The sequence below is a fragment of the Mannheimia sp. ZY171111 genome (assembly GCF_017750945.1).
Classification (GTDB): Bacteria; Pseudomonadota; Gammaproteobacteria; order Enterobacterales; family Pasteurellaceae; genus Mannheimia; species Mannheimia pernigra.
Map to the genome: position 1 here is coordinate 1,441,781 of NZ_CP046532.1, position 57,671 is coordinate 1,499,451.

Sequence of the window (57,671 nt, forward strand, 5' to 3'; positions counted from 1 at the left end):
CGGAGTATGCGGTGACACAAGCTGCAATCGGAAAATCCGCTAAAGCGTTGCCACTTGAGGCAGGTAAAACCACCATTTATGCTTCAGCCTCAGGAAATGTAGAGTTTGAATAGAAATGAAATATCGTGAATAAACACGACAAGCGGTTAAAATTTGCCGATAGATTGCAAATATAAAATAAATCGTTACAATGGCTTGCTATTTTTAATTAAACGTGGATAAAGGATTCAATATGAAAATTACAAAAGATTTGGTGCCAAGCATCGCTTACCAAGTGCGTACTCAAGAGGGCGTATTAGTTGATGAAGCACCAGCAAATCAACCGTTAGAGTATTTACACGGCCATAATAACTTAGTGGAAGGCTTAGAAAAAGCACTTGAAGGCAAAGCGGTTGGTGATGTATTTGAAGTGCGAGTAAAACCAGAAGAAGGCTATGGCGAATACAATGACAATATGGTTCAGCGTGTGCCAAAAGAGGTCTTTATGGGAGTGGATGAATTAGAGGTAGGGATGCGTTTTATTGCAGATACCGATTTAGGTCCATTACCTGTTGTGATTACTGAAGTAGATGGTGACGAAGTGGTGGTTGATGGCAATCATATGTTAGCAGGCCAAGAATTGTTATTCTCTGTAGAAGTAGTTGGCGTGCGAGAGGCTACAGTCGAAGAAATCGCTCACGGTCACGTTCACGGTGGACACGAACACAGTTGCGGTTGTGGTGGACACGATGAGGAAGATTGTTGCAGCGGCCACGATCATCACCATAGCCACAATGGCTGTGGTTGCGATGGTCACCACCATCATTAATTTTTTGATCTCCCTCCTTTATGGAGGGAGATCTGCTTTTAAATACCCATAAAGATAGTAGGTAAGCGGTCAAATTTTACTGAAAGTTTACCAATATCTTTAAAATAACAACAAAATAATACAACCTTTCTAGAAAATGAGTGAAACCAAACAAACCCTACTTAGTATCGACTACCTACGCTTGATTTTAAGTTCAAATATTTACGATTTAGCTCAGGTTACACCATTACAAAAAATGGAAAAGCTGTCTGAGCGTTTAAATAATAATGTATTTATTAAACGTGAAGATCGTCAGCCTGTTCATAGCTTCAAATTACGTGGTGCTTTTTCGATGATTGCGAACCTTTCCAAAGAGCAAAAAGAGGCAGGCGTGATTGCCGCCTCTGCGGGCAATCACGCACAAGGCGTAGCACTTTCAGCGAAACATTTAGGGCTAAAAGCACTGATTGTGATGCCGCAAAATACGCCTTCGATTAAAGTCGATGCGGTACGTGGCTTTGGTGGTGAAGTCTTGCTTTTTGGGGCAAATTTTGATGAGGCTAAAGCCAAAGCGATTGCCCTCTCACAAGAATTAGGAATGACGTTTATCCATCCATTTGATAGCCCTGCGGTAATTGCAGGGCAAGGCACGATTGGTTTAGAGTTAGTTCAACAAAAATCAGATTTAGATTATGTGTTTATTCCTGTCGGCGGCGGCGGCTTAATTGCCGGAGTTGCTGTGTTAATTAAGCAAGTATTGCCAAATATTAAAGTGATTGGGGTGGAGTCAAAAGATTCCGCCTGTTTGTATCACGCTCTAAAAAAAGGACAACCAACAGATTTAGAACGTGTTGGATTATTTGCCGATGGCATTGCCGTAAAACGTATTGGTGATGAAACATTTCGTCTTTGCCAGCAATATGTTGATGATGTGATATTAGTCGATAATGATGAAATCTGTGCCTCAATGAAGTTAATTTTTGAAAATGTGCGCGCCATTTCAGAACCATCTGGAGCAACTTCATTAGCTGGCTTGAAGAAATATGTGAAACAGCATCAATTAACAGACAAAAATCTTGCTTGTATTTTGTCTGGGGCAAACTTGAATTTCCATACGTTACGTTTTGTTTCAGAACGTTGTGAGATTGGCGAAAAACGTGAGGCTTTACTTGCGGTAACAATTCCAGAGCAGAAAGGCAGTTTTTTAACGTTCTGTCACATTTTAGGTGATAGAGCAGTAACAGAGTTTAATTATCGCCATTCAGATGATAGAAATGCGTGTGTATTTGTTGGGGTGAGAATTTCAGGCTTGCTAGAAAAAATGGAGATCATCAAAGATTTACAACAAAATGGTTATGATGTAGTGGATTTATCAGATGATGACATTGCCAAAACTCATATTCGTTATATGGTAGGCGGTAGAGCAAAATCAGTTCAAAACGAGCAACTTTATAGCTTTGAATTCCCTGAGCAAAAAGGGGCATTATTAAAATTCTTACAAGCACTAACAAATTGGGATATTTCGTTATTCCATTATCGAGCCCATGGCTCAGATTATGGCGATATTCTTGCGGCATTTGCATTAAATCATTGCGATGAAGTAGAATTAAACCAGCATCTCGAACAGCTTGGCTATCGTTTCCAAAATGTGAGTGAAAGCCCAGCTTATCAATATTTTTTAAAATAAACTTTTATTATAAGAACTAGGAATAGTAATGGCTCGTAAATATTTCGGTACAGATGGTGTGCGTGGTGAGGTAGGTAGCTTTCCGATCACGCCAGAGTTTGCGTTAAAATTAGGTTGGGCAGCAGGTAAAGTACTTGCTACACAAGGCACAAAAAAAGTGTTGATCGGTAAAGATACCCGTATTTCTGGCTATATGTTGGAATCGGCACTTGAAGCTGGTTTAACCTCAGCGGGGTTAGACGCAGTGTTTGTTGGTCCTATGCCAACCCCAGCAGTGGCTTATCTAACGCGAACCTTTCGTGCAGAAGCGGGTATTGTTATTTCAGCCTCGCATAATCCATATTACGATAACGGTATTAAATTTTTCTCTTCAGTGGGCGAAAAGTTGCCTGATGAAGTGGAAGAAACCATTGAAGCTATGTTAGATGAGCCAATGGACTGCGTAGATTCTAAGAGTTTAGGCCGTGCAAGCCGTATCAACGATGCCGCAGGGCGTTATATTGAATTTTGTAAAAGCACGTTTCCATCTGAATTAAGCCTCGAAGGTTACAAAATCGTGGTAGATTGTGCTAATGGTGCCACCTATCATATCGCTCCAAATGTTATGCGTGAATTAGGGGCAGAAGTGATTGAAATCGGCACTAAACCAGATGGTTTAAACATCAATGAAAAATGCGGTGCAACGGATATTAAAGCACTACAAAAAGTGGTGGTAGAAGCAGGTGCTGATGTAGGTTTAGCCTACGACGGCGATGGTGATCGTTTAATAATGGTCGATAGCTTAGGTAACAAAGTTGACGGCGATCAAATCCTCTTTATTCTAGCTCGTGAAGCACTGCGTTCGGGCACATTACAAGGCGGAGTGGTGGGCACATTAATGAGTAATATGAGCTTGGAATTAGCGTTAAAGCAATTAGCGATTCCATTCTCTCGTGCGAATGTAGGCGATCGTTATGTATTAGAGCAGCTTAAAGAAAAAGGGTGGAAACTTGGTGGCGAAAATTCAGGACACATCATCGTGTTAGATAAAAATACCACGGGAGATGGTGTGATTGCCTCACTCCAAGTGTTAGCAGCAATGGTAAGCCATAAGTTAAGCTTGAACGATTTAACTAAAGCTGTACCACTCTTTCCACAAGTGTTGTTGAATGTTCGCTTTGAAAAAGGAGCCGCAAATCCACTTGAAAGTGATGAGGTAAAAGCTGTCGCAGCTGGCGTTGAAAAACGTTTGGCAGGTAAGGGGCGTATTTTATTACGTAAATCAGGCACCGAGCCGTTAATTCGTGTGATGGTGGAATGTGAAGATGCACAACTTGCTCAAAGCTGTGCAAAAGAGATTGTCGAAGCGGTAAAACGCAATTAATCGCAAGCGGTCATATTTTGTAAAAAATTTGCAAAATATGACCGCTTGTTGCTTAAAAGGAGCAGAAAATGGATCAGCAAGAAATGAAAAAAATTGCAGCACAAGCGGCATTAAAATTTGTAAAACCCAATACTATTGTGGGTGTGGGAAGCGGATCAACAGTCAATTATTTCATTGAGGCATTAGCTTCAATGAAAGATGAAATTAAAGGGGCAGTTGCTGCATCAAAAGCGTCTGAAGAGCGTTTGCGTGATATTGGCATTGAAGTTTTTAGTGCCAATGAAGTGAGCGAACTCGATGTTTATATTGACGGTGCTGATGAAATTACTCCTCAAGGGGCAATGATTAAAGGTGGCGGTGCGGCTCTAACTCGTGAAAAAATTGTAAGTTCTTTGGCTAAAAAATTTATCTGTATTGTTGATAGCTCAAAACAAGTGGATGTTTTAGGTACCACCTTCCCGTTGCCTGTAGAAGTGATTCCGATGGCGCGTTCTTATGTGGCTCGTCAGTTAGTAAAATTGGGCGGTTCGCCTGAATATCGAGAAGGGGTTGTCACTGATAATGGTAACGTCATTTTAGATGTGCATAATTTCAACATTATAGAACCATTAAAAATGGAGCATACCATCAATAATATTGCAGGTGTGGTAACAAACGGCATTTTCGCACAACGTTATGCTAACGTAACGATTGTTGGCACGCCTGAAGGTGCCGTTATATTAGAATAATTTATTATCGCAAACACATAATACTAGGAGCAAGATATGGCTAAAGTTTCTTTGGATAAATCAAAGATCAAATTTCTTCTGCTTGAAGGCGTACATCAAAATGCAATCGATGTACTTTTGGCAGCAGGTTATACTAATATTGAAGTGCACAAGAAGGCATTAGAGGGCCAAGAGCTCATTGAGGCAATCAAAGATGCACACTTTGTTGGTATTCGCTCACGTACGTTTTTAACAGAAGAGGTGCTTGCTCAAGCTCAAAAATTAATTGCAGTGGGTTGCTTCTGTATTGGCACTAACCAAGTAGATTTAGTGGCTGCGAAAAAACGAGGTATTCCCGTATTTAACGCACCATTCTCAAATACACGTTCGGTGGCAGAATTAGTGTTAGGGGAAATGATTTTATTAATGCGTCAAATTCCCACAGCTAATGCAGAAGTTCACCGTGGTGTATGGAATAAATCTGCCACTGGCTCAAATGAAGTTCGTGGCAAAAAATTAGGCATTGTGGGCTACGGTCATATTGGTTCTCAATTAAGTGTGCTTGCCGAAGCGATAGGAATGAAGGTCTATTTCTACGATGTGGAAAATAAATTACCACTGGGTAATGCTCAACAAGTACCAACCTTGGAAGGTTTACTTTCAAGCTGTGATATTATTTCCATCCATGTGCCTGAAATGGCATCGACTAAAAATTTAATGAATGCAGAACGTATCGGTCAAATGAAAAAAGGATCTGTATTAATTAATGCTGCGCGTGGCACAGTGGTTGATTTAGATGCATTAGCCTCTCGTATTGAAGATGGATCATTGCGTGGTGCCGCACTTGATGTTTTCCCTGAAGAACCTGCTTCAATTAGTGAGCCGTTTGTCTCTCCATTATGTCAGTTTGATAACGTGATCTTAACTCCGCATATTGGAGGCTCCACTTCGGAAGCTCAGGCGAATATCGGTACAGAAGTAGCGAATAAATTTGTGAAATATTCAGATAATGGTTCAACCTTATCTGCAGTAAATTTCCCTGAAGTTTCATTACCTATTCACAACCAAGCAAAACGTTTGTTGCATATTCACGAAAATCGCCCAGGTGTTTTAAACCGAATCAACCAAATTTTTGTGGAGTCAAATGTGAACATTGCTGCACAATATTTACAAACAGATCCTACAATTGGTTATGTTGTCATTGATGTAGAATGTGATAACGTAGATGAGGCCTTACAACGCTTAAAAGCCATCGAAGGTACAATTCGAGCACGAGTGCTGTACTAATATAATGAAACAAGAGGCTGAAATTTGAACTGAACTCAAAAGGGTTTATTATAAAGACTGAGCACTGTATTTCGCAGGGCTTGGTCTTTAAAAAATCGGGATAGTGGACAAATTGAATCTACAAAGTAGGTTAAAACCTTGTAATATAAGGCTTTAATGAGGCTTTGACCATTAATTTTGTCCTTTAAGACTAAACTTCAAACACAAGAAACTGACTCTAGCCTTATCTCAATAGTTAAATAAACATAAGCGATTACGGAGTGCTATTGGCGTTTAAAACATCTATTTAGGTATCAAAAATATCCTGCGTTAACTATTGCTCATAAAATCAACTTGGTTGAGTGTTTTTTAGACAGATAAAAGCAAAATTAGCACCACATCAGCGATTAACAGATGAACATAAGATGATGTTTAAAAGGATTTTAGGCAGAGTAGACAAATTCGATAGCATAATCTTTACCCATAAAAAATCTGCACCTTAATCAGTCGGTTTGGTGCCTAACTTTTGGGGGCAGATCAACAAGCGGTTATTTTTTAGATTTTTTCTGCAAATTACAGATCGTCAATTACGAGGTAAATTTTATTGACGGGACCGTGTACGCCAACGACTTTAATCAACTCAATATCTGCGGTGGCTGATGGGCCTGAAATGATATTCACACAAGATGGCATTCTTTCGCCTCGTTGCGCTTTTTCGTGCAGGATTTGGGCAAGCTGTGCGACTCGAGGTAATACCGTGCTTTTGCGTAATACCACCACCGATTTCTCAGGGAGTAAACTCACTGAACGTCCAAACTCTTTATCTGAGAAAATCACAATACCCCCCGATTCTGCCAAGCCGTATTCGCCGTAAACCACACCGATATTTGCATTTTTGGCTTTCTCAAAGTTAGTTTCTGATTGGTTAAAATCCCACACATAGCTGTCTTCGTATTTCGCTTGAATTGCCTCAGTAATGCCGAGATCTTTTAAGCGTTGATCGTTATTAATGATCACGCTCGTACCTCCATATTTTTCGCAGATCTCGATGATCGATTGAGCTACATCGGCTTCTTTCGTCTCTATAACATCTGCCATCATTACTCGAGCAAAGTCAATAAACTCTTGGCAAAGTTGTGGTTGAACAAGATCGGTTAAACGTGTAATAGCGTGGTTATTTTCCAACACAGGCATTGGATCAGGCACATTCTGGCGTGCTTTGCCCATACGTTGTGCCAATTTATTTAAGAAATTTTCACGATTTTGTAAATCCATTTTCTTATCCTCTGTTATTAAACCAATCACGGAAGCTCTCACCCTCAGATTCAGGTAAATCACGTGCTTTTGTCCATTCACCTAATGCACCAAAATTCACAGGTGCTTTTCCGTTTTTAATGAGTTTACTGGCCACTTTAGCCCCCACTTTTACACCAACTTTCCAAAGTGTTGGGTGTGAGTTAGCAAAGTTGAAACCAAAAATAGAGAGGCGTTCTGTCATCGGCGTTAAGCCTGCATCCACAATTTTCTCACGGTGTTTTAAGATAAGTTGAGCAAGTGGAATTTTGACCGGACATACACTATTACAAGCAGTACAAAGTGAGCACGTATATGGAAGCTCTTTAAACTCTTCGTAGCCACCTAATAATGGGGAAATTACCGCACCAATCGGACCAGGATAGATTGAACCATAACCGTGTCCACCAATTTGTCGATAAGCAGGGCAAGTGTTCAAACAAGCACCACAGCGGATACAACGTAATACTTCTTGGAATTCACTTTCTAAAATTTTAGAACGACCGTTATCTACAATCACTAAATGAAAATCTTCAGGACCATCTGTTTCGCCTTCAAGACGAGGGCCTGTTAGCCAAGTGTTATATGCCGTTAATTTTGCCCCTACTGCACTACGAGCAAGCATAGTGATTAACACATCGACTTCCTTAAATGTAGGAGCAATACGCTCCATCCCCATTACTGCAATGTGCGTTTTTGGCACAGTCGTTGCCATACGTAGGTTACCTTCGTTTGTAACTAAGCAAACAGACCCCGTTTCTGGTACCGCAAAATTACAACCTGAGATACCAATATCTGCTTCTAAAAAATCCTCACGGATTTTTTGACGAACGAATGCGGTCATCTCTTCTGGGGTTTCAGACCCATCATAACCTAGCACATCGTGCATTTCTTGGCGAATTCTGTAGCGATCTTTGTGAATCGCAGGTACAACAATATGAGAGGGCTTATCGCCTACAATTTGTAGCAAATATTCACCTAAATCGGTTTCTACCACGTTAATGCCTTCTGCCTCTAACACGTGGTTCATACCGATTTCCTCGGTTACCATCGATTTCGACTTAACGATTTTCTTCGCATTTTTCGCTTTCGCCACTTTTTTTATGTAATCTGTCGCTTCTTCTGCCGTTTCCGCAAAGAAAACGTGTCCACCGTTTTGGGTGACTTTTTCACTTAATTGGTAAAGGTAAGCATCAAGATTAGCTAAAACGTGGTTACGAATCGCCTTCGCATCATCACGCCATTCTTCCCAGTTACCTAACTCATCGACCATACGCTGACGGTTAGCACCTATCGTTTCTTGTGCTTTTACTAACGCTTTACGAACGACTTGATTATTAACTTGTTGTTCAACTCGTTGCTTAAAAGGTAGGGTGTTAGTTTGTAAATAAGACATTTTATTTTGCCCCCTGCATTAACACTTCAGCAATGTGCATCACTTTAATCTCTTTACCTTCACGGCTTAATCGACCACCAATGTTCATCAAACAACTTACATCTGCACCAATTAAATAATCTGGCTCATCAGTATCAATATTCGCTACTTTTTCTTTTACCATTTCACCCGAAATTTCCGCCATTTTGACTGAGAAAGTGCCACCGAAACCGCAGCAGGTTTCTTGGTTTTTAATGGGTAATAGTTCCAAACCTTTTACATTTTGTAATAAGGTAATCGGCTCATCTTTAATGCCCAATTTACGAAATAAGCTACAAGACGGATGATAAACCGCTTTACCTGGTAAGTAAGCACCAACATCTTTAACGCCTAATTTATTTACAATAAAATCGGTTAAATCGTAAAAGCGATCTGCTATCTTTTTCGCACGAGCAATCCATTCAACCTCACCAAAACGTTCAAAATATTCAGGATAATTTTTAATTGCATAGACACAAGAACCAGCAGGAGCAACAATCGGGTAATCATTTGCTTCAAAAGTTTCAACTAAATTTTTCATACCTAGTAAAGCTTGTTTGGTATATCCACTGTTAATTGCTGGCTGACCGCAGCAACCTTGTTTTTCTAAGAAAGTGATCTTACAACCTAATTTTTCCAATAAAAGTACGGTGTTTTTTGCAACACCCGCTTTCATTACATCTGCAATGCAGGTAACGTAAAAATTAACGTCCATAGGGGAACTCCCAGAATAAAAATAAGAATTAAATTCAAATGACTCCATTTAAGAAAGAGAAAGGAAGGGGAATTTGCAAAAATTTACAAAAACTCACCACTTCCTTTCTTAATTAAATGTTGATATTTACTTATACATTATAAAAAATTGGCACGATAAATAATGCAGCAATAGCAGCTATTACACCATACACAAACATTGGTATTACTGTTTTCTTAATAATATTACCTTCTTGTTTCTCAATACCTGTTACAGAACATACCGCAACGATATTGTTGATACATACCATATTACCCATAGCACCACCTACAGATTGCAATGCAAGGATTAACGTTACAGACAAACCAACTTGCTGTGCTGTTGCATATTGTACAGTACCGAAGGTTAGGTTAGATACTGTATTAGAACCTGAGAAAAACGCACCAATTGCACCTAAGAAAGAAGCAAATAATGTCCAAGATTGGCCTGTAAATTCTGCAAAACTTCTGCCGATAACTTGCACCATTGACTCTGAACCGCCAATTAACATTAATTTTACCATAATAATTGCACCTAAAAGTGCTAAGAATGGTTTCTTCACTTGGCTAAATGATGTACCGAAAATATCTTTAGTATTTTTACCTGAGACAGAGAAAATCGGTAAACAGATTAATACCGTGATAACAAATGGAATTAAAGCTGGTACATAAAGTAATTTATAGCTGGTTGCTACATTAGTAGATAAGATATTTTTTAGAGCAAAAATCAAACCTTGGCTGATCTCAACATTAGCAAAACCTAACGAGCCTGAAATCCAAGTCGTTGCATCATTTAACCAGGCTTTAAATGGAAGTTGTTGGACGCGTGTAATTACTAAGATAAAAATTAACAAACCTGTTGGTAATAACGCTTTCGCTACTTCGCCAAAAGTTGCTTTTTCGCCTGCAAGATTATTCTCAGTTTTCGCTAAACCAATACCTGCATTTGCTACAAATACAGAAACCAATAGACCAATTGCACCTGCAACTAATGAAGGGAACTCATAGTTAAATTGAGCAATAATAAAGTAAGGCACAACACAAGCTAGAATACTAATGTAAATAAACACAATATTCTGACGAATTTCTTTCCAGCTTACAATTAAACGCAATGCCATAATTGGAATAATGAATGCCGCAATTGAGTGAATTAATGCGGTAATAGCACCTATTTCAAGTACTTGTCCATCATTTAATAAACCATCTTTTAATAATGGTCCCATTCCGAACCACGTTGGCGTGCCTACTGCACCAAATGAAACGGGTACAGAGTTCATCACAAGTGCTAACATCGCCACTTGTAATGGCTTAAAACCTAAACCTACTAAGATTGGTGCAGCGATAGCAGCTGGCGTACCAAAACCTGATGCCCCTTCAATCATAAAGGCAAATGCCCAACCAATGATCATGAGCTGTGCAACTGGATTTGGGTTAATCGCTCCTAACCATTTACGCAATATGTTGGTTGCACCTGAAACCTCAGAAAACCGATTAAATAAAATCGCACCGAAAATAACGGTAATTGGCGTTAATACATCACCTAAACCTGCAATGATGTTTGCAAAGATGAGGGTCGTATCGTTACCAAAATAAGTAAGTTGAAGGATAAAAATGAATAACGCTGTTAGTGGAAGCGCTACATAAGACGGTAACGCATTGCGTTTTACCATTAAATAAATGAGTAAAACTATTGGAAAAACGCTCAGGAATAGAGCCATAGAACACCTCTTTTTATGATTATAAAATATGACCAACTGGTTTGAGTGTGCATTCTACACATTAGAAAAAGTAATGTAACTGGCTTGTTGTAAATTTGTGATATAATTCAAATTTTTAAGGTGCGTATGATTAAAAAAAAGCCTAATTTTTATAAACAACACTCAAAAGTTATTCATTTGGAGTTTATTTTTCAATTCAATAAAGTATAATCTTTCGTAATTACTTTACTTTTCAAGGAAACATTATGTCTTTAACTTCTAATAACCGCTATCTTGCCATTTTTGGTGTTATTTTAGCCGTAGGTTTGATGGCTGCCGCCTTTATTCTTGGACATCAATTTAAAAATTTACAACAAACAGGTGTGATTGCCGTAAAAGGGCTTGCAGAAGCTGAACATAAAGCGACACTAGGTACTTGGCAGGTATCTATTTTCGGTTGGGGCTTAACTTATAACGATGCAATGAAAGCTAATCAGCAAAACTTAAATCAAGCCGTTAAGTTTTTAAAAGAACAAGGTTTTTTGGATACAGAACGTGAAATTACCGAGCTTTCCGTGAATGAGAGAACAGAGTACTATGTAGATGAGTTTGGTAAAGATCGTTCTCGTCAAAATGGTTATAACGCAACACGTTCTATTGTGCTTTCAACCAAAGACCTAGCCAAATTACAAAACGGATTATCAAAAATCCAATTCTTACGGGCTGAAAACGAAGCCATTAATTTTAGCCAGCCCGATTATTATTTAGAGAATTTGGAAGAAATCAAACGTGATTTAATTGCCAAAGCCACCCAAGATGCCTACGTGCGAGCGGAAGAATTTGCCAAAACCAGTAATGTGAAAGTCGGCTTATTACGCTCTGCCTCACAAGGTTCGTTTGATATTAAATCAAGCCGCCCAAATACTGAAGATAGCGATGATTATGGCGGTGGTTATGATACTTCAACCATCGACAAAAAAGTTCGCTTGGTTGTAACCATTCAATACGCAATTAATTAACAAAAAAAGACCGCTTGCAAGCGGTCTTTTTTATCAGAAATTTTACACATTGAAACGAAAATGCATTACATCGCCGTCTTGAACGATATACTCTTTCCCTTCCAAACGCCATTTACCAGCTTCTTTTGCCCCTGCTTCGCCTTTGTGATCGATATAGTCTTGATAAGCAATGACTTCAGCACGAATAAAACCTTTTTCAAAGTCAGTGTGGATAACTGCTGCAGCTTTTGGTGCAGTTGCACCGACTGAAACAGTCCACGCTCGCACTTCTTTTACCCCAGCAGTAAAATAGGTTTGTAAATTAAGCAAGCGATAGCCCGCTCGTATGACACGATTTAAACCCGGTTCTTCAATCCCTAAATCTTGTAAAAACTCAACTTTTTCTTCATCATCCAGTTCTGCAATTTCAGACTCAATTGCCGCACACACTGGCACAACCACTGCCCCTTCTTTTTCTGCGATTTCACGCACACGGTCAAGATATGGGTTATTTTCAAAACCATCTTCATTTACATTTGCGATATACATCGTCGGTTTTAACGTTAAGAAATTATAACCTTTGATGGCGTGCAGCTCATCTTTATCTAAATCAACAGAGCGAATCATTCCCGCATTTTCAAGCACAGGTAAAATTTTCTCCATAATTGATAATTCAAATTTCGCCTCTTTGTCGCCACCTTTAGCACGTTTTTGTAAACGCTGAATAGCACGCTCGCAACTGTCTAAATCTGCCAATGCCAACTCGGTATTGATGATTTCAATATCATCTGCAGGGTCAATTTTACCTGCAACGTGAACGATGTCATCGTTTTCAAAACAGCGTACAACGTGGCCAATTGCATCGGTTTCACGAATGTTGGCTAAGAATTTGTTACCCAAACCCTCCCCTTTACTTGCACCTGCGACTAAGCCTGCAATATCCACAAATTCCATTGTAGTGGGTAATACACGCTCAGGTTTAACAATTTCCGCTAACGCATCTAAACGAGGGTCTGGCATTGGCACCACACCCGTGTTTGGCTCAATGGTACAAAACGGATAGTTTGCCGCTTCAATACCCGCTTTTGTTAATGCGTTAAAAAGGGTTGATTTACCAACATTAGGTAAACCCACAATACCACATTTAAATCCCATTTTTGTTTCCTTATTTCAATTCAATTTTGCAAAAAATTATGCAAATTTAACCGCTTGTAGAGCGAATAATAATTTGCCGCTTGTTCTGTTACACTTTAAACGCATTTAAACGGTTCATTGCTTTAACTATTCCGTCTTGCAATAAAATTTCAGTACAACGTGCCGCCTCATCAACTGCTGCATTAATTAATGCTTTTTCTTGTGGAGCAGGCTTACCTAATACATACGCCGCAACTAACTCTTTATGCCCAGGGTGTCCAATGCCGATTCGCACACGGTAAAACGCTTTGTTATTACCCAGTGCCGCAATAATGTCTTTCAAGCCGTTATGCCCACCGTGTCCGCCATCTTTTTTCAACTTAACGGAACCAGGCGGCAAATCAAGTTCATCGTGAGCAACTAAAATCTCTTCTGGCTTAATACGATAAAAATTGGCTAGTGCACCAACCGCTTTTCCACTTAAATTCATAAACGTACTTGGTATTAATAAACGCACTTCTCCTTGAGCGGTATTAATTTTAGCCACTTTGCCAAAATATTTGGCTTCTTCTTTTAGGCTTACATTATACATTCGAGCAAGTTCATTAATAAGCCACTCACCTGCATTATGACGAGTGTCTTCGTACTTTGTTCCAGGGTTTGCAAGACCAACAATTAGTTTAATTTCTGACACTATCTTGTCTCAATTCATTTAATTAAAGGGCAACATTGTAGATAAAAACGGAGGTTTTCTCAAGACAAGTATTTAGCTTGCCATTAATCATATTGCCTATATGGATTTGCCACACATTGGTATTTTGCTAGCATCGCTTCAGTAAAATAAGCACGAGATGTTGCATTATTGTTATGCAAGCTTACTACCCCAATTTGTTTACCTTTACAATCTCCTTTTGCAATAAAAGCAAGATTATAACCCGCCTCTCGGGTATAACCTGTTTTACTTACTAACGCTTGATAAGATTGGGTGCGAACCATACTGTTGGTGTTTTTCATTGAAAAATATCGACCACCTGCATAAACACTTACCAATGGAGAATTAGAAAGTTGCTGAATTTCAAGCTTACTCGCGGCATAACCTGCAAGTTTTGCTAAATCAACCACCGTTGAAACATTATAAGAAGATAAACCAGAGCTATCGCCAAAGTAGGTTTGAGTCATACCGATTTCTTTTGCTTTACTGTTCATTCGAGCTAAAAATTGAGCTTTATTTAAGTGTGTTGCATGAGCAAGAGAATGCGCAGCATAGTTATCCGAGCGCACTAACATCGCTTTTAATAATTCGCTACAGGCAATGTTGGTATTCTTCGGTAACGGGCTGGTTGTGCCTTTAATAAAATCAGCATCTGAAGGCAAAATTTGCGTTTGACAATTTTCTCCATAACGATTTTCTTCTAAAAATACAACCGCCGTCATCAACTTAGTCACCGAAGCAATCGGCAGAACTAAATTCACATTTCTACCTTCTAAAAACTTTTTCTGTTTTAAATCAAACACTACATAAGCTGAATTTTCAGCAGGGATATAAGCAGGTTTCGCTTTAATACGAGGACTTGGTTTCTTTGCTGGTTGTGAAGAGCAAGCACTCAATACTAATGCGGTAATGATAAGAGGGATAAGTTTTTTCATAAAAAGATTCGTCGAAAAATAAAGTCAAAGTTTGGTATTGTACTTCGTTTCCTGAGTTGTTCCATAGCAAGCGGTCGATTTTTACAAAATTTTTGCAAATGCGAATTTGCAAAGTTCTCTCAAAATTTAACCGCTTGCCCTGTTGTCCCAAATCGGCGAAAATAAGCTTAATTTTCTGGCGATATTCCCGTCAATTTAAATATGTTCATAATTACTATAATTGCTTTTTGAGGAGAATAATATGAAAAAGTTACTATTGGGAATAGTATCACTTTTTATAACAAACCAGGTTTTTGCTGAAGAATCCTGTGAAAAATTTACTACATCTTACGATCGTACCTATTGCGTTGCTAAGTTATTTGTAGAATCAGACAATGAGCTGAATCAAGTTTATAAAGAGCTAAAAACCTATTTAAAAAGTGAAATATCAAAAAGTTTAACCACTACACAACGTAACTGGATCAAATATAGAGATAATCGTTGCGAAACTAATGGAAATATTGAGGTAGATTGTAACTATCAAGTTAATAAATTACGCACCGAATACTTACGTGATCGCCTACGTGAATGTAAAACAGGTAATTGTCAGATAGATGCAATCCGCAGAGAAAGCTGGTAGCTATTTGATATTCCAATATTTAATTTAATGGAAAACCAGTCCAAATTATGATTGGGGGGCGAATAATAATTCGCCCCTACGTTTTAACCTATACACGAGAACATTATGTCATATCCACAAGAAGTTAATAAACGTCGCACCTTTGCGATTATCTCTCACCCCGATGCAGGTAAAACAACTATCACCGAAAAGGTGTTGCTTTACGGAAATGCGATCCAAACCGCAGGCTCGGTAAAAGGTAAAGGTTCCGCACAACACGCAAAATCGGACTGGATGGAAATGGAGAAGCAACGTGGTATCTCTATTACCACCTCTGTGATGCAGTTCCCTTACAACGAATGCTTAGTCAATCTTTTAGATACCCCAGGGCATGAAGACTTCTCGGAAGATACTTATCGCACTTTAACAGCGGTGGATAGCTGCTTAATGGTTATCGACTCAGCAAAAGGGGTTGAAGAACGTACGATTAAATTGATGGAAGTGACCCGACTGCGTGATACGCCAATTTTGACCTTTATGAACAAGCTCGACCGCGATATTCGTGATCCAATGGAATTATTAGACGAAGTGGAAAGCGTATTAAAAATTAAATGTGCGCCTATCACTTGGCCCATTGGCTGTGGCAAATTATTCAAAGGAGTTTATCATATCTATAACAATGAAACTTATCTTTACCAAACTGGGCAAGGGCATACCATTCAAGAAGTGCGTATTATTAAAGGGCTTGATAACCCAGAGTTAGATCAAGCGGTTGGTGATGATTTAGCGCAACAACTACGTGATGAGTTGGAATTGGTGCAAGGTGCTTCGCACGAATTTGATCACGATGCCTTCATCAAAGGTGAATTAACCCCAGTGTTCTTCGGAACGGCGTTAGGTAACTTTGGCGTAAACCATTTCTTAGATGGTTTAACCGAATGGGCTCCGGCTCCGCAAGTTCGTGAGTCAGACATTCGCACCGTTGAAGCCAGCGAAGAAAAATTCAGCGGTTTCGTGTTTAAAATCCAAGCGAATATGGATCCTAAACACCGAGACCGTGTTGCTTTTATGCGTGTGGTTTCAGGCAAATATGAAAAAGGAATGAAGTTAAAACACGTCCGCATCGGCAAAGACGTGGTAATTTCTGATGCCTTAACCTTTATGGCTGGCGATCGTACTCACGCTGAAGAAGCTTACGCAGGCGATATTATCGGCTTACATAATCACGGCACAATTCAAATTGGCGATACGTTCACGCAAGGCGAAAACTTGAAATTTACAGGCATTCCAAACTTTGCACCAGAACTGTTCCGCCGCATTCGTTTGAAAGATCCGCTAAAACAGAAGCAGCTATTAAAAGGTTTAGTTCAACTTTCAGAAGAAGGTGCGGTGCAGGTTTTCCGCCCACTTATTAATAATGATTTAATTGTGGGTGCGGTAGGTGTGCTACAGTTTGATGTCGTGGTTTCACGTCTTAAATCAGAATATAACGTAGAAGCTATTTACGAAACCGTGAATGTAGCAACTGCTCGTTGGGTAGAGTGTAACGATGCAAAAAAACTCGAAGAATTTAAACGCAAAAACGAGGTAAATCTAGCCCTTGATGGCGGTGATAACCTCACTTACATTGCCCCAACGATGGTAAACCTAAACCTTGCACAAGAACGTTACCCTGATGTAAGCTTCTTTAAAACAAGAGAACATTAGCCTTTTAACACAAGCGGTCGATTTTGCAGAAAATTTTGCAAACCGACTGCTTATTTGATGTATTCAAAACACTTAAATTTGCCTGTGAAAAGATATTTTATTTTATTATCGCTCTTTCTAACTAGCTTTGCCCACGCTACAGACCAATGTATTGATTATTCAAACCAATCCCCGTTTCACATTACCCGTGTTGATCTAAATTGCAAAAATATCAGTCTGATTGGTTCTCAACAAAGCGATAACCAATCCACCGTTTCTCAGTTTGCACAAAAATATCAAACTAACGTTGCGATCAATGCCAACTTTTACTGGAAAGATTATACCCCGATTAGCCTAGTTATTAGTCAGGGCAAACGCTGGTCAAAATATAATGATGTGCAAAATCGGGTTATATTTGCTTGTGATAAAGAAAATCAATGTATGATTGAGGAAAAAAATAAAGTGACCTCAACCAACCCCAAATGGCAAGTAGCAATTAGTGGCTGGCATTGGTACAACGCGAAAAGCAAAAAATTTGAATGTGCAGACACAGATAAAGTCGGCTGTGCTCAGAGCATTTTTTACGATAAACACCCTCGCACTCTTATCGGCTTAAATGAACAGAAAAATTGGCTCTATCTGGTTGTGGTAGAAGGAAGACAATTCTCCTTTAGTGGCGTGACATTAGATGAGCTCGCAGAAGTCGCTCACAAACTTGAACTAACTAAAGCAATTAATCTTGATGGTGGCGGTAGTTCAACAATGGTTATCAATAATAAGAGGGTAAATTCTTTACCGTTTTTACAAAGCGAAGAACGGAAAGTAGCCAACCACTTTGGTATAAAAATAGTGCCATCACCGCAATAAGAAATAATTATTTTTGCCTATTAAACAACCAACTACACATAATTATACTTTTTATGGAAATATGCTAAAGTGCCGTTGTTAACTAAAACTACAATTTTTTTATGGAGAAATATAAAGTGAAAAAATGGTTAATTCCATTAACAGTAGCTGCCTTCAGTGTTGCTGCTTGTGATGAAAAAAATAATACACAAACAAATGTAGAAAAACCTACTGCTCAAAATGAACAGTTGCAAAAAAATCCAGAAATATTACCGCTTGTAACGGTAGTGGCTCCTTGGGAATTAAACAGCTTAGATTTAAACCAATCAGGTGTGATTTTCCAGCGAATGAATATTGCGGAAACTTTAGTTGAAGCAAATCTTGAAGGTCAGTTATCAGAAGGTTTAGCCACAAAATGGATGGCTAATGAAGATTCAAGTGTTTGGACATTTACTTTACGTGAAGCGAAATTCCACAACGGTCAGCCTTTAACTGCACAAGCGGTCGAAAAATCATTAAAAATTGCACTTTCAAAGCCAAGCATCCTGCAAAAAGCTTTTATTAAAGAGATTAAAGCATTAAATAGCAATCAAATTCAATTTGAATTAACCAAATCGTTTGTACCCTTCCCATCTTTCTTAACGCACTACACCACGTTGATTTTAGCAGAAGAGAGTTTTGACGAAAAAGGGAATGTGGCACAAGTTATCGGTACAGGTGCATTCAAAGCGACTAAAATCGAAGCACCACAAAAATTAGAAACCCTTCGTTTTGACGAATATTGGGGCAACAAGCCACAACTTCAGCAAGCCAATTATTTAGCCAGCAGTCGTAGTGAAACCCGAACCTTAATGGCACAAAGCGATAAAACTGCATTAGTTTTCAATTTAGATAAAGCCAGTGTGGCTCGTTTAAAAGCCGATCCGAATTTACAATTGATTAATACATCGATTGCACGTACTACTCAGCTAAAAATGGACATTGCAAAGCCATTTTTTAATGATTTAGCCATTCGTCAAGCCTTATCACAAGCAATTAACCGCAAAGCAATTGCCGAGCAGATCTTAAAAATTCAAGATGGTATGGCAGATCAGATCTTGCCAAAAGCCTTCTCAGAATGGCGAGTTAATACTACAGAATCTCATTTGAGCCACGAAGAAACGATTGCAAAAATTAAAGAAAATTTGACCGCTTCTGGTTATCAATATAATGCAGAAGGTCAATTAACGAAAGACGACAAACCATTTACATTTACCTTAAAAACCTATTCTGATCGTCCTGAATTACCGATTATCGCCACTATTTTACAAGCAGAATGGAAAAAAATTGGAGTTGATGTCAATGTTTCAGTAGGTAACTTTAGTGAAATCCCGCTAGGTCATCAAAATGGTACGTTAGAGATGGCACTTTATGCTTTCAACTACGCTAAAACGCTCGATCCTTTTGCTTTAATGGTACAAGACTTTGCGAATGGCGGTAGTGATTGGGGAGTAATGAATTGGCGTAATGAAAACTTAGATCAAGCCTTGAAAAAGCTTGAAACGGAAAACGATCCTGAAAAAGCTAAGCAATTAAAACAACAAGTCAGCCAAATTATTCACGATGAATTGCCGATTATTCCGATTGTATATGATCAGCAAACCGTTGTAGGGCATCAAAGCATTCGTGGCCTAACACTAGATCCGTTTGAAAGACGATTTTATTTAGAGAAATTATCTCAATAATTATAGAGATGGGGCTGAGCCCCGATTTGGTTACTTATAGGCGGCCGCTAAACCCGCCTACGACATTTGGAATGAACTAGACGTGATTCACATCCTACTCCGCCGCTTTACCCAATTAATATTAGTTATTTGGTCGGTTGGCACATTGACCTTTATCCTTACCCGCCAGCTTTCAGGCGATATGGCATACCGTATTGCTGCCAGCCGCTATGGTTACGATCAAGCCGATAGTATGGCAGCTGAAGCCGTACGTGCCGAGCTAGCATTAGATCAACCTTGGTGGCAAAGCTATTTCAGTTGGCTAGGCGATTTGTTGCAGTTTAACTTAGGTAAATCATTGGTAACAGGCGATCCAGTCTGGGCTGAAATTCAGCACCAATTCGGTCATACATTAAGCCTTGCGATTGTAGCATTAATCTTGGCAATCCTTATTGGTCCACCACTGGGCTTACTTGCCGCTGGCAAACCAAACCATTTTTTTGACCGCTTGACATTAGTATTGAGCACACTATTGCGTTCTTTGCCAATCTTTATCATCGCCATTGGCTTAATTACGCTCTTTTCAGCTCAGCTAAAATGGCTACCTGCGGGTGGGTATGGCAGTTGGCAACATTTTATCTTGCCAGCGTTCACTCTTGCGATTGGTTTAAGTGCAGTTTCGGTGCGAGTTACCCGTACTGCAATGGTGCAAGTAAAAAATGCTGAGTTCTACCAATTCTCGCAATTAAAGGGGCTAAGTCTTTGGAAAACCTTTATCCGACACGGTTTACCAAACATTGCCGTCCCAGTTATTGCCTATCACGCAGTCCAGCTTGTCTATTTAATTGAAGGCGTTGTGGTGGTAGAAAGTTTATTTGCCTGGCCAGGTAGCGGACACGCATTAGTCCACGCCATTATTGCCCGTGATGTACCAATGATTCAGGGTACAGCCTTAGTAATGGGCGGATTATTTGTTGTACTAAACACCCTCGCTGATCTACTAAGTGCTTGGATTGATCCACGAATTAAGCGATAGGACATCAAGATGAAAATTTCAACTTCACAATATTTAGGTGCTACGATCTTAGTGGTGATGCTAGGGTTTGCATTTCTACAACCTTATTTTTATCCAATGGATATCAGCTTTCAGGATCTAACCAATACGCTTTCTACCCCGAATGCGTTGGCGTGGTTCGGCACCGATCATCTTGGCAGAGATATGCTTGCTCGCCTGTCATCTGCAATTCGCCTCTCTTTTGGCTTATCACTATTTAGCGTATGTTGTGCCTTAATTGCAGGCTTATTGACTGGCGTTATGGCTGGCTTTTTCGGTGGTTGGATTGATCGCATTTTTAGCTTTATGTGTGATTTAGTGATGGCACTACCGGGCTTATTACTGGTGTTACTGTTTGCCGCACTCTCTCCAGGTTCGTTCTGGACGCTCTACTTAGGGATTTCATTGGTAATGTGGGTAGAATTTTTCCGTGTGATCCGTTCCATTAGCTCAACAATGGCAAACAGTTCGGAAATTCAAGCCTCACGCTTAATGGGAATGGGCTGGCTTTATAGCTTCAAACGCCATTTATTACCTCGTTTACTGCCAATGATCGCCACATTATCTGCATTTTCACTCGGCAACGCGATTTTGGCTCTAGCTACACTTGGCTTTGTGAGTGTAGGGTTACGCCCACCTACAGCGGAGCTTGGCTTAATGATGACGGAATTATTCCCTTATTACTACGAAGCACCACTGATCTTTTTACAGCCAGTAGTTGCCGTATTTTTGATGGTGCTTAGCCTACAATTATTATCAGGGAGAGTGAAATAATGTTACTAGAAATTCAAAATGTAAGCGTACAGACCAAAGAAGGTATAACGCTGGTTCAACCTATTTCACTTTCACTGCAACAAGGCAAAAATATTACCATTTTAGGCGAAACTGGGTCGGGCAAAAGCCTGTTAATTCAAGCCATTATGGGTGCTTTACCTGAAGAGCTTATTGCAAGCGGTCAATTTTTTGTTGAAACTTGCAAAATTGATTTTAACCAACAATCTGAGATTGAAAAAATGTGGGGCAAAACCTTAGTAATGCTGCCACAAGAACCTCGTCGCTCGCTAAACCCTATTATGGAAATCGGCAAGCAGTTGTGGGAAAGCTTTCACTATGTGGCTGGAAAATCTTCGCCTCAAGCGAAAACGGAGAGCCAAGCCTATTTGGCCAAACTCGGTTTAGGTGAATCGGTTGAAAGCTACCCTCACCAACTTTCGGGCGGAATGGCTCAACGTGCCTCTTTTGCAATTGCAACTGCTGCGGGTGGAAAAATTTTACTGGCAGATGAACCGACCAAAGGGCTTGATCCAATTAGCAAAGGCAAAGTGATTGAACTGTTAAAATCCGCTTACCAAAATGGTGGTGGCTTATTAACCATTACCCACGATATTGAAGTTGCCGAACAACTCAGTGGCTACATACTGGTAATGAAAAAAGGCGAGCTGTTGGAACAAGGCGAGGCAAAAGCTCTATTAAGCAATCCACAACACCCTTATACCCAAGCCTTAATTGCCGCTGATCCAAAACATTGGCAACCATTTCAAGATTTGCAAAATTTGAGCCAAAAACAACCGCTTGTCTCGGTTAAAAATCTGAGTGTTGCTCGAGGCAAGAAAACCTTGTTTAGCAATCTCTCTTTTGATTTACACAAAGGCGAAGTGCTAGGTATGGTGGGGCATAGTGGTATTGGAAAAAGCTCCCTTGCCGATGTGTTATGTGGTTTGCTAAAACCAAAATCGGGCGAGGTAAAATGGCACAGTCAAAGCCACAAAAAGCACCAGGTATTAAAGCTCTACCAAGATCCACCCGAGGCTTTCGCCCCGAATGTGAGCCTACAAACCTTGCTTGATGATGTGATCAATAAACATAAATTAGATCGCAAACTAATTCCAAATTTATTGGCACAACTTTCTCTAAGCCCAGAAATTTTACAACGCAATGCGGAAAATGTATCCGGTGGTGAGCTACAACGAGTAGCAATTTTGCGTGCTTTATTACTTGACCCAGTGTTACTATTTGCCGATGAAGTCACTTCTCGACTTGACCCGATCACGCAGCAAGAAACCATTGAATTATTGATAAGCCAATGCAGGGCAAGAAATTGTAGCTTAATTTTAGTTAGCCACGATCCGTATTTAATTGAGAAATCGTGCGATAAGGTGATTAATTTAGAAGATTATTTGAATTAAAAATTTTATAAAGTAGCTAAACCAAGCAATAGACGGTCAGTTTTTAGCAAAATATCAGCAAAACTGACCTATTATCTTTCCTAAAAGAGGCATTTATTTTTCTTTCAACAATGCAATAATCTCTTTCAATGAATCAATCTCCCTCTGTTTCTGTTCTAATAAAAGATCTCTACTTTTTAAAAGCTCCTCACTATGGAAAATAATATTATCTTTTAATTGTAGCGATAATTTTAGCTTCTCAATTTCAATAGCTGAGATTTCGTTAGTTCCATAATATATTGTATTATTATCTACAACCTCATTCATCATAAAATAGACACCATTATTTGCATTTTGCATAAATTCCAAAGCATCCATATTAAATATATTGGCAATCTGTTCTAATTTATTGAGTGTTAATTTCGTTTCTCCCCGTTCAATCTTTGCATAACCATTTACTGACATATTCAATTTTTCTGCCATATCTTCCTGAGACCATTGCCTAATCTCTCTTAATACCCTAATTTTTTTATTGTATTCCATAAATACCTACTATTTGGAGAATTTTACTTATAAAAAGTGTAATTTTACCCATCTTTTTTAGGTGGTTAAGTAAAACGAAAAAAACTACACTGATTCTAGTTTTTGTTTGTTTATTTATCAAGCTATGCTTGAATTTTAAGGGAATTATATTATGGCTAATTTTGGCTTTCCTGTCGAAACAATCCTTGTCTTTTTGGGGGTTATTGCCTTTTCGGTGTACATTGATTTGTTTGCTCATCGCAATACTAAAGAGATTACGCTTAAAGATGCTTCGCTTTGGTCTCTATTTTGGATTGGGCTAGCTGTAGCTTTTTATGGTTATTTGTGGGCGAGATTTAATAAGGAATCCGCTGATCTTTATCTTGCTGGTTATGTGCTAGAGAAAAGTCTATCAATTGATAATTTAATGGTTTTTGTTGCTATTTTTGCATCATTTGGAATCACTGGCAAATTGCAACACCGTATTCTTTACTGGGGAATTATAGGAGCATTGGTTTTTCGTGCAATATTTGTGGTAATTGGAGCAAGCCTATTTACAGCCAGTCCTTATGTTGGTTTCATTTTTGCTGCTTTTGTTATTTGGAGTGGATATAAAATGCTCAATAGTAACAATGAGTCAGAGGAGGAGATTGAAGACTATTCTAATCATTGGAGTGTCCGCTTTATCGGGAAAACAATGCGTGTTTATCCCAAATTGTTTGGAGAACGTTTCTTTGTTAAACATCATGAATTGGGTGCAGAAAATTTAGCCTTAGTCACTCGTAAAGGGATTCGCTATGCTACACCAGCATTCCTCTGCCTTATGGCAATTGAAACCTCAGATGTTGCATTTGCTTTTGATTCTGTTCCTGCCGTCATTGCAGTTACCCAAGAACCATTACTCGTTTATGCTGCTATGATTTTTGCCATTCTAGGATTACGTAGCCTCTACTTTATTTTAGCAGCACTGACTAAATATCTGGTTCATCTTGAAAAAGCTGTTATCGCTTTACTTTTCTTTATTGGTATCAAGATGGGGATTCAATCTTGGAATCATGCATTCGGTGATACAGGTATTCATATCTCTCCAAATACCAGTTTATTGATTGTGTTAGGAACATTAACTGTTGGTGTATTGGCTTCCTTTATTTTTCCAGAGAAAGATAATAATGAAAAAAATTAATTTTGTCTTAAGCCTGTTACTTGTTTCTAGCTCTGCACTATCGCAACCTTATAAAACTCCACCAACATCCTCAACAAGTGGCTATGTACCTATAATTAGTGATGAGTTAATGGAGCAGTGTGTCAAAATTTATAATGAAGCTGAATGGTTAGAAAATGATTTAAATCATAGTTCGCTTAATCAATATTCTCAATATGAAGTGAATCAATACAACCAGAATATTGCAAAATTAAACCAATTAACTAACTGGTTTAATCAAAATTGCTACTAATTTTATTGCTAACTAAAAACCACCTTCTATGAAGGTGGTCATCGCCTTAAAAGGCTTTGCCTGAATAAAAAACTCATTACGTAGGCATAAATTGTGGGGTAACTACTTTTGGGCAAGAGGTTATTGCGTAGACACCGTAGGTGTCAATGCAGAAATGATAAGGAAGTATGTGAAATATCAGGAAAAGCACGAATTAGAAGATAAACAACTTCGTTTATCAGATATATAAAAATTTGGGTTCTATGAATTCGAATTTTAATTGCCCCCTTCTAGGGGGCTTTAGCAAAGCCACCTTCTATGAAGGTGCATTTTTACTCATCAACTTAATGGAGAATTTATATGTCAGTATCTTTATCAAAAGGCGGTAATGTAAGCCTAAGTAAAAACGCCCCTAATTTAACTAAATTAGTGATTGGATTAGGTTGGGATGTTCGCACAACCGATGGTGCAGAATTTGATATAGACGCTAGTGCATTTATTTTGGATGCAAATGGAAAAGTACGTTCAGATGCCGATTTTATTTTTTATAACAATTTGAAATCAATTGATGGCAGTGTTGAACATACGGGTGATAACCGTACCGGAGCTGGCGATGGTGATGATGAAAGCATCATTGTACACCTTGACAAATTACCTACTATGGTAGAAAAAATTGCGATTATAGTAACTATTCATGAAGCAGAATCAAGAAAACAGAATTTCGGTCAAATTATTGGTGCATTTGTTCGTTGTGTAGATGGAGCAAATAATAATGAAATCGCTCGTTTTGATTTAAGTGAAGATGCTTCAACTGAAACAGTAATGATTTTTGGTGAAATCTATCGCCATGACGGAGAATGGAAATTCCGTGCCGTAGGACAAGGCTTTGCCGGTGGTTTAGCAGCATTAGCAAGAAATTACGGTATTAATATTTAATTGGATAAATGGGTAAGCAATTACCCATTTTTTATGGAGAAAGCATATGGCGATTGATGTAACTAAAAAGCCTAAAATATCACTTAGTAGAGTCGTATTAGAAAAATCGGGAGATTCTACGAGTATTGATTTATCTAAAAGTAATAATCAAAACATTGTAATCAATTTAAATTGGACGCAGAAAAAAATAGTGGGCTATTTGCCAACCTATTTAACAAAAGCCAAGATATTGATTTAGATTTAGGATGTTATTATGAATTAAATAATGGGCAATCTTCAGTGATTGATGGATTACAATTTTCACATAATCGAGGAGGAGCTAGAAATCAACGTACCCGACAAGGTTGCTATACCGAAGCCCCTTATATTTGGCATTGTGGCGATGATCGAGGTGCTGGCAATAATTCAGGTGAGAATATTTTAGTGAATCCGCAAGGAACTCAATATATTAAACGAATTATCGTTTACTGTTTCATCTATGAGGGTGTAGCTAGATGGGGGGAATCTGATGCAGTAGTAACAGTAAAAGTGCCTAGCCAGCCTGATATTGTCGTGGAAATGGGTAGACAAATTGATCCCAGAACATTCTGTGCGATTGCCTCAATTGAGTTTCACGGAAATCAAATGTCAGTAAGGAAAGAGATCACTTTCCACAACGGACATAAAGAGTGCGATCACTATTATAATTGGGGGTTTAATTGGGGATCTGGTTCCAAATAATAAGAAAGGCGGGTTATTTGCCCGCCACTTTCATAATATTACAAATCCTGACTATAAGCTCCTACTACACTCATCTTTTTTTCTTATTCTATTGCCAGCTTTTGGCGAACAATTTCAAACAAACAAACACCTGTTGCTACAGAGACGTTAAGCGATGATACCGAGCCTGCCATTGGAATGCTGATAAGCTGATCACAATGCTCACGAGTTAAACGACGCATTCCATCTCCTTCTGCTCCCATCACTAAGGCAATTGAGCCAGTTAATTTCGCTTCATAAATACTAGACGTGGCTTCTCCTGCTGTTCCAACAATCCATATATTGTAGGTTTCTTGCAAATCACGCATTGTACGGGCAAGATTGGTAACGCGAATAAGCGGCATTACCTCTGCTGCACCACAAGCCACTTTACGAGCGATTGATGTCAGTTGGGCCGATTTGTCTTTTGGCACGATTACCGCATCAACCCCTGCTGCATCAGCAGTACGCAAGCACGCACCAAGATTATGAGGATCGGTAACACCATCTAAAATAAGTAGCAACGGATTCTGTTTTTGGCTGAGAATTGCATCTAAATCGTGTTCGTTTAACTCTTTTTGTGGCACGACTTTCGCAATAATACCTTGATGCACTTCACCTTGTGATTTATTATCCAACGTTTGGCGATTAACCTGTTGCACTGAAACGCCTAAACGTTGTAATTCATTTAATAACGGAATTAATCGCTTATCTTCTCTCCCTTTAAGCACTAGCACCTCAATTAAACGCTCTGGAGCATTGTCTAAGAAAGCTTTCACAGCGTGAATACCATAAATTTGTTCGCTCATATTTTTCCTTAAAATTGGGCGAACACATCGGTCCGCCCATACAAAATCTACTACAATAACATCTTCACAATTTTATCAAGTTTAACTCTACCAAATTTTTTCAGCAATTTACGCACATTTTCAGGGTAATCTGTCAGCACTTCTAAATCGCTATAATGGCTTAAAACCTGCGTATGTTGGCGAATTTGGCTCAACTCCATTTCCGCTTTTTCACTTAGCTCTGCTTTCGGGTCAGAAATTAAAATCGCATTTTCAGCATCTAAACGCCACGCACGCGGATTTAAATTATTCCCTGTGAGCAAAATATAGCGGTTATCTACCCACACCCCTTTTAGGTGATAACTATTTTCGCCATCTTTCCACAAACGAATAGTAAGCTGTTGATTTTGAATATAAAAATCTAACCGCTTAGCAAAAGCCCGTAAGTTCTTTTCATACAAATAAGGCAATGCTGATGCCATCGTAAACTTTTCATCAGGCTTGGTATAGAAATCATTAGCGGTTTTATCGCCCACAATAATTTCCACTGATTTGCCGTTTGCCAGCAACCATTCAATACGAGTTCTTAACGAAAGCGGAAAATTAAAATAAGGCGTGCAAATCGTTAATTTTTGTTCTGTTTGGTAGAACAACGCCTCAATAACTTTGTTGAGCTGATTTCTGCGACGACCTAAACCAAACAATGGCGCAACCATCAAATCGTGACTTCTCAAAGCACCTTTAAGCGGATACTTTTCTCGGCTTAATTGCTTGCGAAAGGCATTAATTTGTGGGCGAATTTCACTTGTTTTCATGCGGTTAGCTGTATCTAAACGCTTAACCACTTCACTAGATAATATATTTTGTTGAATAAAATCTACCCAACTATCCGATAACGCTTTATTTTTAATTACGTGATAGCGGTCGTAACGATAACGATCGAATTGGTGTAAATAAACGTTATTAATACTTGCACCACTGTACAAAATCGTATCATCAAATACAAAACCTTTGAGATGCAGCACACCAAATACTTCCCGTCTATTAATCGGCACACCGTAAAATGCAATTTCTTGGCCTTCGGGTAAATTTTGCTCTATGCTAAACTGATTATACCAGCCTGCATTTGAAAGATTTTCTACTTCCCCAATACGCCCACGTTGAGCCCTATGCCAATCAACTAATACCTTAATGTCTAAATCAGGGTTACTTCGTTTAGCATCATAAAGTGCAGTTAAAATTTCCTGCCCTGCTTCGTCCTTTTCAAAGTATAAAGCGGTCAAATAAATCCGATTTTTTGCAGACGCAATCCGCTTGAGAATTTCCTGCTTAAACGCTTGGCTTGAGGAGAGAAATGTCACCTGCTCCGCTTGTTGCGGCAAATAGGGCAAATTTTCCAATACATGTTTGGCTTTGCGTTGTTTATTTAAAATTAACATTCTAAAATTCCTGATCTTTCAATCAATGGCACGTATTTTACACTGAAATTGGCAATAAAGCGATTTTCGCTTAACGGCACACATAAGCTGCATTTGGATAGAGGCAAGTGAAATGAATAAACGAAAATTTATATTGCGTATAAATGCACTTACCCTATAAAAAATTAAGGCAGGGGTTTCCCTGCCTAACATACTCAATTTATCAATTAAGCAAACAAGCGTTTCTCACCAACTTTCGCTACGTTTTCCACACAACGTCCGCAAATTTCTTTGTGATCTGCGTGGCTGCCGATATCGGTAGCGTAGTGCCAGCAACGAGGACATTTCTCGCCATCTGCATTTTCGACTTTCACTGCTAAACCAGCTAATTCGCCTTCAGTAATATCTGATTTAACAAGTGGCTTGATGATAGCTTGTGAGGTAATTAATACAAAACGTAATTCATTGCCAAGTTGTTCTAACAATCGGCGAATTTCATCATTTGCATATACCGTTACTTTTGCTTCTAAGCCTGCACCAATAATTTTGTCTTTACGGGCTTGCTCAAGCACTCGGTTTACTTCCGAACGTACTTTTAAGATTTGCTGCCAGTAAACGTCATCTAATTTATCTTGCTCAGTTAAGGTAAATAAACCGTCATAAAATTCTTCGGTAAAGACAAACTCACTTCGGTTTTCTACTTGCGGTAAGTAGCCCCAAACTTCATCAGCAGTAAATGACAGGATTGGTGCAATCCAGCGTACCAAAGCCTCAGAAATGTGCCACAACGCAGTTTGGCAACTACGGCGAGCAAGACTGTCTGCTTTAGTCGTGTATTGACGATCTTTGATAATATCTAAATAGAACGACCCCATCTCAATTGAGCAGAAACGCATTAAGCGTTGCACCACCGTGTGGAATTGATAGTTGTCGTAAGCTTCTTTGATCTCGTTTTGAGCCTCTAACGCACACGATACTGCCCAGCGATCTAAAGCGATCATCTCTTCTGGTTTAACTAAATCACGTTTCGGATCAAAGCCGTTTAAGTTCGCTAACAAGAAGCGAGCCGTATTACGAATGCGACGGTAAGATTCCCCTGCACTGTTTAAAATATTGTGTGAAACCGCAATTTCGCCTGTGTAATCGGTTGAAGCCACCCATAAACGTAAAATATCCGCTCCATTTTTGTTCCATACTTCACTTGGCACAATCACGTTACCGAGTGATTTCGACATTTTTCTGCCTTTTTCATCTACGGTGAAACCGTGCGTTAAAACTTGCTTGTATGGAGCTTTGCCGTTAGTTGCGGTGGAAAGCATTAATGATGACATAAACCAACCACGATGTTGGTCTGAACCTTCTAAATACATATCAGCAGATTTGCCATTAAACTCTGGGCGTTGTTCTACAACAGAGGCATAAGTTGATCCTGAATCAAACCACACATCAAGCGTATCTGGCACTTTGCGGTACTCTTTCGCATCATCACCTAATAGCTCTGCTGGATCTAAATCCCACCACGCTTGAATGCCTTTTTCTTCCACACGTTTTGCCACTTCTTCGATAAGCTCTAAAGTGCGTGGGTGCAGTTCTTCAGTTTCATTATGAACAAACATTGCCATTGGCACACCCCAAGTACGCTGACGTGAAATACACCAATCTGGGCGGTTTGCCACCATATTATCAATACGAGCTTCGCCCCAGCTTGGGATCCAACGTACCGATTTGATTTCGCCTAATGCTTGTTGGCGTAAGCCTTGGGTTTCCATACCGATAAACCATTGTGGAGTAGCACGGAAAATAATCGGCGTTTTATGACGCCAGCAGTGTGGATAGCTATGTTTAATGCGGGATAATTTTAATAACGCCCCCACTTCTTGCAGTTTTTCCACGACTTTTTCGTTCGATTCAAACACACCTAAACCAGCAAAGAATGGCGTTTCTGCTTTAAATTTACCATCGTTTGAAATTAGGCCAGCCATTTCGATATTATATTTACGAGCCACGACAAAGTCGTCCGCACCGTGGTCTGGTGCGGTGTGAACCAAGCCCGTACCGCCATCGGTGGTAACGTGGTCGCCGAAAATAAATGGCACGTTAAACTCGTAAAATGGGTGGTTAAAGCGTAATAATTCTAGGTTTTCACCTTGAGTGGTCGCCAAAATTTCAAAGGCTTCCACGCCTGCTACTTTTGCAACATCTTCCACTAAATCGACCGCTAGTACCACACGCTCATCGCCGAATTGCACTAAGGCATAGGCTAATTCAGGATTAATTGCAATTGCACGGTTAGAGGGAATCGTCCACGGCGTAGTCGTCCAAATCACGGCGGATAATTTACCACTGCCTTTGCTTTGTGCATTGAATTTTGCTTCCACCTCAGCTGCATCTACCGCTTCAAAACGCACATAAATTGAAGGTGATACTTTATCCTCATATTCCACTTCCGCTTCTGCCAAAGAAGAACCGCAATCTAAGCACCAATGAACTGGTTTTGAACCTTTATATAAATGACCATTTGCGATCACTTTACCTAAAGTTCGGATAATATTCGCTTCGGTGTTGAAATTCATTGTGAGGTATGGATTATCCCAATCGCCTAAAATGCCCATACGGATAAAGTCTGCTTTCTGCCCTTCCACCTGCTCTTTGGCATAATCACGGCACGCTTGACGGAACTCCGCCGCTGAAATTTTTTCGTTCGGCTTGCCCACAATGCCTTCTACTTTCAGCTCAATCGGTAAACCGTGGCAGTCCCAACCCGGCACATAAGGCGTGTCATAGCCCAATGAAGTCTTAGACTTCATAATAATATCTTTCAAAATTTTATTTACAGCGTGCCCTAAATGCAGATTACCGTTCGCATACGGAGGACCATCGTGCAAAATAAAAGTCTTCTTGCCTTTAGAGGCGATACGAATTTTCTGGTAGAGGTTTTTGTCGTACCAGTTTTTTAACATATCAGGTTCGCGTTTTGCGAGATCCCCTCGCATCGGAAAGCCTGTTTCAGGCAGGTTTAAGGTGTTTTTGTAATCAATAGTCATTTTTTTCTCGTACATAATTATCTGTTTTATACCTAGCAACGCCTAACCGTACTCAGTTAAGCATAATTAAGCCCCTATGAGGCTGAAAACTAGAGAGATTTAACTTGCAAATTTCTTAAAAAATTCTACCGCTTGCAGACAGTCTTTTTCAATCTGAGCCTTTAATTCCTCAAAGTTAGGGAATTTAATTTCATTGCGGATCTTATGAAGAAATACTACCTCAATCACCTCGCCATAAATAGAGAGGTTGAAATCGAAAATATGCACTTCTAATAGTGGTTTTGTGCCATTAATAGTGGGACGATTTCCCACGTTTACGATACCGTTGTAGCAACCTTGTTTAGTGTTCACTTTTACTGCAAATACCCCTTGAACAGGAGTAACAAGGCGATTAAGCATAATGTTAGCGGTTGGAAAGCCTATCGTCCTGCCAAGTTTATTACCGTGTGCAACTCGACCGTGAATGGAATAAGGTTTACCTAATAATTTTTCGGCTAAGTCTAAGTCATTGTTTTGTAACGCCTCACGCACCAATGAGCTACTAATCCGCTCTTCATTTAAGCTATGAGTATGGCTTTCTTCCACGGCAAAACGATATTTTAAGCCTGCGTTGCGTAAGGTTTCAAAATCACCGCTGCGTTTTGCACCGAATCGGAAATCATCGCCTACGCTTAAATAACGAACTTTCAGGCGTTTCGCCAATAAATCACTAATGAAATCATCTGCTGAAATTTGGGCAAATTTTTCACTAAAACGAACGTAAAGTATAAAGTCCACGCCTGTTTCTTCTAAATATTTTAGCTTATCCCGCAAACGCATAAGGCGAGCAGGTGGGCTACAAGCGGTTAAATTTCCACTTTTTTTTGCAAAAAATTCGCGAGGCTGTGGCTCAAAAATCATCACAACTGACGGTAAACCTAACTCAAGTGCTTTATCGCATAAGCGAGCTAGAATATTTTGATGCCCAATATGCACACCATCAAAATTTCCAATAGAGAGAACACAGCCTTTGTTTAAAGCACTATATTTGTCTAAATTGTGAAAGCCTCGGATGAGCTGCATAAAATATAAACCGTTTTATGAGTGAAAATTGCTGTGATTATAGCGATAAATCGGCAAAAAAGGAAAAAAAATCCTATGTGTTATTAATGAATATATGAATATGACATAAATATCGCTTATTTTGTATAAAAAGATATTCAAATGCTACATTTTGCTATATGATTGCAGTTAAACTCAGGGAGAATAATTATGACAGATTTCACTTATCTTCAACAAAAACGCAAACAGCTCAAACTTAAAGTGAATGATATTTGTGAACAAGCTGGTGTAACACGAGCCTATTTTAATCAACTTGTGAGCGGCAAAATTAAAAATCCAAGTGCCAATAAACTTAAAGCATTACACTCAGTTTTAGAGATTGTCGAAGATAATAATCAGCGTTCTGGTGTCATTTTTGGTAAGTTTTACCCAATTCACACAGGTCATATTAATATGATCTATGAGGCATTCAGTAAAGTTGATGTGCTACATGTTATTGTGTGTACTGATTCCGAGCGTGATTTACGTCTTTTTGAGCAAAGCAAAATGAAGCGTATGCCAACTAACGAAGATCGCCTTCGTTGGGTGCAACAAATTTTTAAATATCAACAAAAACAAATTTTTATTCATCATTTAGTCGAAGATGGCATTCCAAGTTATCCTAACGGTTGGGAAGGTTGGTCTACGCGTGTCAAAGCGTTATTTGCAGAAAAAAATATTAATCCAACCATTGTGTTTAGTAGCGAAACACAAGATAAAGATCCGTATGAAAAATATTTGAATTTAGAGGTACATTTAGTCGATCCTGCTCGTGAATCATTTAATGTTTCTGCAACCCAAATTCGTAATAATCCGTTTCAATATTGGCGTTTTATCCCGAAAGAAGTTCGCCCGTTCTTTGTCAAAACAATTGCAATTTTAGGTGGCGAAAGTAGCGGTAAATCGGTATTAGTGAGTAAGTTGGCAAATGTGTTTAACACTACGTCGGCTTGGGAATTCGGGCGTGAATTTGTGTTTGAGCAACTAGGTGGTAATGAACAGGCAATGCAATATTCCGACTATCCTCAAATGGTACTAGGGCATCAGCGTTATGTTGATTATGCGATGAAGCACGCACATAAAGTAGCGATTATTGATACTGATTACATTACAACGCAGGCGTTTTGTATTCAATATGAAGGTAAATCTCACCCATTCTTAGATTCAATGATTCGAGAGTATCCATTTGATGTCACGATTTTGCTGTCTAACAACACAAAATGGGTTGCCGACGGCTTACGTAGTTTAGGCTCCAAGAAACAACGCCAACAATTCCAACAATTATTGAAAAAATTGCTTGAAAAATACCGCATTCCTTATATTGAAATTGAATCGCCAAGTTATTTAGATCGTTATAATCAGGCAAAAGAGGTTGTTGAGGCGATTTTAAATGAAGAGCCGATTCCATTACAATTTAAACAATATAACCTTAACGATTCACAATCACAGTAATAGTAACGGACATAATAATGATACTTTTTGCAGGAGATCCGCACGGCAGTTATGAACATCTCTATCCTATTTTGCAACAACAAAAAGAAGATGTAGCTCTAGTTATTCTAGGCGATCTCCAACTGACTAAGCCCGATGAATTAGATAAACTTTCACAATATTGTGATATTTGGTTTATTCACGGTAATCATGATAGCAAAACCGTTGCCGCCTTTGACGCTATTTGGAACAGCCATTGGAAAGAACGCAATATTCACGGCAGGGTAGTGGAAATTCAAGGCGTAAAAATTGCGGGGATTGGTGGCGTCTTTAGAGGTTATATTTGGATGCCACCTAACCGACCTATGTTTTTTGATCCGATTCATTTTTGCCAATACTCGCCACAAGAAAAAATTTGGCGTGGTGGAGTACCATTAAGACATCGCTCTTCTATATTTCCATCGGATTTTGAAGCATTAGAACAGGAAAAGGCTGATATTTTAATTACGCACGAAGCACCAAAACCTCATCCACAAGGCTTTTCAGTGATTAACCAGCTAGCTAGAAAGTTAGGGGCAACTAAGATTTTTCACGGACATCACCATGATAATTTTCACTATGACAATCTGAATGTCAAGTATGGATGCGATATTTACAATATTGGTTTTCGTAGCCTTGCAGACATCAACGGAAATTATTTGATACTCGGTGTTGATGATAGAGAGAAATAACTCAAAATTTGATTGAATTAAACAAATTGTCATTTTTACACTTTCCATATAAAAATTTATAAGTAGAATTTCAGCAATTTGTAATATAAAAGTTATATAACAGAATTTATAAATTAGATTAGAGGTTAAAACAATGAAAATCCCACAAATCTTAATTGTTGAGGATGAATTAGTCACACGGAATATGCTCAAAAGCATTTTTGAAGGTGAAGGATATCAAGTATTTCAAGCTTCTAATGGCGAAGAAATGCACGCTGTACTCAATACGCAAGAAATCAATCTTGTATTAATGGATATTAACTTACCCGGCAAAAATGGACTGATTTTAGCGCGTGAGATTCGCGAGAAACGCAAACTTCCTTTAATGTTTTTGACTGGTCGTGATAACGAAATTGATAAGATTTTGGGTTTAGAAATTGGAGCTGATGACTATATTACGAAGCCATTCAACCCTAGAGAATTAACTATTCGTGCCAGAAATTTGCTCCAACGCACAATGTGCGAAAAAGATAATGGTGCCAAAGCACAATCTGAGATTGAAAGTTATCGCTTTAACGGCTGGACATTAGACATTCACAGCCATAGCCTTATTACTCCAGAGGGTGAAATAATGAAGCTACCTCGTAGCGAATTTAGAGCCTTATTACATTTCTGCGAAAATCCAGGTAAAATCCAAACTCGTGAAGATTTACTCAAAAAAATGGCTGGACGTGAATTAAAACCTCACGATAGAACTGTTGATGTGACCATTCGTCGCATTCGCAAACATTTTGAAGATCACCCTAACACCCCAGAAATTATCGTCACGATTCACGGTGAAGGTTATCGTTTTTGTGGTAATATCGAATCTTAATAAAAAAGAGGAGTCATATATGAAAAAATTAACTGTTGCAGCACTTGCTTGCTTATTCTCTGCTCATCTCTCTGCAGCCCCCGTCGGCAATACATTTACTGGTGTTGGTGTAGGTATTGATGTAACTACCACAAAATATAAAGTAGATGGAATCAAAGGTAAAGATTCAACAGGTCCAGTGCTCGTGGTAGATTACGGTATTGATCAAGGCAATAACTTAGTAGGTGTTGTGCAAGGTAAAATGAAACTCGGTAGCACTAAAGTTTCTCAGGATGTCAAACAACAAAATAAATATACCGTTGCTTATCAACAAGGCTATCGCATTACTTCCGCATTACTTCCTTATGTTAAAGTTGACGCGAGCTCTACTAAAGCAGGAAACAAAACCTATCGTGGTTTTGGCGTTGGTGTAGGGGCAAAATATGCGGTATCAAGCGATATTGAACTTGGTGCAGAATACACCCGTGATAACCTAAGACGTAGCAACACTAAATTAAAAGGCAATGCTTTCACAGCAAATGCAACTTATCGTTTCTAAGCAATATAATGAATAATGTGTAAAATTATTCGAAAATATAACCGCTTGTAGAATCTTCTGCATCCTCAAAATAACTTATTAAGAGGGTGCAGATTTTTTAAAGACCAAGCCCTGCGAAATACAGGCATAATAGACAAAAGTGTTAGTAAAAAGTGGGTTAAAGTCATATATTACAAGGCTTTAACCCACTTTTTTAAATTATGAACATAAAAAATGTATTTTTTGCCAACAAGATACAATCCAAAAGCACGGTAAAAAAGACAGTAAGCGACGCTATAAATGCACATCTTGCAACAAGACTTTTTCGCACAAAAAATTACTTAATCCAAGCAAAATTTGGGATGATTATTCCATTAGAAAACAGACACTAAAAGAGCTTGCTGAAAGTTATCAATGCTCAATCAGCCCTATTCAACGATACCTTGATAAAGCCCCAAAGGTTATATAATTCAATCAATTACCTGCGATGGACGAAAAGATTTATTCGATATACCTACCCAAATGTGCCAATTTCATATGGTTGCGATTGTCATGAGGGTATTGAGAAAGAAGCATAAGTCAGAAGCAGGGAAAGCGTTAAAACATATCGTCAAGACACTGAAAAATAGCGCAAAAAATGAATTTTATGTTCATTTAATTGGTATGAGAAGCACAAAGTCTTTTTAGAAGAGCGTTCAGAGATACCGAATGAGAAAGGCTATTTTCCTTATAAACACCGTAATCTACGAAGTGCTTATGCAAGTTTAAAACGCTATATGGATTATCTTTTTGCGTAAGAAAAATATGAGGAATTAGGGATAGAAAAGACAACAAATCGGATTGAAAATCTATTTAAACAATGAAAAGAAAAACTGCGGGTCCATAACGGCTTAAGCAGGAAGCATAAGGTATTGTTTATAAAGGATTTTCTAAACAAAAGAGTGGGTAAAACCCACACTTTTGTCCATTTTAAGTTACCACCCAAAAGAAAATAAATTATGCTTCTTGTTGCATTTGCATAAATGATCTTCTACGTGAAGAAACTAGCCTTTTTCTGTCTTTAATTTGTTTGATTTGGCGTAGGCGTAACTTCCTAGTCGGTAGAGTTTTCTTTTTCTTCAATCTTCTCATGAGAAGTATCCTCCTGTATTGATTTATTATCAGATAAACTTCTTGTTTCTTCTAGTATTCTTCGCTCCTCAACTCGTTGATAATTAATAATACTGCCATAATAACGGCGTATATTTTCAACATATTGTAGTGCTTCATAGCCTCTAGCGTACCCATATTTCAGGCTTGTATAATAACGCTTTTCTGCAAGTAGTGGCAGATTTTTTTTCACATCTAACCAATTGTCTGGATCGCCGCCTAGTTGTTTAGTTAATCTGCGGATATCTAATAGATGCCCTAGTCCCATATTATAAGCAGCTAAGCTATACCAAATCCTATCTTCTTGTGGGATAGTTTCTGGCATTTGCCTCATTAACATATGTAAATATTCAGAACCTGCTTTTATGCTCTGTGCAGGGTTGGTTCTATCTGAAATTTTCATTCTATCAGCAGTGTCTTTAGTTAGCATCATAATACCACGAACACCAGTTGGAGAAGTTGCATCTGGATCCCAGTGAGATTCCTGATAGGCAATTGCAGCTAACATTTGCCAGTCTAAATCTCCTTTATGTGCACGGAAAAGGGGCTCATATTTAGGCAATATAGTTTGAATTGCTTTTAAGTAGCTTTGGATATCGACATAATCAAACTTGGCTAAATGGTTAAAATATTTTTCTTCTATACGAGAAATTAATCCTGTTTCTACTGAATCAGACATAAAGCCTAGTAAAGCGGACTGTAGCTCACTATAAGAGCTATTAGCTAAATACCATAAAACAGGATTTTCATCGGTTAAATCAAAGCCTACAGCAAGATTAGGGTTGATATGCTGAGCGGAAGAAACATCTACCGACATTGCAATAGTATGCGGAATGTCTCCTTGTGCTACCTTTAATAATAATTCTTCTTGGGTAAATTTATCTGAAATTTGCCATTTTAGCTGGGGGTTGTCTTGTTTAAGTTGATTGAGTATAGGAATTACTGCTGAGCCGTTTGGAATAATTACATATTCTTGTAAGTCAGAAAGTCGATATGGTCTAGTTGTCCCTTTTTTATAAACGACTTGCCAAGATGCTGAATAATAAGATGGGCCTATTTGAAACGTTTCATTTAATTCTGGGTGATAAAGTAAACCTGCAGCGGCAATGTCGATATCATTATTTTTTAAAGCCTCAAATAACTTTTCGCTGCTATCATAGTTTTTCACTTCAAGATTGACGTTTAGATATTGTGCAAATGCAGTGGCTAAATCATACTCTATCCCGCTCTTGCCTTCAGGGCCGACAAAATACGAAATGGGGTGATTAATCATTCCCACTTTTAGATTTTTACTCTGCTGAATTTGAGTATAGTGATTGGCTTCTGAATGAATAATCTTTTGCCAAGGGAAAATCATATCCCAAGCCCAAAGTAGTAGGGTCATTGCGATAAAAAGGCGAGCAATTAATCCTTTCAATTTAAAATCCTCATTCAACTAAATGTTAAGTCTAGCCGAAATTATAGCTTAATGGAATAATAGTTTAATTTTAGTAGTGAAAAGAAAGAAATGAAATATTGAGTGAATGGCGCACCCGAGAGGATTCGAACCTCTGACCGCTCGGTTCGTAGCCGAGTACTCTATCCAGCTGAGCTACGGGTGCGTATTTAAAAATTATGAAAATTTAGTTTATCAGCGACCATTTTATTTTTAGAGTAAATAAAATGGCGCACCCGAGAGGATTCGAACCTCTGACCGCTCGGTTCGTAGCCGAGTACTCTATCCAGCTGAGCTACGGGTGCGTGATAAAGAAATGGCGGTGAGAGAGGGATTCGAACCCTCGATAGAGCTTTTTAACCCTATACTCCCTTAGCAGGGGAGCGCCTTCAGCCTGCTCGGCCATCTCACCACTCACTGTGTCTGTGGGCGACATATTACTAGAATTTAAAAAGATGTCAAATTCTTTTTCTGGAAAATGTTAAATTCCAGCGTGTTTGATTATGTTATAAGCAAAACGACGATTTTTTAATTTTTACGAATAAATATTAAGCATTTCATAGGCTTATAAAAAAGCGGTAAATTTTTTTAAAAATGTTACCGCTTGTAAATTTAAATGCTATTTTCGTTTTATTACGTTGATATTTCTCTTTTTTAATCTTTTGCAAGGTTGTTTACACAATGCTGTAAAATTTGCTCAACGCCATTTTTAATATAGTTATCGCTACGTACTTTATTTTTTTGTAAATCTAGCATAGCATCACGAATGCCTTGCGACATACTCGTTGGTTGTAATAAGTTCCAGCAAGTTGGCGATAAATGATTAAAGTTAGCTTGTAAATCTGCCGCATAAAGCACACCGCTATAATAAGCGTAAACATTATGATCTAACATTCTGTTTATTGTCATTGCGCGAATTTGTTCAACCGGTAAGGTGATTTTTTTTGTGTACCAATCATTTACGCCATTCATAAAGGCGTTGATATCATAACTTTCATTTACTCGGTCTTGATAAGTTTGTGCGGTTGTGCTGTAAGCAATTGCATAAGATTTTTGATCTACTGCTGAATAATTTAAGAGCTTCCAACCATTTTTATTTGATGAGCAAGCGACTAAAAATGCTATTGTAGTCATCATTAAAATAGACTTAATTGTTTTTTTCATCTATAACCCCTATTGTGTTTGTCATAAAGTTTTAGCTATTTTACCGAAGAAATGGCAAAATTACTTAAAAATTTTATGAGGTAACTATGAAGCAGTATTTAGATTTGTGTAATCGGATTGTAAATGAAGGGAAATGGGTATCGAATGAGCGTACAGCTAAGCGTTGCCTTACAGTCATTAATGCTGATTTAACCTATGATGTTGAAAACGGTGAATTCCCTTTAGTTACTACCAGAAGAAGCTACTGGAAATCGGCTATAGCTGAACTATTAGGCTATATTCGAGGCTACGACAATGCTGCTGATTTTCGTAGTTTGGGGACTAAATCATGGGATGCAAATGCTAACGAGAATGCCGCTTGGTTATCTAATCCTTACCGTAAGGGTGAAGATGATATGGGTTTAGTTTATGGTGCGGTTGGGCGTAATTTTCCGAAACCTGATGGTGGAGCGGTTGATTTACTGCATCAAATTGTTAGTGATTTAAAAAAAGGGGTTGATAATCGCGGTGAAATTTATACATTCTACCACCCGGGTGTGTTTCATATGGGTTGTTTACGTCCTTGTTTATATAGCCATCATTTCTCATTACTAGATGGTAAGCTTTATCTAAATAGCACCCAACGCTCTGCAGATGTGCCATTAGGTTTAAATTGGAATATGATTCAGTGTTACACTTTTCTAGCTTTAATGGCACAAATTACGGGGCATAAACCTGGGCAGGCTTTCCATAAAATTGTGAACGCTCATATTTATGAAGATCAACTTGAATTGATGCGTGATGTGCAGTTAAAACGTGAAGCGTTAAATGCTCCGAAATTAATCATTAATCCTGATATTAAATCATTAAAAGATTTAGAAACTTGGGTAACTCTAGATGATTTTAAAGTGGAAGGTTATGAATATCATCCGCCTATTCAATATCCATTCTCGGTCTAATAAAAATAATCTGACTCCAAAAGTTGGGCTCATTTGATTCTAGGGCTGCATTCTGTCAGTCCTTTTAATTTCCATTGAATATGTTAATGAATTAGGCTTGGAACTATTCGCATAATAATGCCTGAATTCGCAATATTAAACAGAAGGCAAGCCAATTTTGCAGAAAATTAGGCATTTTTGACCGCTTGTAAATAATTTGAATTCAGGAAGTGTTACTTTTACTGTTGAAGATAAAATTCTGCTTTTTCTTTATGACTTCAAAAATGGATTATTTTGTTTCTCTTGCCCGATAGTAGTATGTGAACCATGTCCAGGAATAACAATGAAATCATCCTCTAAATCAAACATTTTAGTACGAATAGTTTCTAAAAGTTGATGGTGATTGCCCATATAGAGGTCGGTTCTTCCTATACTATTTTGGAATAATACATCGCCACTAAAAGTAATTTTATTCTCAAAATCAAAAAAACCAATATGACCTGGCGCGTGTCCTGGCAAATGGCGAATTGTATATTTTAATGCACCAACTTCAATTACATCATTTTCTTCTAACCAATGGTCTGGATAAAATCCCCTTACCGGTGGTAAGCCAAATTGTTGGCACATTTCTGGCAAGCGTTCAAATAATGGCTTGTCTGCGATATGAGAACCAAATACCTCAACTTTAAAATGATCTCTGAGTGCCTCAACACTCATAATATGATCTAAATGGGCGTGTGTAATTAGCAATTTCTGTACTTTTAAGTGTTGAGATTGTACAAATTCGATGATGCGATTTGCATCATCTCCTGCATCAATAATGGCAGCGTTTTTATTTTCATCCCAAATCACAGTACAGTTTTGTTGAAATGGGCTGACAGGAATAATTTGCAAATTAAACATAAAATATGCCCGCTTGTTAGCCTCTCCAAGTACGAACAGGACCTGTATCAACATGAATAAAATTACTACGCGGATAGTAGCCTACTCCGCCATTATTTAGGCTTTCAGCCACCTGCTTTACTTTAGCTAAAGGAACGCCAGAAACTCTAAAATCAACCGCTTTACCAAGAATATGGTAGCTGTTGCTTGCAACACCACGACTTCTGCTACGCATTTTTGCATTAGTTTGAGGAGAGCGATAACCGCTTAATACTAAAATCTCTGCATTCTGGAAACCCAAACGGCGTTGTAATTGGTTCAGTTTGACGAATAGTTTCGGATCAATTGCTTTCACTTGATTGATGTGTCGATCTCTCATTAAATAATTTAATTGCCCAAGATCTTTTTTGTTTAAACCACCTACACCAAATTTTGCTGTGTAAGTATCGCCTGTATTAATGTTACGAAAACGCAACGCAACAGGAGCTGAGGTAGAAAGTGCAGCTATTACTTGACTTGGCAGAAGGCTAGCCCCTAACACAAGTCCGCCGAGTGATAACCACTTACGGCGTTGAATATCAATTTGTTCCATTTTTCCCTCATAGGTTAGTGAATAATTTAAAGCTTAGGTTAAATCAGTCTCCTGAATTCAAATAAAGTTCCAAGAAGATCTGAGATCTTCTTGGAATTTCATAATATTATTTAATTTAGATCAAACTTTTTAGTTTTTCCCAACTAATTGAAAATTGTGGAATATTTACATCAAAATTATAAATATCTGATAGAGTATGAACTTTACCGTTTTCAACCCAAGCCGTTACATAATATAAGTAAACGGGATTATCCGAATAAATTTGTGCCGACGTTGTTTTTTTACTACCTAGCACTCTGTTCTTTTTATCTAATCCCCAACCTGCTTCTTGAAGTAAAATAGTAGCTAATTCGTCGGCTTTTTCCACTCGTACACAACCTGAACTTAAAGTGCGATGTTTTCTACCAAATAAACCTCTGTTTGGCGTATCGTGTAAGAAAATGGCATCAGTTGTCGGCATATTAAATTTATAGCGACCTAATGCACTATCATCGCCTGCTTTCTGGCGAATGCGATATGGGACATTTTTAGCATTTACATACTCTGACCAGTTTACACTGTGAGGATCAATCTGATTTCCACTGCTATCAAGAATCTCAAAACTTGCTCGCTCGGCATAAGCAGGATCTCGAGCTAATTTAGGGATGATATCCTTAGCTAAAATACCTGATGGCACATTCCAAGGAGGATTGACCACTACATTACTTAATTTGCTATACATTACAGGTGTTTTACGATCTACTCGCCCAACAATAACTTTCGATTGTAGGGATAACACGCCATCACGGAAATAATATAATTGGTAACTCGGAATATTAACAAAAATACCATTATCAAAACTTGGAATAATGCGTAAACGTTGAACATTTAATGCCAGCTTATAGAAAGCGTTGTTAACCGCCTCTCCTGCGGTTGCTAATACTCTTTGTGCTGTATCTCGATATAAGTGATTTTGGGGCACAAGATTAGTCACAAATTCACCTGCAACTCCCATTTTTACTGCATTTGTCCATTGCGTAATTTGCTCTGAAGAAGGGGCTTTAGGTGTATAACTTCCTAAGTTATATAACCAATTATTCGCGTATTTAAAGACATTTTTGTTGTAATACAAGTAATCTAAAAAACCATCGGTCAATAAAATGTCTTTTGCTAAACCTTCTGGCTGGTTTAAGATTTGTTGTAATGCTTTTGCAGATTTAGACGACACGCCACTTGCAGCAAATAGAGCATATTCCTTTAAAAAGGCTTTTTCTGCTACCTTATCATGCCACATTGTGGCAAACTCATTATCTAAATACACTTTCATCGTGGCTTGGCTTAGTAATAAGGCATTATGACCAATCTCTTGCATCACTCTAGCCTCTGCTTGTTTTATTAATTCTGCTGCACGAGCCTGCTGAGCTGCTAAACTTAATTGAGGCAAAATGGTATCTTGCACAACAGATACAGCTGAAATATGAATAACTGTTGTCTTTTCAGCTACTGCAACGCCTGAAAAAGCCATCATCATAATTAATAATTTAAAGATTCTCACCCACTCTTCCTCTTAATCCATTATTTGCAAATTTACTCAAAAAATAGATCGCTTAGTCGCCTAAGCGGTAATATTTGATGTGTATATTACAGATTTATCATTTTTTATCAATTTGTGACCAATCGACTATCATTTGTAAGCCTTCTTTCAAGAAAAAATCAGGTGCTTCATAATCTTTTGGTAAATCATCAATATTTTTCAATAATTTTTTACCTTCTCGGGCAAAACGTGCATTAATGTCTTTTAAACGTTTAGCATCATCTGCTTTACCTTCTTTTAAACGCTCTGCCAAGTTTAATGACAAAAATTTACGATTATCACGTTCTTTGCGAATTGCAATATTCTCATTTAATACAATAAACTCGGGGTGCTTCTCAATACGTTCTTCGTGCTTTGTTTTTAATACTGACACTGCATTTCGTGCATTATCAGCCTCTTGATAATGAGCCGCAGGCACTTTATCCCAAGGTAGTGCATTATCTTCAAAACTTTCCCCTGTTTTTTCCGCATTAATAATTTCATAAAATTTAATGTCTGGCTCTACCCCTTTTAGCTGTGTACTACCGCCATCAATACGATAAAATTTTTGAATGGTGTATTGAATAAAACCTAAAGGTTCTTTATCTAAATCATACACAAAATTCAATGAACGGCTTTGTTGTACAGTCCCTTTACCAAAGGTTTGCTGACCAACAATAATCGCACGATTATAATCTTGCATTGCAGCAGCAAAAATTTCAGAGGCAGAAGCACTGTGGCGATTAATCATTACCATAACTTTGCCGTCGTAAATGATTTTAGATTCTGGATCTTCGTATATTTTGATACGATTAAACGCATCTTGGACTTGAACAACAGGTCCGCCTTTAATAAACAGCCCCGTTAATTCAATCACTTCAGTTAATGAACCTCCACCATTTTCACGCAAATCAATGATCAATCCTTCAACATTTTTCTTACTCATTTGCGTAAGTAATTTACGCACATCTTCGGTTAAACCAATATAGAATGTTGGGATCTTAATTACGCCGACATTTTTTCCATCAACTTTCTCAACTGTTAATTTAGCTGCACTATCTTCAATCCGCACTTTATCACGCACAATCGTGATTATTTTGGTTTTTCCACCTTTTTCTGGTTCAATTTCTAGGCGTACTTTTGTGCCTTTTTTACCTTTAATCTTATCAACGACATCATCTAAACGCCATCCGATAACATCTTCGATTTCACCTTTCTCACCTTGGCCTACTCCCACAATCTTATCGCCCACTACTAGTTTCTTACTTTTAGCAGCAGGTGCACCTGGCACCAGGGATTTTATACTGGTTACATCATCTTCTTGTGTAAGCGTTGCTCCAATCCCTTCTAATGAAAGGTTCATACTTTCTTGGAAAGCTTTTGCTGCACGAGGCGATAAATAACTCGTATGTGGGTCGATTTCACGAGAAAATGAATTTAAGTAAGTTTGTAAAATATCATCTGCTTTTACTTGTGTTAAACGCTTAATTGCAAAATTATAACGCTTAGTTAAGGTTTTCTTAATTTCAGGCCATTTTTTATCTTTTAAATACAAATTAATAATATCGTTTTTAACACGTTGCTTCCAAAGTGTATTTGCTTCTTCTATATTTGTTGGAAATGCAGCATCTTCGCGATCTATCTCAATGTTATCATCGCTTTTTAAATCGGGTTCTTTATCCAATAAAGATAAGGCATAACTATAACGCTCGTAACGGCGTTTGGACATCAACTCATATATCGCAAATGCAGAATCTAACTTTCCTGCATATAATTCATCATCTAATAATGAGGCATATTTGCTACGCATTTCATCAATTTCAGATTGTAGGAAAGTGTTATGAGACGGATCAAGCCAATCAATATAACGATTGAAAATCTTGTGTGCAAACGCATCATTTAATTGGAATTTATGATAGTGAGATTGCGTTAAGCGAGCCGTTACTCTCTTGGTAGATAAGCTGTGCTGCTCGTTGGGTTTGGGAATAGTAATTCCACTCTCTTTTATATCGGGTTGAACCGCAAAAGCATTGCTTAGCAATAAACCTAAAGTTATCGCAAATATATTGTTGAATTTTATTAATTTCATCTTCTTTTCCAAATATTCAAGCGGTCATAAATGTGTAAAAATCTACGTTAATTTGACCGCTTGTAACTGTAAACCAGATAGAAAACTATTGACGACCAAATTTACTTGCTAAAGCCGCTAATTTTTCCTCTGACGCTTTTGGTAAATGTACTTTTTTCACTTTAGATTCTGCACGCTTTTTAGCATTTTCTTCACGTGCTTTTTGTTTAAAGAATTCTTTACGCTGTGCTTTACGTTCTTGTAATTTACGCTCTGCCACAGCTGCTTTCGCTTCAGCTAAGGTTTCTGACGCATGAATAGCTTCTTCTTTTGTAACACAACCTACTTCTTCACCTTGCAAACCAACACGAGCGACATTTGCTTGACTTGCCGCCAAATAGCGCCAAGAATTTGTGTAGTTACGTAATGCTTGACGCAACAAGGTTTTACTGACTTTTTCATCATCTTTTAATGCTTCTGCCAAATCTTGGAAAAGCCCTACTTTTAAGGGTTTCACTTCTCCTTCAACAGTGAAGCAAAGCGGAAATTTTTCCGCTAAATACGCAATCACTTCCTTTGTGCTTGGATTTGTTTTATTGTTAGTTTGTTCTATTGTTTGCTCTACTTGTTGTTCCGACATAACTGACATAATAAGTTCCATTAATAAATAAAATTCGAGAATTTGTTAAGTAAGATTAAAATCTCCGACTCAATACTATATTTTATTTATAAAGCTTCGTCTATATAAATTGTACATTCCTATCATAAAAACGATAGACTCTTTTTCAGGTGAATTTTCATAAAAGTATAAAAATAATTTGCTTCAAAAACGAATAAGTGGTCTAATAGCGAAAGCTGTTCGTGCGTTAGAGTTAAATAGTTGAATCTTTTTATTATTTCCCCCAATAAAAAATTGGGCAAGTGATTGATAGATGCGTCTGTTGTAATATCCCGTTTAGCTATCTATTTTTATTACTTTTTATTTTTATAAGGAAAATGTTATGTCAGCAGTTACCGGCACAGTGAAATGGTTCAACTCAACTAAAGGTTTTGGTTTCATCACCCCTGATCAAGGTGGTAAAGATGTGTTCGTTCACTTCTCTGCAATTGAAACAAACAATGGGTACCGTACATTAGAAGATGGTGCAAAAGTTCAATTTGAAATTCAAGATTCAGAACGTGGTGCATCAGCCGTAAACGTGAAAAAAATTTAATTAAACATTAAACAATTTCGAGAATGCCGACATAATGTCGGCATTTTTTATATTTATTTCAAAATTTGCACTTCAAATTTCTTCGGTACAATAAATATCGCTGGCAGAACAAAAGCGGCCATTATCCAGAAAGTTAAACTTGGAGAATATTCGTAGATCATACCCGATACAAATGTAAATACTGCCATAACAGCACAACTCGCTAAACCAAAATACAATCCTTGTAACTTTGTAATCCTGTCTGCAGATTGCATCGAAATATAACGAATCATTGCAATATGAGAGGCACCAAAAGTAACTGAGTGTAAAAATTGAGCAAAAATTATCAAAGCAATCTCTGTTGTACTCCCCATAATTCCCCAACGAATGAAAGCAAATGCGGCAGAGAGAATCATTAAATGACTGATTTTCCAAGATTTAAACAGCCGTTTAGACACTAAAAAGAAGAGTATTTCCGCGACTACTGCCAATCCCCAAAATAGGCTTGTCATTTCTGTCGAAATGCCAGCATCTGACCAATGAATGGTGCTGTAAGTGTAATAAGCTGCGTGGGAAGCGCCTATTAACGATACTGCAATTAGCATTCGTAAGGTAGCAGACTCTTTTAATAATTCAGCGTAAGTCACATTTGAGCCACTACTTGCTACATTTTGTTCTTCAAAGCCTAGGGTCGGTTTGGCTAGTTGCCCGACACCGAAAAATATCAAAAATCCAACAATCACCCAAACTACAACATCTTCGCCTAACTGCCCAATGAAATAGCCACCTGAAAGGGAGCCAACCACAAAAGCGATTGAACCGAAAAGCCGTGCTTTGCCATAATCTAGCCCAACTTGTCGCTGCCAAAGAGAGGCAATGCTGTCTGCAAGCGGCATTGCCCCTGAATTAAACATTTGAAATAGCATTAAAACAGGAAAAACAAGCCAAATCGAACTGCCTGAAAATGCTAACGCAATTGCTGCCACTACATTCAGCCACGTTAAGGCTCGGGCGGTTGGAATTAGCTGGCTCACCGTTTTCACTCGTTGTGAAGCAAGCATACTACCGCCAAAACGAAATAAATAGCCCACTGCAGCCAATAATCCAATAATTTCAGTGGAGAATCCATAATGTTTTAACCAAACAGGTAAAAAAGGCAATATCACTCCGTAAGCACAAAAAAAGCCAAAATAGTTAAATGCTGTCCATTTAAAAGGCGAAACCACTATCATAACGATTTCTCCATTTCTTCAGCACGGTGAATTGCCGCCCACATTGCGTTCTCTACGGTTTTAGCTAAATTTTGCTGTTCAAAAACGTCCAATGCTTTTGCTGTTGTGCCACCTTTGGAGGTGACATTTTCTCGTAAGGTGGAAATCGGCGTTGCTGGGTTTGATGCAACTAATTTTGCCGCACCTAATGCCGCAGATTGAACAAGTAGCCTTGCATCTTGCTCAGAAAAGCCCATTTGGATTGCACTTTGTTGCATTGCTTCCATAAAGCGGAAGAAATAGGCGGGGCTTGAGCCTGTAATGGCAATAATATGATTGATTTTGTCTTCCGTATCCACCCAATAGCATTTGCCCACCGCAGACATCAGTTCTTCAGCAAATTGACAAGCGGTCGAATTGACCGATTTTTTTGCAAATAGCCCTGTCATTCCTTCACCAATCAGCGATGGCGTATTGGGCATAGTACGAATGATGTTTTTAGCATTCGGTAATAATGTTTCCAAGCGTGTTACCGAAATGCCCGCAGCAACAGAAATGACCCATTTGTCTGAAAAATCGAGGTCGGCAAATTCTGCACAAACCTCTGCCATCATTTGAGGTTTAACTGCTAACACAATAACTTCCGCTTGCTCAACCGCCTCACGATTTGCAAAATTTGTCGCAATTCCGACCGCTTGTAGTGCTTCTCGGCGAGCTAAATTGCTTTTATTGCACGCAATAATTTGAGAGGCAGGGTAATTGCTTTTTAATAAACCTTGAATAATGGCAAATGCCATATTGCCCGTGCCGATAAAGGCAAGTTTTTTACTCTTCATTTGCAAATTCTCTACTGTGTTGAAGCTAGCTCTGTTAAAATATTTTATTATACACCTTTAAAGGATATGCAAAATGGTTTGGTTTAAAAATGTGATGGTTTATAAATTAACAAGTGAGCTTTCGCTGGAGGGCAAAAAACTTGATAATTTACTGCAAGAAACAAAATTCACCCCTTGTACTCAGTATGATATGAGTAAATTCGGTTGGTCTAGCCCACTAAAAGATGCTGATTTACTCTATTTTTCACAAGGCAACCAATTTTTGCTCATTTCACACAAAGAAGATAAATTACTGCCAGCTAATGTGGTGAAAGTAGAAACCGAGCAACGCATTACCGAATTAGAAGAAAAAGAGGCTCGTCAGCTTAAAAAGACCGAAAAGCAAGCCGTGAAAGACCAAGTTGTTGCTAATCTTTTGCCTCGTGCATTTAGCAAACATCAATTCACCGCAATTTGGTTAGATTTAGATAGCCAGCTGATTTATATTGACACTGCCTCCAGCAAACGAGCGGAAGAAACGCTTGCTTTGTTGCGGAAAACACTTGGCTCGTTGCCTGTTGTGCCCATTTCGTTCACACTGCCGCCTGCAGAAGTGATGACAAACTGGATCGCGAAAGGGCATACGCCAAGTTGGTTGAATTTATTGGAAGAAGCAGAGCTAAAATCTTTTGATACCGATAGTATTATTCGCTGTAAACGCCAAGATTTGGAGACTGAAGAAATTGCTCAGCACCTACAAGCGGGCAAATTTATCACAAAAATTGCAATTGAGTGGGAAACGCATCTCTCTTGTGTTCTCAATGAAGATGGCGTGCTATCTCGCCTAAAATTTGCCGATGAAGTGCGTGAGAAAAATGATGATATTCTCAAAGAGGATGTCGCTCAACGATTTGATGCGGATTTCTTATTGATGACGGAAGAATTAAAGCTCTTTATAGCTAAATTGATTGAGGAGTTTGGCGGTATTAAATCAAGAATTTAGGAAAAAGAATTAATCAAAAGGTAATTATGACAATAAAGTGGATTAAAAATATCGTTCAAAAATTGCTCTTTGCTTTAGACGCCGTGGAAAACTATTTTACAAGCGGTTCGTTTGGTGTGAAGTTTTACCCTCTGCTAATGCACCCTTGCTTTCGCAAAAGCTATGAGTGTTTAATTTTTATTACTGCTATTATTTCTAGCTTTAGCGGGCTATTTTATTTGATAGCAGAGCATTTCACTCTTTTATTTAGTGAACGATCTCTCACCGCTTATTTCCATCACAGCACCTTAGAATTACTCGTGCCTGTTAGCACAATGATTGATGATAAACTTAGCGAACTCTCGCCACTTTCGCTGGTAATGCGTATTATTTTTATGGTGCAAGCGGTCGTTTTTTTCTTTATTTATGCAATCGGCATTACACATATTGCTGATAATAAACGGCGAGTTATTGGCTTAATTTTAGCCCTCTTTTTTGCAATTGGTTGTTCTTTAGTGTCTGGTATTCAGCCAAATTCTCGTGGTGAATTTGGCATTTACAATTTAGGCGCAAGCATTACCTTTTTAATTGGTAACTTAACTCTGATTATGGTAGGGCTAGATATTCACCACCCAACTATACGTTTTTTTAAACACTTTAGTATTGCCGCAGGTATGATTGGGGTGAGTTGTATTTTAGTCACGATGTTCTTACCAACCATTTTTAGTCCATTAATTGAACGTATGGGAATTTACACCATTATGATATGGGAAATTTTAGCAGGATTTGCCATTATTAAACGATTAAGAAATATCCCATCATTAACTCGCCCTATAGAATAAACCGCAGGATAGACGATGAAACACAAGATTCCTTTTATTAACCGCTACGCACAGCTAATTGAGCTCCCAACCATCTCAAGTTTAGTCGCAGAAAATGATTTATCTAACCGTGCTTTACTTGAATTACTTGCCAATTGGCTTGCAGATCTTGGATTTAAAACGGATATTTTAGCTGTAGAAGGCAGCCGTAATAAATACAATTTACTTGCAACCTATGGCGAGGGCGAAGGCGGATTATTACTGGCAGGACACACTGATACCGTGCCATTTGACGATGGAAAATGGACGTTTCATCCATTCAAGCTTACCGAAAAAGAAGGCAAACTTTACGGCTTAGGCACTGCCGATATGAAGGGCTTTTTCGCTTTCGTGGTAGACGTAATGAGCCAAATCGACTTATCTCAAATCAAAAAGCCAATCCGTATTTTAGCCACAGCAGATGAAGAAACCACAATGCTTGGAGCAAAAACTTTTGCTCAACATACTCATATTCGCCCCGACTGTGCCATTATTGGTGAACCAACCTCACTTAAGCCAATTCGTGCTCACAAAGGACATTTAGGCGAATCTGTTAGAATTACAGGAAGAAGCGGACATTCAAGCGACCCAAGCAAAGGGGTCAATGCGATTGAGTTGATGCACGAATCTATCAGCTATTTGATGAAAATGCGTGATGAATTGCGTGAGAAATACCATAATCCACTGTTTCAAGTGACTCACCCGACGATGAATTTTGGTAATATTCGAGGCGGCGATGCGATTAACCGCATTTGTGCTTGCTGTGAATTACAGTTTGATATGCGACCATTACCCAATATGGCTATAGCAGATTTATATGCAATGGTTGATGAATATTTAAAACCAATGATTGAACAATATGGTGATTTAATCGAAATCCGCCCGATACACGACGGCATTCCCGGCTATGAATGCGAACACTCCGCCCAAATCGTACAAGTGGTAGAAAAATTATTAGGTGAAAAATGTGATGCGGTAAATTACTGCACCGAAGCCCCATTTATTCAGCAACTCTGCCCTACACTCGTGCTAGGACCAGGCTCAATTGAGCAAGCTCACCAGCCTGATGAATTTTTAGAAATGAAATATATTGAACCGACAAAAGAGTTATTAACAAAGTTGATTTATCACTTCTGTCGATAAAGATAAAAATAGGGTCCAAATTTTGAACACTATTTTACAAGCGGTTAAATTTGCCGTATTTTTTGCTATTGTGCATAACTAAATACTTTAACTACTTTTGTTACTCCACTTATATTACGTGCGATTTCGGCTGCTTCATCCGCTTGGCTTTGGCTAACTTTGCCCATTAAAAAGACCTCGCCATTTTCAGTAACGACTTTTACTTCCGTTGCTTTCACTTTGCCATTCACTAAAAGTTTAGATTTTACTTGGGTGGTTATCCAGCTATCTTGTGTAATTTGAGCAAAACCGATTTTTTCGCCTTGTCTAATTTCATTATAAACTTCAGTTACGCCGTCAGCACCTGCTGCAAGGTTTTTCGCATTTTCAACCACGTCCATACTTGGAGCTTGACCAATTAATAACACTTTGCCGTTATAAGCGACTACATTAATACGAGCCTCTTCTTTAATCTGCCCATCTTTATTGATGTTGTAAGCGACTTTCTCTTCTAAAATTTCATCATCAACCTGTGTACCCGTTGAACGGGGATCGGTGGCTACTTTAGTTGCCATCGCAGCTGATGTGACTACCGCCGTCGCAATACAACCTTGTAAAGCAATAAAGCCTGAGATGAACAAACTTACTTTAAGACATTTTTTCACTAAATTATTCATAATCTCTCCCTAAGAGAAAAGTAAATGATCGATAAGTTCACATAATAAATTCGTATAAAAGTGATGGCTTTCAATGACTCTTAATTCATTAGTTGAGGGGGCTGAAATTTCAATATCACTTTCATCTAATAATCCGAGAGTGTGATCATTACTGCTGCCAGTTAATGCGATAATATCTAAATCTAAATGGTGATTTTTAGCTGTATGAATCGCTTGCAATATACTTTCTTCATTGCCAATAGGTGAAAATACAATGAATAAATCGCCCGCTTTAGCAACTGCTTGTAATTGTTTTTTATATACGGAATCTAGCTCATTATCTTGAGAAAAAACGCCAGCTAATATACCGTTGAGTTGCAATTGTACGGCAGAAAAACTGGGTCTTGCTAATTCATATCGATGAAGTAAGTGGCTAACTAATAACGCCGCATTACCATAAGAACGCCCGTGTCCACATACAATCACTTTATCCCCACGTAATAAACACGCTACAATGCGGTTTGCCGCTTCACTTAATTTAGTCGGCAATAACTCTGCTGCAGAAATTTGGGTTTGAATACTTTCGCTAAATCTATCTTGTATTTTATTTAACATCTTATCTAACCTAGAAAGTTAGGGATCCATATTGGAGGCTGATTGCCTTCAAATACAACAACATCAAAGCGACAATTTGCAGTCTCTAAACTTTTATTTTGTTTGAGCAACCACATATTTGCCGCATTTTGCCATTTTTGTTGTTTTCGGTAATCAATGCTTTCAACTGCTGAGCCAAAACGATTATTTTTACGCTGACGAACTTCCACAAAAACGGTAGTTTCTCCATCTTGCATAATCAGATCAAGCTCTCCGCCTCTAAAATATTGGTTGGCAGCAACAAAACGAAATCCTTTTTCCTCTAAAAAAACACGGGCTTTTTGTTCATAAATCGCACCTTGCTGCCGTTTACTCGCCTCTTTTTGATTAATAAGCTTGTTGAATAGCCCCATTTTGATATTGCATCCAAGATAAACTACGTTCAATATTACAATTTTGCCCTGCTTTTAATTCACCTGTTAAGCCTGAGATTTTATAACCTGGAATATGGCGTAACTCATTGAATTTAGTTGCGAGTAACCACGCATCTGCACCCATTGCATATAAACGCATCATTGAGAAATCACTATTCGCTAAATTTTCCGCTTTTTGGAATTTACTAGAAGATGTATCCGCTAATAAAGGCACTTCGCTGAATTTTACCCCTTCCATTATGGTATAGAAATCAATACCATTATTTGGAGAATTACTGCGAGATGAAGTATACATTGCTAGGCGATCTTTCAAATTAGAGTTATCAATGCCTTGCTTAATTTCTACTACTTGTCCTGCATTACCTAAAATATACAATCCAGCTTTCGTTACTCCTGTATTTTGAATGGTAGCAACAGAATCAAGTGGCTGATTGTAATAACGCACATCTGCATCTGTATTTGTTAGTTGACGCCAGCGTTTAGCGAAGGCTTCTGCTGAACGGTGTCCAAAATCATCTTGTGGAGCAGCAACTACAGCAATACTATGACCATCATTATACATTTTCTCTGCACCTGCTTGAGCTTCAGATTCAGGAGATAAACCATAATAGCAAACCTGTGCCATATTGCGTGCGTTTTCAGTCGAATTAAGCGCTAATACATTAATATGTTGAATTTCATGGCTTAATAGCATCTCATCTACGCGAGATTTTAATAGCGGTCCAACAATAATGTTTGCCCCTTGCTGTTTTGCTCGAGCAATTAATGAATTTACGTCTGAAGTGCTGGTATCAAAAGTCTGTACTGCTGTGGAATCGCCTGCTTTGGCATCATCAAAACCACGTTTAATAATATCACCTAAAATCTGAGCATCACCACTTAACGGTAATAATAGTGCAACACCATTTAATTGGGTTTGCTGAAAATTACTCACACCTTGTAATTCTGTTGGCATAAGCGTAACGGCACTATGACTTGGATATTGATTTTTCCAGTTATTAAATGCCTGTGGTATTTGTGTTGGTGTTGTCATATTTTGGTTATAGATGTTAATTAACGCCAACCAACCTGCAAACTCAATTTCACCTGCTTCAGCAACCGCTTTCTCTAACATACCACGATTAGCATCACGCAGGACTCTCCAAATAATATCGTTATTTTCCTGACGTTCACGATTCATTCGGAAATAATCATTTAATTGCGATCTCGCACGCACAACCCCAATCGCATCATTCTTATTTGCCGCAATACGAGCTTGAGTTTGAATATAGCGTACACGTTGTGCAGAACTTAACAGACTTTGCGGAATATCTCTTAATTGATTCACTGCCATCTCATTTTTACCTTGTAAAGCGGCAAGTTGTGCATACACTAACGCATATTCTAACTTTTGCACCTCGTTCATTTCTGATGCCATAATCTCACTAAAGGTATTTTGTGCTTCATATTCTTTGTTTTCATCAATTAATTTACGCACAGCCAAAAGTTGATAAGAGATTTTATCTTCTTTCTCTTTGGCTTGCTCTGCCTTATTAAGATAGAATTCTGAGCTTGAATAAGCTTCATCTTTGATGGACTCAGTAATAGGGTTTAGTGATGTACAAGCAGAAATAAATAATGCGATCACCGTTGGCAAAAATGCCTTTTTCATTGTTTGATTTAAAATAGTTGCCATTGTATTTTCCTCGATAGAATATAATGTGCTAAATTTAATGTGAAATCTTACTTATCAAATGAGCTAAAAGCAAATGAAAAACAGACAAAATTCATCTGAAATCTCTCCAAGCTACGGTATTTTATACATTGTGGCAACGCCAATCGGCAACTTAGGCGATATTACTCAACGAGCATTAGACACGCTTTCCTCTGTTGATCTAATTGCTGCTGAAGACACTCGTCATAGTGGTTTATTGCTTAGCCATTACGGTATTAAAAAGCCATTTTTTGCCTTACACGACCATAATGAGCAGCAAAAAGCGGTCGTTTTAGTCGAAAAATTAGCAAAAGGAGAAAATATTGCATTAATTTCAGATGCTGGCACACCGCTTATTAGTGATCCAGGTTTTCACCTCGTCCGTCAATGCCGTCAAGCGGGTGTGAAAGTGGTGCCCATTCCTGGTGCTTGTGCCGCTATTACTGCTTTATGTGCTTCTGGCGTTGCTTCGGACCGTTTTTGTTTTGAAGGATTCTTGCCCGCCAAAACAAAAGCCCGTTGCGATAAATTAACTGAATTAGAAAATGAGTCTCGTACGCTAATTTTCTATGAATCCACGCATCGCATTTTAGATACCCTTGCGGATATGCAAAAAATCTTTGGTGAAGAACGCTATATCGTGATGGCACGTGAAATCACCAAAACTTGGGAAACCATTTACAGCGATCAATTAGGTAACTTAATTGAATGGCTAAATGAAGAGAGTAATCGTATTAAAGGTGAGATTGTGCTCATTGTTGAAGGAAAGCCACACCACGTGGCGGAAGAGTTTTCCAAACAAGCAATCAAATTACTTGAACTACTTTGTCAAACTCTTCCATTGAAAAAAGCGGCAAGCATTGTGGCAGAAACCTTTGGATATAAGAAAAATGCGTTATATCAATATGGCTTGGCACGTTTTCAATAGCATACAAGCGGTGAGTTTTTAAGGATTTTTTGCAAAAAAGTGGCTTAAAGCATATACCTTAAGCCACTTTTTTATATCATTTTATCTCATCTAAATACGCGTTATTGGCACGTTCAAACGTTTCTTGTATTTCTCTGCTTGGTGCTGGTGTGATGAGCGATACCACAATAATCATCACTGTGGCAGTAATAAAGCCTGGAATCATAGAATAAATTTCAGGTAATGCTAATTTAAGCGTAATATCTGCCCAGAAGTGAACAATTAACGCCCCTGTTAGCATTCCAGCAATTGCTCCAAAGCCGTTCATACGTTTCCAGAAGAGCGAAAGAAGAACGACAGGCCCAAATGCAGAACCGAAACCAGCCCACGCATTGCTAACTAAACCAAATACTTTACTATCAGGATCTTGGGCAATATAAATGGCAAGCATAGCCACGGCGAGCACCATTAAGCGGCTTAACCAAACTAATTCTTTATCTGATGCCTTAGGACGTAAAATACCTTTGTACAAATCTTCAGTAATTGCACTAGAGCAAATCAATAATTGAGCAGAAAGCGTACTCATTACTGCAGCAAGAATGGCCGACAATAAAATACCTGCGATCCAAGGATTAAACAACAGTTTTGCTAATTCAATAAAAATTTGTTCTGGGTTTTGGTTCACGTTAGCTGCTTGAGTAGGGTGGCCAAAGAAATACGCCATACCGAAATAACCAATCCCAATTGCACCTACTAAGCAAATTACCATCCACGTCATACTAATACGGCGTGCATTCTCTAGCGATTTTACACTTTCAGCTGCCATAAAACGTACTACAATGTGCGGTTGTCCAAAATAGCCTAGCCCCCACGCCATTAGACTAATAACGGCTAATACGCTCGTGCCAGTAAACATATCATTGTAATCTTTTTGTGCCATTTCGCCTGCACGATCGATTAAGGCTTGCATTTCATCAAAACCACCTAAGTTATACATTACGAAAAGAGGGGTTAGAATTAAAGCAAAAAGCATTAATGAAGCTTGAATGGTGTCTGTCCAGCTTACGGCTAAGAAACCGCCAATGAAGGTATAGAGAATAGTGGCTACTGCACCATACCAAATCGCTTGGTGATACGGTAATCCAAATAGATTTTCAAATACTCTAGCGCCAGCTAC

Annotated in this window: 54 protein-coding genes, 3 tRNA genes and 2 pseudogenes (2 of these 59 running past the window's edge); 30 read left to right on the top strand and 29 right to left on the bottom strand. The window is 38.4% G+C overall.

The genetic code is table 11. The annotated features are described in order from the left end of the window. From GM698_RS06945 to serA, 6 genes are all read left to right on the top strand, one after another. Positions 1-113: the 3' portion of an SIMPL domain-containing protein gene (locus GM698_RS06945; protein WP_209289160.1), read on the top strand. Its footprint begins 643 nt before the window's first position; 113 of the gene's 756 nt are visible here — the last part of the coding sequence; its start codon lies beyond the left edge, outside the window; its stop codon occupies positions 111-113. Between the two features lie 119 nt (positions 114-232). Further along, a complete protein-coding gene (gene slyD / locus GM698_RS06950) occupies positions 233-808 on the top strand; it encodes a peptidylprolyl isomerase (RefSeq protein ID WP_176809270.1) in 576 nt (191 codons plus the stop codon). Positions 809-944: 136 nt separating this feature from the next. Continuing rightward, positions 945-2,474 carry a threonine ammonia-lyase, biosynthetic gene (gene ilvA, locus GM698_RS06955; RefSeq protein WP_176807380.1) on the top strand — a complete coding sequence of 510 codons (1,530 nt, stop codon included), beginning with the start codon at positions 945-947 and terminating at the stop codon, positions 2,472-2,474. Between the two features lie 28 nt (positions 2,475-2,502). Continuing rightward, a complete protein-coding gene (glmM, locus tag GM698_RS06960; RefSeq protein WP_159628535.1) occupies positions 2,503-3,837 on the top strand; it encodes a phosphoglucosamine mutase in 1,335 nt (444 codons plus the stop codon). A gap of 68 nt (positions 3,838-3,905) precedes the next feature. After that, the gene (gene rpiA / locus GM698_RS06965) at positions 3,906-4,565 is read left to right on the top strand and encodes a ribose-5-phosphate isomerase RpiA (protein WP_176807379.1); all 660 of its coding nucleotides are present in this window, start codon (positions 3,906-3,908) and stop codon (positions 4,563-4,565) included. Positions 4,566-4,601: 36 nt separating this feature from the next. Next, positions 4,602-5,831, top strand: a complete 1,230-nt coding sequence (serA, locus tag GM698_RS06970; protein WP_209289161.1) for a phosphoglycerate dehydrogenase — start codon at positions 4,602-4,604, stop codon at positions 5,829-5,831. A 552-nt stretch (positions 5,832-6,383) separates the two neighbouring features. Here serA and GM698_RS06975 read toward each other — a convergent pair. From GM698_RS06975 to GM698_RS06990, 4 genes are all read right to left on the bottom strand, one after another. Then, the gene (locus tag GM698_RS06975; protein WP_159628532.1) at positions 6,384-7,085 is read right to left on the bottom strand and encodes a lactate utilization protein C; all 702 of its coding nucleotides are present in this window, start codon (positions 7,083-7,085) and stop codon (positions 6,384-6,386) included. Positions 7,086-7,089: 4 nt separating this feature from the next. Then, the gene (locus GM698_RS06980; protein WP_176807378.1) at positions 7,090-8,499 is read right to left on the bottom strand and encodes a LutB/LldF family L-lactate oxidation iron-sulfur protein; all 1,410 of its coding nucleotides are present in this window, start codon (positions 8,497-8,499) and stop codon (positions 7,090-7,092) included. A gap of 1 nt (position 8,500) precedes the next feature. After that, positions 8,501-9,232 carry a (Fe-S)-binding protein gene (locus GM698_RS06985; protein WP_159628530.1) on the bottom strand — a complete coding sequence of 244 codons (732 nt, stop codon included), beginning with the start codon at positions 9,230-9,232 and terminating at the stop codon, positions 8,501-8,503. Between the two features lie 130 nt (positions 9,233-9,362). Beyond that, on the bottom strand, positions 9,363-10,967 hold the full coding sequence (locus GM698_RS06990) for an L-lactate permease (protein WP_176807377.1): 1,605 nt from the start codon (positions 10,965-10,967) through the stop codon (positions 9,363-9,365). Between the two features lie 245 nt (positions 10,968-11,212). Here GM698_RS06990 and GM698_RS06995 point away from each other — a divergent pair, with 245 nt between their 5' ends. After that, positions 11,213-11,965: an SIMPL domain-containing protein gene (locus GM698_RS06995; RefSeq protein ID WP_209289162.1), complete on the top strand. Its 753-nt coding sequence runs from the start codon at positions 11,213-11,215 to the stop codon at positions 11,963-11,965. A gap of 42 nt (positions 11,966-12,007) precedes the next feature. On the opposite strand, the gene ychF is transcribed toward GM698_RS06995, so the two are convergent. The 3 genes from ychF to GM698_RS07010 all read right to left on the bottom strand — a co-directional run bounded on the left by ychF (position 12,008) and on the right by GM698_RS07010 (position 14,725). After that, on the bottom strand, positions 12,008-13,099 hold the full coding sequence (gene ychF / locus GM698_RS07000) for a redox-regulated ATPase YchF (protein WP_159628527.1): 1,092 nt from the start codon (positions 13,097-13,099) through the stop codon (positions 12,008-12,010). A gap of 88 nt (positions 13,100-13,187) precedes the next feature. Continuing rightward, positions 13,188-13,772 carry an aminoacyl-tRNA hydrolase gene (gene pth / locus GM698_RS07005; RefSeq protein WP_176807375.1) on the bottom strand — a complete coding sequence of 195 codons (585 nt, stop codon included), beginning with the start codon at positions 13,770-13,772 and terminating at the stop codon, positions 13,188-13,190. Between the two features lie 83 nt (positions 13,773-13,855). Then, positions 13,856-14,725: a D-alanyl-D-alanine carboxypeptidase family protein gene (locus tag GM698_RS07010; RefSeq protein ID WP_176807374.1), complete on the bottom strand. Its 870-nt coding sequence runs from the start codon at positions 14,723-14,725 to the stop codon at positions 13,856-13,858. Positions 14,726-14,966: 241 nt separating this feature from the next. On the opposite strand from GM698_RS07010, the gene GM698_RS07015 reads away from it, so the two are divergent. The 7 genes from GM698_RS07015 (at position 14,967) to GM698_RS07045 (ending at position 22,798) form a co-directional block, all read left to right on the top strand. Further along, positions 14,967-15,344 (top strand): lysozyme inhibitor LprI family protein, encoded by a 378-nt coding sequence (locus GM698_RS07015; RefSeq protein ID WP_176807373.1) that lies wholly within the window; start codon positions 14,967-14,969, stop codon positions 15,342-15,344. Between the two features lie 105 nt (positions 15,345-15,449). Next, complete coding sequence (gene prfC, locus GM698_RS07020) at positions 15,450-17,030, top strand: peptide chain release factor 3 (RefSeq protein WP_176807372.1); 1,581 nt, start codon at positions 15,450-15,452, stop codon at positions 17,028-17,030. A gap of 57 nt (positions 17,031-17,087) precedes the next feature. Then, the gene (locus GM698_RS07025; protein WP_245189293.1) at positions 17,088-17,876 is read left to right on the top strand and encodes a phosphodiester glycosidase family protein; all 789 of its coding nucleotides are present in this window, start codon (positions 17,088-17,090) and stop codon (positions 17,874-17,876) included. A gap of 116 nt (positions 17,877-17,992) precedes the next feature. After that, a complete protein-coding gene (locus GM698_RS07030; protein ID WP_245189254.1) occupies positions 17,993-19,579 on the top strand; it encodes an ABC transporter substrate-binding protein in 1,587 nt (528 codons plus the stop codon). An 85-nt stretch (positions 19,580-19,664) separates the two neighbouring features. After that, positions 19,665-20,594 (top strand): ABC transporter permease, encoded by a 930-nt coding sequence (locus GM698_RS07035; RefSeq protein WP_371739921.1) that lies wholly within the window; start codon positions 19,665-19,667, stop codon positions 20,592-20,594. A gap of 9 nt (positions 20,595-20,603) precedes the next feature. Continuing rightward, the gene (locus GM698_RS07040; RefSeq protein ID WP_176807369.1) at positions 20,604-21,386 is read left to right on the top strand and encodes an ABC transporter permease; all 783 of its coding nucleotides are present in this window, start codon (positions 20,604-20,606) and stop codon (positions 21,384-21,386) included. Next, a complete protein-coding gene (locus GM698_RS07045) occupies positions 21,383-22,798 on the top strand; it encodes an ABC transporter ATP-binding protein (RefSeq protein WP_176812809.1) in 1,416 nt (471 codons plus the stop codon). Before GM698_RS07040 ends, GM698_RS07045 begins: the two co-directional genes overlap by 4 nt. 93 nt (positions 22,799-22,891) lie before the next feature. On the opposite strand, the gene GM698_RS07050 is transcribed toward GM698_RS07045, so the two are convergent. After that, positions 22,892-23,320 carry a helix-turn-helix transcriptional regulator gene (locus tag GM698_RS07050; protein ID WP_176807368.1) on the bottom strand — a complete coding sequence of 143 codons (429 nt, stop codon included), beginning with the start codon at positions 23,318-23,320 and terminating at the stop codon, positions 22,892-22,894. A gap of 151 nt (positions 23,321-23,471) precedes the next feature. Here GM698_RS07050 and GM698_RS07055 point away from each other — a divergent pair, with 151 nt between their 5' ends. The 5 genes and pseudogenes from GM698_RS07055 (at position 23,472) to GM698_RS07075 (ending at position 26,388) form a co-directional block, all read left to right on the top strand. Continuing rightward, positions 23,472-24,482, top strand: a complete 1,011-nt coding sequence (locus GM698_RS07055) for a TerC/Alx family metal homeostasis membrane protein (RefSeq protein ID WP_209289165.1) — start codon at positions 23,472-23,474, stop codon at positions 24,480-24,482. Then, positions 24,469-24,753 (top strand): hypothetical protein, encoded by a 285-nt coding sequence (locus tag GM698_RS07060; protein WP_209289166.1) that lies wholly within the window; start codon positions 24,469-24,471, stop codon positions 24,751-24,753. The genes GM698_RS07055 and GM698_RS07060 overlap by 14 nt, the downstream gene beginning before the upstream one ends. Before the next feature lie 82 nt (positions 24,754-24,835). Beyond that, positions 24,836-24,982 (top strand): annotated as a pseudogene (locus tag GM698_RS07065) (transposase); the annotation flags it as partial. Positions 24,983-25,092: 110 nt separating this feature from the next. After that, the gene (locus tag GM698_RS07070) at positions 25,093-25,668 is read left to right on the top strand and encodes a TerD family protein (protein ID WP_209289167.1); all 576 of its coding nucleotides are present in this window, start codon (positions 25,093-25,095) and stop codon (positions 25,666-25,668) included. A gap of 171 nt (positions 25,669-25,839) precedes the next feature. Further along, positions 25,840-26,388, top strand: a complete 549-nt coding sequence (locus GM698_RS07075; RefSeq protein ID WP_245189255.1) for a stress protein — start codon at positions 25,840-25,842, stop codon at positions 26,386-26,388. A gap of 83 nt (positions 26,389-26,471) precedes the next feature. On the opposite strand, the gene rlmB is transcribed toward GM698_RS07075, so the two are convergent. From rlmB to ribF, 4 genes are all read right to left on the bottom strand, one after another. Beyond that, a complete protein-coding gene (rlmB, locus tag GM698_RS07080; protein WP_159628518.1) occupies positions 26,472-27,215 on the bottom strand; it encodes a 23S rRNA (guanosine(2251)-2'-O)-methyltransferase RlmB in 744 nt (247 codons plus the stop codon). Positions 27,216-27,265: 50 nt separating this feature from the next. Next, the gene (gene pssA, locus GM698_RS07085) at positions 27,266-28,633 is read right to left on the bottom strand and encodes a CDP-diacylglycerol--serine O-phosphatidyltransferase (RefSeq protein WP_209289168.1); all 1,368 of its coding nucleotides are present in this window, start codon (positions 28,631-28,633) and stop codon (positions 27,266-27,268) included. A 206-nt stretch (positions 28,634-28,839) separates the two neighbouring features. Next, a complete protein-coding gene (gene ileS / locus GM698_RS07090) occupies positions 28,840-31,656 on the bottom strand; it encodes an isoleucine--tRNA ligase (protein ID WP_209289169.1) in 2,817 nt (938 codons plus the stop codon). 99 nt (positions 31,657-31,755) lie between these two features. Then, positions 31,756-32,718: a bifunctional riboflavin kinase/FAD synthetase gene (gene ribF / locus GM698_RS07095; RefSeq protein WP_176807361.1), complete on the bottom strand. Its 963-nt coding sequence runs from the start codon at positions 32,716-32,718 to the stop codon at positions 31,756-31,758. A gap of 189 nt (positions 32,719-32,907) precedes the next feature. Between ribF and nadR the strand changes: the two genes are divergently transcribed. The 5 genes and pseudogenes from nadR (at position 32,908) to GM698_RS10615 (ending at position 37,263) form a co-directional block, all read left to right on the top strand. Then, positions 32,908-34,188: a multifunctional transcriptional regulator/nicotinamide-nucleotide adenylyltransferase/ribosylnicotinamide kinase NadR gene (gene nadR / locus GM698_RS07100; RefSeq protein WP_176807360.1), complete on the top strand. Its 1,281-nt coding sequence runs from the start codon at positions 32,908-32,910 to the stop codon at positions 34,186-34,188. A 17-nt stretch (positions 34,189-34,205) separates the two neighbouring features. Further along, entirely contained in the window at positions 34,206-34,898 is a 693-nt protein-coding gene (locus GM698_RS07105; protein ID WP_209289170.1) for a metallophosphoesterase, read from the top strand. 133 nt (positions 34,899-35,031) lie between these two features. Beyond that, complete coding sequence (arcA, locus tag GM698_RS07110; protein WP_159628512.1) at positions 35,032-35,751, top strand: two-component system response regulator ArcA; 720 nt, start codon at positions 35,032-35,034, stop codon at positions 35,749-35,751. Positions 35,752-35,770: 19 nt separating this feature from the next. Next, complete coding sequence (locus GM698_RS07115; RefSeq protein WP_176807357.1) at positions 35,771-36,289, top strand: porin family protein; 519 nt, start codon at positions 35,771-35,773, stop codon at positions 36,287-36,289. 400 nt (positions 36,290-36,689) lie between these two features. Continuing rightward, positions 36,690-37,263 (top strand): annotated as a pseudogene (locus GM698_RS10615) (transposase). A gap of 98 nt (positions 37,264-37,361) precedes the next feature. On the opposite strand, the gene mltF reads toward GM698_RS10615, so the two are convergent. The 5 genes from mltF to GM698_RS07140 form a co-directional block, all read right to left on the bottom strand. Beyond that, the gene (mltF, locus tag GM698_RS07120; RefSeq protein ID WP_176807356.1) at positions 37,362-38,834 is read right to left on the bottom strand and encodes a membrane-bound lytic murein transglycosylase MltF; all 1,473 of its coding nucleotides are present in this window, start codon (positions 38,832-38,834) and stop codon (positions 37,362-37,364) included. A 107-nt stretch (positions 38,835-38,941) separates the two neighbouring features. Beyond that, positions 38,942-39,018 (bottom strand) — tRNA-Arg (locus tag GM698_RS07125). A 62-nt stretch (positions 39,019-39,080) separates the two neighbouring features. Next, positions 39,081-39,157: transfer RNA gene (locus GM698_RS07130), tRNA-Arg, on the bottom strand. A gap of 12 nt (positions 39,158-39,169) precedes the next feature. Then, a tRNA-Ser gene (locus GM698_RS07135) sits at positions 39,170-39,264 on the bottom strand. Between the two features lie 242 nt (positions 39,265-39,506). Then, the gene (locus GM698_RS07140; protein ID WP_159628509.1) at positions 39,507-40,016 is read right to left on the bottom strand and encodes a hypothetical protein; all 510 of its coding nucleotides are present in this window, start codon (positions 40,014-40,016) and stop codon (positions 39,507-39,509) included. 86 nt (positions 40,017-40,102) lie between these two features. Between GM698_RS07140 and GM698_RS07145 the strand changes: the two genes are divergently transcribed. Then, a complete protein-coding gene (locus GM698_RS07145; RefSeq protein WP_176807355.1) occupies positions 40,103-40,954 on the top strand; it encodes a thymidylate synthase in 852 nt (283 codons plus the stop codon). A gap of 249 nt (positions 40,955-41,203) precedes the next feature. Here the strand turns inward: GM698_RS07145 and GM698_RS07150 are convergent, their stop codons facing one another. From GM698_RS07150 to proQ, 5 genes are all read right to left on the bottom strand, one after another. Then, positions 41,204-41,836 (bottom strand): MBL fold metallo-hydrolase, encoded by a 633-nt coding sequence (locus tag GM698_RS07150; RefSeq protein WP_176811891.1) that lies wholly within the window; start codon positions 41,834-41,836, stop codon positions 41,204-41,206. Positions 41,837-41,852: 16 nt separating this feature from the next. Next, positions 41,853-42,407, bottom strand: a complete 555-nt coding sequence (locus tag GM698_RS07155) for a YcbK family protein (RefSeq protein ID WP_176807353.1) — start codon at positions 42,405-42,407, stop codon at positions 41,853-41,855. A 115-nt stretch (positions 42,408-42,522) separates the two neighbouring features. Continuing rightward, positions 42,523-43,917 carry a L,D-transpeptidase family protein gene (locus GM698_RS07160; protein ID WP_176808959.1) on the bottom strand — a complete coding sequence of 465 codons (1,395 nt, stop codon included), beginning with the start codon at positions 43,915-43,917 and terminating at the stop codon, positions 42,523-42,525. 121 nt (positions 43,918-44,038) lie between these two features. Then, positions 44,039-46,048, bottom strand: coding sequence for a carboxy terminal-processing peptidase (gene prc, locus GM698_RS07165; protein WP_176807352.1), 2,010 nt, complete (start codon positions 46,046-46,048; stop codon positions 44,039-44,041). A gap of 85 nt (positions 46,049-46,133) precedes the next feature. Next, the gene (gene proQ, locus GM698_RS07170) at positions 46,134-46,667 is read right to left on the bottom strand and encodes an RNA chaperone ProQ (protein ID WP_176808958.1); all 534 of its coding nucleotides are present in this window, start codon (positions 46,665-46,667) and stop codon (positions 46,134-46,136) included. Positions 46,668-47,028: 361 nt separating this feature from the next. Between proQ and GM698_RS07175 the strand changes: the two genes are divergently transcribed. Further along, the gene (locus GM698_RS07175; RefSeq protein ID WP_159628503.1) at positions 47,029-47,241 is read left to right on the top strand and encodes a cold-shock protein; all 213 of its coding nucleotides are present in this window, start codon (positions 47,029-47,031) and stop codon (positions 47,239-47,241) included. Between the two features lie 53 nt (positions 47,242-47,294). Here the strand turns inward: GM698_RS07175 and GM698_RS07180 are convergent, their stop codons facing one another. Both GM698_RS07180 and proC read right to left on the bottom strand, forming a co-directional pair. Then, positions 47,295-48,452 carry a 3-phenylpropionate MFS transporter gene (locus tag GM698_RS07180; RefSeq protein WP_176811889.1) on the bottom strand — a complete coding sequence of 386 codons (1,158 nt, stop codon included), beginning with the start codon at positions 48,450-48,452 and terminating at the stop codon, positions 47,295-47,297. Continuing rightward, positions 48,449-49,267, bottom strand: a complete 819-nt coding sequence (gene proC, locus GM698_RS07185) for a pyrroline-5-carboxylate reductase (protein WP_176809248.1) — start codon at positions 49,265-49,267, stop codon at positions 48,449-48,451. Before proC ends, GM698_RS07180 begins: the two co-directional genes overlap by 4 nt. A gap of 73 nt (positions 49,268-49,340) precedes the next feature. Between proC and rdgC the strand changes: the two genes are divergently transcribed. The 3 genes from rdgC to argE are packed head-to-tail and all read left to right on the top strand — an operon-like array spanning position 49,341 to position 52,231. Beyond that, entirely contained in the window at positions 49,341-50,249 is a 909-nt protein-coding gene (gene rdgC, locus GM698_RS07190) for a recombination-associated protein RdgC (RefSeq protein WP_176811887.1), read from the top strand. Between the two features lie 26 nt (positions 50,250-50,275). After that, positions 50,276-51,070, top strand: a complete 795-nt coding sequence (locus tag GM698_RS07195; RefSeq protein ID WP_209289171.1) for a DUF998 domain-containing protein — start codon at positions 50,276-50,278, stop codon at positions 51,068-51,070. A gap of 15 nt (positions 51,071-51,085) precedes the next feature. Continuing rightward, positions 51,086-52,231 (top strand): acetylornithine deacetylase, encoded by a 1,146-nt coding sequence (gene argE / locus GM698_RS07200; protein WP_209289172.1) that lies wholly within the window; start codon positions 51,086-51,088, stop codon positions 52,229-52,231. 65 nt (positions 52,232-52,296) lie between these two features. On the opposite strand, the gene dolP is transcribed toward argE, so the two are convergent. From dolP to GM698_RS07220, 4 genes are read right to left on the bottom strand one after another with little or no spacing between them, the layout of a single operon-like run. Next, positions 52,297-52,887, bottom strand: a complete 591-nt coding sequence (dolP, locus tag GM698_RS07205) for a division/outer membrane stress-associated lipid-binding lipoprotein (RefSeq protein ID WP_176811884.1) — start codon at positions 52,885-52,887, stop codon at positions 52,297-52,299. Positions 52,888-52,896: 9 nt separating this feature from the next. Next, the gene (locus GM698_RS07210) at positions 52,897-53,481 is read right to left on the bottom strand and encodes an SIS domain-containing protein (RefSeq protein ID WP_159628496.1); all 585 of its coding nucleotides are present in this window, start codon (positions 53,479-53,481) and stop codon (positions 52,897-52,899) included. A gap of 5 nt (positions 53,482-53,486) precedes the next feature. Continuing rightward, the gene (locus tag GM698_RS07215; RefSeq protein ID WP_176809245.1) at positions 53,487-53,873 is read right to left on the bottom strand and encodes a YraN family protein; all 387 of its coding nucleotides are present in this window, start codon (positions 53,871-53,873) and stop codon (positions 53,487-53,489) included. After that, on the bottom strand, positions 53,848-55,569 hold the full coding sequence (locus GM698_RS07220) for a penicillin-binding protein activator (RefSeq protein ID WP_176811882.1): 1,722 nt from the start codon (positions 55,567-55,569) through the stop codon (positions 53,848-53,850). The genes GM698_RS07215 and GM698_RS07220 overlap by 26 nt, the downstream gene beginning before the upstream one ends. Positions 55,570-55,642: 73 nt before the next feature. Here GM698_RS07220 and rsmI point away from each other — a divergent pair, with 73 nt between their 5' ends. Continuing rightward, positions 55,643-56,515 (top strand): 16S rRNA (cytidine(1402)-2'-O)-methyltransferase, encoded by an 873-nt coding sequence (rsmI, locus tag GM698_RS07225; protein ID WP_371739882.1) that lies wholly within the window; start codon positions 55,643-55,645, stop codon positions 56,513-56,515. 76 nt (positions 56,516-56,591) lie between these two features. Here the strand turns inward: rsmI and putP are convergent, their stop codons facing one another. Then, positions 56,592-57,671: the 3' portion of a sodium/proline symporter PutP gene (gene putP, locus GM698_RS07230; protein WP_209289173.1), read on the bottom strand. It continues 435 nt past the right edge of the window; the window shows 1,080 of its 1,515 coding nt (coding positions 436-1,515); its start codon lies off the right edge, out of view; its stop codon occupies positions 56,592-56,594.

Bases quoted from the DNA above. Each gene is read 5' to 3' on its own strand.
- GM698_RS06975 (WP_159628532.1), bottom strand. From the start codon at position 7,085: ATGGATTTACAAAATCGTGAAAATTTCTTAAATAAATTGGCACAACGT.
- pssA (WP_209289168.1), bottom strand. From the start codon at position 28,633: ATGTTAATTTTAAATAAACAACGCAAAGCCAAACATGTATTGGAAAAT.
- GM698_RS06990 (WP_176807377.1), bottom strand. From the start codon at position 10,967: ATGGCTCTATTCCTGAGCGTTTTTCCAATAGTTTTACTCATTTATTTA.
- GM698_RS07115 (WP_176807357.1), top strand. From the start codon at position 35,771: ATGAAAAAATTAACTGTTGCAGCACTTGCTTGCTTATTCTCTGCTCAT.
- GM698_RS06985 (WP_159628530.1), bottom strand. From the start codon at position 9,232: ATGGACGTTAATTTTTACGTTACCTGCATTGCAGATGTAATGAAAGCG.
- arcA (WP_159628512.1), top strand. From the start codon at position 35,032: ATGAAAATCCCACAAATCTTAATTGTTGAGGATGAATTAGTCACACGG.
- GM698_RS07195 (WP_209289171.1), top strand. From the start codon at position 50,276: ATGACAATAAAGTGGATTAAAAATATCGTTCAAAAATTGCTCTTTGCT.
- GM698_RS07140 (WP_159628509.1), bottom strand. From the start codon at position 40,016: ATGAAAAAAACAATTAAGTCTATTTTAATGATGACTACAATAGCATTT.
- GM698_RS07015 (WP_176807373.1), top strand. From the start codon at position 14,967: ATGAAAAAGTTACTATTGGGAATAGTATCACTTTTTATAACAAACCAG.
- rsmI (WP_371739882.1), top strand. From the start codon at position 55,643: ATGAAAAACAGACAAAATTCATCTGAAATCTCTCCAAGCTACGGTATT.
- GM698_RS07155 (WP_176807353.1), bottom strand. From the start codon at position 42,407: ATGGAACAAATTGATATTCAACGCCGTAAGTGGTTATCACTCGGCGGA.
- GM698_RS07215 (WP_176809245.1), bottom strand. From the start codon at position 53,873: ATGGGGCTATTCAACAAGCTTATTAATCAAAAAGAGGCGAGTAAACGG.
- GM698_RS07180 (WP_176811889.1), bottom strand. From the start codon at position 48,452: ATGATAGTGGTTTCGCCTTTTAAATGGACAGCATTTAACTATTTTGGC.
- GM698_RS07220 (WP_176811882.1), bottom strand. From the start codon at position 55,569: ATGGCAACTATTTTAAATCAAACAATGAAAAAGGCATTTTTGCCAACG.
- GM698_RS07210 (WP_159628496.1), bottom strand. From the start codon at position 53,481: ATGTTAAATAAAATACAAGATAGATTTAGCGAAAGTATTCAAACCCAA.
- ileS (WP_209289169.1), bottom strand. From the start codon at position 31,656: ATGACTATTGATTACAAAAACACCTTAAACCTGCCTGAAACAGGCTTT.
- GM698_RS07060 (WP_209289166.1), top strand. From the start codon at position 24,469: ATGAAAAAAATTAATTTTGTCTTAAGCCTGTTACTTGTTTCTAGCTCT.
- GM698_RS07105 (WP_209289170.1), top strand. From the start codon at position 34,206: ATGATACTTTTTGCAGGAGATCCGCACGGCAGTTATGAACATCTCTAT.
- rdgC (WP_176811887.1), top strand. From the start codon at position 49,341: ATGGTTTGGTTTAAAAATGTGATGGTTTATAAATTAACAAGTGAGCTT.
- GM698_RS07145 (WP_176807355.1), top strand. From the start codon at position 40,103: ATGAAGCAGTATTTAGATTTGTGTAATCGGATTGTAAATGAAGGGAAA.
- GM698_RS07025 (WP_245189293.1), top strand. From the start codon at position 17,088: ATGTATTCAAAACACTTAAATTTGCCTGTGAAAAGATATTTTATTTTA.
- ychF (WP_159628527.1), bottom strand. From the start codon at position 13,099: ATGGGATTTAAATGTGGTATTGTGGGTTTACCTAATGTTGGTAAATCA.
- GM698_RS07040 (WP_176807369.1), top strand. From the start codon at position 20,604: ATGAAAATTTCAACTTCACAATATTTAGGTGCTACGATCTTAGTGGTG.
- rpiA (WP_176807379.1), top strand. From the start codon at position 3,906: ATGGATCAGCAAGAAATGAAAAAAATTGCAGCACAAGCGGCATTAAAA.
- argE (WP_209289172.1), top strand. From the start codon at position 51,086: ATGAAACACAAGATTCCTTTTATTAACCGCTACGCACAGCTAATTGAG.
- proC (WP_176809248.1), bottom strand. From the start codon at position 49,267: ATGAAGAGTAAAAAACTTGCCTTTATCGGCACGGGCAATATGGCATTT.
- GM698_RS07050 (WP_176807368.1), bottom strand. From the start codon at position 23,320: ATGGAATACAATAAAAAAATTAGGGTATTAAGAGAGATTAGGCAATGG.
- prc (WP_176807352.1), bottom strand. From the start codon at position 46,048: ATGAAATTAATAAAATTCAACAATATATTTGCGATAACTTTAGGTTTA.
- GM698_RS07070 (WP_209289167.1), top strand. From the start codon at position 25,093: ATGTCAGTATCTTTATCAAAAGGCGGTAATGTAAGCCTAAGTAAAAAC.
- nadR (WP_176807360.1), top strand. From the start codon at position 32,908: ATGACAGATTTCACTTATCTTCAACAAAAACGCAAACAGCTCAAACTT.
- serA (WP_209289161.1), top strand. From the start codon at position 4,602: ATGGCTAAAGTTTCTTTGGATAAATCAAAGATCAAATTTCTTCTGCTT.
- ribF (WP_176807361.1), bottom strand. From the start codon at position 32,718: ATGCAGCTCATCCGAGGCTTTCACAATTTAGACAAATATAGTGCTTTA.
- prfC (WP_176807372.1), top strand. From the start codon at position 15,450: ATGTCATATCCACAAGAAGTTAATAAACGTCGCACCTTTGCGATTATC.
- proQ (WP_176808958.1), bottom strand. From the start codon at position 46,667: ATGTCGGAACAACAAGTAGAGCAAACAATAGAACAAACTAACAATAAA.
- GM698_RS07010 (WP_176807374.1), bottom strand. From the start codon at position 14,725: ATGAAAAAACTTATCCCTCTTATCATTACCGCATTAGTATTGAGTGCT.
- GM698_RS07175 (WP_159628503.1), top strand. From the start codon at position 47,029: ATGTCAGCAGTTACCGGCACAGTGAAATGGTTCAACTCAACTAAAGGT.
- glmM (WP_159628535.1), top strand. From the start codon at position 2,503: ATGGCTCGTAAATATTTCGGTACAGATGGTGTGCGTGGTGAGGTAGGT.
- GM698_RS07055 (WP_209289165.1), top strand. From the start codon at position 23,472: ATGGCTAATTTTGGCTTTCCTGTCGAAACAATCCTTGTCTTTTTGGGG.
- rlmB (WP_159628518.1), bottom strand. From the start codon at position 27,215: ATGAGCGAACAAATTTATGGTATTCACGCTGTGAAAGCTTTCTTAGAC.
- GM698_RS06980 (WP_176807378.1), bottom strand. From the start codon at position 8,499: ATGTCTTATTTACAAACTAACACCCTACCTTTTAAGCAACGAGTTGAA.
- slyD (WP_176809270.1), top strand. From the start codon at position 233: ATGAAAATTACAAAAGATTTGGTGCCAAGCATCGCTTACCAAGTGCGT.
- GM698_RS06995 (WP_209289162.1), top strand. From the start codon at position 11,213: ATGTCTTTAACTTCTAATAACCGCTATCTTGCCATTTTTGGTGTTATT.
- GM698_RS07150 (WP_176811891.1), bottom strand. From the start codon at position 41,836: ATGTTTAATTTGCAAATTATTCCTGTCAGCCCATTTCAACAAAACTGT.
- GM698_RS07160 (WP_176808959.1), bottom strand. From the start codon at position 43,917: ATGATGATGGCTTTTTCAGGCGTTGCAGTAGCTGAAAAGACAACAGTT.
- dolP (WP_176811884.1), bottom strand. From the start codon at position 52,887: ATGAATAATTTAGTGAAAAAATGTCTTAAAGTAAGTTTGTTCATCTCA.
- ilvA (WP_176807380.1), top strand. From the start codon at position 945: ATGAGTGAAACCAAACAAACCCTACTTAGTATCGACTACCTACGCTTG.